The sequence below is a fragment of the Streptomyces sp. NPDC030838 genome, from assembly GCF_055572035.1.
Genome location: NZ_JBVIED010000001.1, coordinates 1,132,008 through 1,187,399, shown reverse-complemented (window position 1 = coordinate 1,187,399; position 55,392 = coordinate 1,132,008). Strand labels below are relative to the sequence as shown.

The following is a 55,392-nucleotide window of genomic DNA, read 5'->3' as shown; positions in this document are numbered from 1 at the left end:
CACGCCGTCGGCGACCGTCTCGGCGGTGAGCCGGGTCAGCGTGGCGAGGACGTCCTCGGCGGGCAGCGGGCCGAGCCCGGACAGTGCCCGGCGCAGATGGCCGGCGTGGAACAGCTCCTTGCCGGTGGTCTTGGGCGGTGGCAGCGCGTAGTACGGCTCCGCCAGCAGCCGCCGCAGCAGCTCCGGACGGACGGTGCCACGGGCCGCGAGGGCGCCGTCCGCGTCGTAGGACAGGTGCCCGTCGCCCAGCTCCCGGACCGCCGCGTCGAGCAGCGCGCACCCCGGCCCGGTGTCGAAGGCGGTGCCGTCGGGCGCGGTGAGGTTGGCGATGCCGCCGATGTTGAGGGCGACCGGGGTGCCCGGCCGGCCGCGCAGCCACAGCAGGTCGACCAGGCTGACCAGTGGGGCGCCCTGGCCGCCGGCGGCGATGTCCCGCGGCCGGAAGTCGGCGACCACCGGCAGCCCGGTGGCCTCCGCGATCCACGCGGGCTGCCCGAGCTGGAGGGTGCCGTGCACCCGCCCCGCCTCGGCCCAGTGGTACACGGTCTGACCGTGCGAGGCCACCAACTCGGCTCGCCCGGCGCACAGTTCGCGGTCCGCGCGGACGGCCGCCGCCGCGAAGGCCTGCCCGATCCGGGTGTCCAGCCGGCACACCTCGGCCGGCGAACAGGTCCCCGGCGGCAGCGCCGCCGCGAGCGCCGCCCGCAGCTCCGCGTCGTACCGCTCGCTCACCATGCCGAGCGGCTTCAGCACGAGACGGTCGTCGACGAGGCGCAGGTCGGCCGCCGCCGCGTCGATCGCGTCGTAGGACGTGCCGGACATCAGCCCGATCACCCGCATACGATCACCGCGCCTCCCTCGCCGGAGCCCGCACCGGCGCCCCTGTCACCGTCACCGCCAGCGCGAGCGCGCTGACCGCGCAGGCCGCCGCCGCGTAGTAGGCGGGGATGTCCACGTTCCCGGTGCGTTCCACCGTCTCGGTGATGACGAGGCCGGCGCAGCCGGAGAACACCGCGTTGGACAGGGCGTAGGCGAGGCCCAGGCCGGTGTAGCGCACGGTCGTCGGGAACATCTCCGCCAGCAGTGCCGGACCCGGCCCCGCCATCAGCCCCACCACAGCGCCCGCCGCGCACACCGCCACGCCCTTCGCGGCCTGCGACACCCCCGGGGCCTGGAGGAGGTTCAGCAGCGGCAGCGCGAGGACGACCACGAGCAGCGCGCCGGTCAGCATCACCGCCCGCCGGCCGACCCGGTCGCTGAGCGCGCCCGCCGGGAGGATCGCCGCCGCGAAGCCCAGATTGGCCAGGACCGTGGCGATCAGCGCCTGCTGGAAGCTCGTGTCGAGGGTGCTCTGCAGATAGGAGGGGAGGACCACGAGGAAGGTGTACCCGGCGGCCGCCCAGCCCATGATCCGTCCCGCGCCGAGCGCGATCGCCCGCACGACCTCCCGCCCGGGCGGCCGGACCACCGTGCCGTCGCCCTCCGCCCGGAACGCCGGGGTCTCGTCCAGCCGCAGGCGCAGCCACAGCGCGCCCAGGCCCATCGGCAGCGCCAGCAGGAACGGCAGCCGCCACCCCCACGCCCCGAGCTGCGCCTCGCTCAGCACGGTGGCGAGCAGCGCGGCCACGCCCGCCCCGCCCAGCAGGCCGAGCGCCACCGTGAACGACTGCCACGCCCCGTACAGCCCGCGCCGCCCCGGCGGCGCAAACTCCGTCATCACCGACACCGCACCGCCGAACTCGCCGCCCGCCGACAGACCCTGAAGCACCCTCAGGAACGTGAGCAGCCAGGGCGCGAGCGCACCGGCCGTGTCGTACGTCGGCAGCGCCCCGATCAGCGTCGTCGCGGCCGTCATCAGCACGATGACCAGGATCAGCACCGGCCGCCGCCCGATCCGGTCGCCGAGCCGCCCGAACAGGGCCGCGCCGACCGGCCGGAAGAAGAACGCCAGCGCGAACGAGGCGTACGTCCGCACCAGGCCCTCGATCTCGCTGCCGCCCTCCGGGGTGAAGAAGCGTGCCGCGATGACCGTGGCGAAGTAGCCGTAGACGCCGAACTCGTACCACTCGATGAAGTTGCCCACCGAGCCCGCGATCAGCGCCCGGCGGGACCGTGACGGTGCCTCGGCCATGCGAACCAGCCTTGACAGACACGTATGTGACTGTCAATCACTTTCACCGGAGCAGCCGAATGCCGATCGGAACCATCCGCCGCGTCGCCCCGGCATACCGGCTGTCACCCTTGGCGGCAAGAGGTCGTCCGACCCTCCACCACCGGGGGGCCGGGACGGCTACGCTCGCCCTGTACGTCGTTCGGGCGACTTGGGGAGGTAGCGGGATGACGGAGGTACGGCCCACGGCGGCCGCCTCGGCTTCCCTGTGGGAGCGCGACCGGGAGGTCGACGCCATCCGGCGGGCCGTCGACGCCCTGTGCGCGGACCGGTCGTCCTCCGGCAGCCTGCTGGTCTTCCGCGGCGAGGCCGGACTCGGCAAGACCGCGCTGCTCGCGGAGACCCGCCGGATCGCGGAGGAGCGCGGCTGCACGGTGTGGTCGGCGCGCGGCGGCGAGACCCTCGGATCCGTTCCCTACAACGTCGTACGGCAGTTGCTGCAGCCCGCGCTGGTGACGATGCTGCCCGAGGAGGCCCGCGAGTACCTCGGCGACTGGTACGACGTCGCCGGACCCGCCCTCGGCATAGCGGACCCCGCCGAACGCCAGGCCGACCCGCAGGGCGTGTGCGACGGCCTGGTCGCCGCCGTGCGCCGGCTGGCCCGGCGGGACTGGCCGCTGGTGCTGCTGGTCGACGACGCCCACTGGGCCGACCAGGAGACCCTGCGCTGGCTCGCCGCGTTCGCCGAACGGCTGCACGACCTGTCCGTTCTGGTCGTGGTGGCCCGCCGCCCCGGCGAGGCCACCGGCGCCCGCGCCCGCCACCTCGACGCGATCGCCGCGGCGGCCGCCGAATCCGTCTCCACGCTCAGCGCGCTCACCCCGGACGCCGTGGCCGGACTGACCCGCGCCACCGTCGGCGCGCACGCCGACGGACCGTTCTGCCGCGAGGTCTGGGCGGTCACCGCCGGGAACCCGTACGACACGGTCGAACTCCTCGCCAAGGTGCACGACAGCGAGCTGGAGCCCACCGAGAACTCGGCCGGCGAACTGCGCGCCCTCAACCGCTCGGCCCGTGGCGGCGGCCTCGTCGCCCGCCTCGAAGGGCTCGGTATCGACGCCACCCGGTTCGCCTGGGCCGCCGCCATCCTCGGCACCGGCATCACCGTCGACCTGGTGGCCCGGCTCACCACCATGAGCCACGAGCAGGCCGAGCGCTGCGCCGGGCTGCTGACCACCGCCCGCATCCTCACCGCGCCCGACCCGGCCGCCGCCCAGGCGTCCGACGGCGACCTGGAGTTCGTCCACCCGCTGATCGCCACCGCCGTCTACCACTCCATCCCCGACGCGCTGCGCCGCGCCATGCACGGCATCGCGGCCCGGATCGTCACCGACCTCGGGCTCGGCGCGGCGGCCGCCTCCCGGCACCTGCTCCAGGTGCACCCCGACGACGACGCCGAACTCGTCGACCAGCTGCGCGAGGCCGCCCGCGACCATCTCGCCGTCGGCGCGCCCGACGCGGCCCGCCAGTGCCTGGAACGCGCCCTCCAGGAACCGCCCCGGCCCGAGGTGCAGGCGCACGTCCACTACGAACTGGGCTGTGCCACCCTGCTCACCGCGCCCGCCAAGACCGTCGACCACCTCCGGACCGCACTCGCCCTGCCCGGCCTCGACGGCGCCGAACGCGTCGACGCCGTCTTCCGCCTCTCCCAGGCCCTGCTCCACAACGACCAGCTGGAACAGGCCGTACGCACCGTCGAGGCGGAGGCCGCCCGGCACGAGGAGGGACCCGCGCGGATGCGGCTGCGGGCCGTGCAGTACATGTGGGAGGGGATCTACGCCGGTGAGGCGGCCACCCCCGGACGCTCCGAACGGCTCGCCGAACTCGCCCGTGCCTGCGCCGGCCGCGACAACTCCGAGCGGGCCCTGCTCATCCTGCGCGGCTTCGACGCCATGACGCACGGCGAGAACGCCGAGGAGGTCGTCGAGGTCTGCGACCGCGCCCTCGTCAACGGCCGCCTCGCCCCCGGCCTCGGCTGGACCGACACCGAGTGGGGCGTCGAGCTGCTGATGATGCTCGGCAGCTCCTACGCCTACACCGACCGGCTCGACCGTGCCGAGAACCTGTTCGCCGAGGCCCTGCGCACCTACACCTCGGCCGGCTGGAGCGGCGGCCACCTCGCCCTCGCCCACGCCTTCCTCGGGCTCGCCTTCCGTAGGCAGGGCCGCCTCAAGGACGCCGAGCAGGTGCTGCGCGAGTCGCTGCGCATCGCCGAACGCGTCGGCCGCGGACTGCCCCTGTACTGGTCGGCGACCTGCGGACTGGTCGACACCCTGCTCGCCCGCGGGCATGTGGAGGAGGCCTGGACGGTCGCCGAGCAGTACGGCTTCGCCCCGCCCTACCCGTCGACCATCGTGCTCCCCGACACCCGCTCCGTCCGCGGCCGGCTGCTGCTCGCCGTGGGCCGCGTCGAGGAGGGCGTCAACGAACTGGAGGCCGCCGAGAAGGCCGCCGCCGCGCGCGGCGGTCACAACCCGGTGCTGGCGCCCTGGACCGTCGACCTCGCCCGCGCGCTCGCCGTGCAGGACCCGGCCCGCGCGGCCCGGCTCGCCGCCGACGCCCGCCGCCAGGCCGAGCGGTTCGGCACCGACACCGCCATCGGCGAGGCCCTGCGCTGCGCCGCCGCCCTGGAGACCGGCCAGCGCCAGGTCCGCCTGGCCGCCCAGGCCGTCACCTACCTGGAGGCATCGCCCTGCCAGTACGAGCACGCCGCGGCCCGCATCGAACACGGCCTCGCCGCCCGCTCCGTCGCGGAGCTCAACCGGGGCCTGACACTGGCACGATCCTGCGGCGCGGACGGCCTGGTGGCCCAGGCGGAACAGGCCCTGGCGGCGCTGGCCGGGTAGCGGGACGCACCGACCGCCTGCGCGCGGCCGCCGCCCGGCACGGCCCGTGGGCGCGAGCCGGGGTGCGTGAGCGGCTCGCTCAGCGCGTGGGCAGAAGCGAGGTGCGTGAGCGCGGCCGGCTCGGCGCGCCGTCTGCACCGGGGTGTGTGAGCGGGGCTCGTTCGGTGCGTCGGCGGGGCTGGGGCGTGTGGGCGAGGCCCCGCTGGGCGGAGGGTCGGCGGGTGTTATCCGGCGGCGCCTGGCGGGCTGCCGGCGGCGTCGTCCTCCTCCGCCAGCACCCGCTGGGCCGTCGCGAACGCCGAGTTCGCGGCCGGTACCCCGCAGTACACCGCCGTCTGGAGCAGCACCGCGCCGATCTCCTCGGGGGTCAGCCCGTTGCGCCGGGCCGCCCGTACATGCATCGCCAGCTCCTCGTAGTGCCCGTGCGCGACCAGCGCGGTCAGCGTGATCATGCTGCGCTCGCGGCGGCTGAGTGTCGGGTCGGTCCAGATCTCGCCCCAGGCGTAGCGGGAGATGAAGTCCTGGAACCGCGCGGTGAACGGGGTCTGCCGGGCCTGCGCCCGGTCCACGTGGGCGTCGCCCAGCACCTCGCGGCGTACCTCCATGCCCCGCCGGGCCGCTCCGCCGAGGTGCGTCCGCAGTGCCGTCAGCACGGCCTCCGGGCGTTCGGCGGGCGCGAGATGCGAGGCACCCGGGATCTCCACCAGCGCGGCCCCCGGCACGGCGTCGGCGATCTCCCGCAGATGCGCGGGCGGGGTCGCCGGGTCGTCCCGGCCGGCGACGAGCAGCGTCGGCACCCGGATGTCGCCGAGCCGGTCGCGCAGATCGAACGCGGCGAGCGCGTCGCAGCAGGCGGCGTACGCCTGAGGGTCGGCCTCCCGGTGGTCACGGACCAGCCCGGGGACCGTGAAGCCGGGCGTGAACCAGCGGGCGTTCGCGCTCTCCGCCAGTCCGGACAGCCCCTCCCGGCGGACCAGCGCGGCCCGCTCCTCCCACGGCTTCGCACCGTTGAAGTGGGCCGACGAACAGATCACGGCCAGGGACTGGACCCGCTCCGGATGGTGCACGGCCAGGTGCAGACCCACCGCACCACCCAGCGACACCCCCGCGTAGGCGAACCGCTCGACACCGAGCGAGTCGGCGAGCGCGAGCACGAGGTCGGCGAGGTCGCCGACGGTCGCGCCGGGGCGGATGAGATCGGCCGCCGAACCGCCGTGTCCCGGAAGGTTCCAGCGGACCACCCGATGGGTGATCGACAGCTCGGGGGCCACCCTGTCCCACAGGGCGTACGAGGTGCCGAGCGAGGGTCCGAGAAGCAGCGGGGGCGCGGAAGCGGGCCCTTCGGCACGGTGGTCGAGGAGGTTCAACGTCGCTCCAGAGCGCGGTCGGTGAGGGCTCCCGCGGAGCCGGTGTAGTGCGTGGGATCGAGGTCGACGTCCGCCAGCTCCGGCGCCTGAGCGAGCGGCCTGCCCTCGGACGCCAGCCGGGTGAGCAGCTCCTTGGCGCGGGCCCGGCCCAGCACCGGGGCCAGCTCGGCGGCCAGCCGCTCGGAGACGATCAACCCGTGGGTGAGATCGAGGTGTTCCCGCATGACGTCGGGGCGGACACGCAGGCCCTCGGCCAGTTCGGCGGCATCCCGGGCGGCTCCGCCGACCAGCCGCAGCAGTTCCCTGAGCGGCTCCCACTCCGCGTGCCAGGCCCCGGCCGGCCGTTCGTCCTCCGCGGCCAGCGACCCGTACAGCGTGGCCGCGAGCTGCGGTGCGCGCCGGGCCGCGGCGAGGATCAGCGTGGACCGTACCGGATTGGCCTTGTGCGGCATGGCCGAGGAACCCCCGCCGCTGCCCTCCGCGACCTCGCCGATCTCGGTGCGGGAGAGGGTGAGGACGTCCACGGCGAGCTTGCCGAGCGCCCCGGCCGTGAGCGCCAGACATCCGGCGAGGTCGGCGATCGGCGTCCGCAGCGTGTGCCAGGGCAGGTCAGGCGTCCGCAGGCCGAGTTCGCGGGCGTACACCGCCGGCAGTGCGGTCGGATCGAGCGCACCGTACGCCCCGAAGGCCGCCAACGTCCCGGCCGCACCGCCCAGTTGGGCGGGCAGCGCGTCCCGTACGGCCGTCACCCGGTCCCGCGCGTCCAGCACCAGCGACCGCCACCCGGCCGCCTTCAGCCCGAACGTCGTCGGGACGGCGTGCTGGGTGAGCGTCCGCCCGGGCATCGCCGTGTCGCGGTGCTCGGCGGCCAGCCGGGCCAGCGCCCGCTCCGTACGGCCCAGGTCGCCGAGCACCGGGTCGAGCGTGCGCACGGCGACCAGCATTGTCGCCGTGTCCATGATGTCCTGGCTGGTCGCGCCCCGGTGGACGTACGGGCCGTACTCCCGGCCGACCGCCTTGGTCAGATCGGCGACCAGCGGGATGACGGGGTTGCCGCCGGCCCGCGCCCGCTCGGCCAGCGACGCCACGTCGAAGCCGTGGCGGTCGGCCGCCTCGGTGACCGCCGTCGCCGCCGCGGCCGGGGCGAGCCCGAGCGCGGCCTGGGCGCGGGTGAGCGCCGCCTCCGCGTCGAGCAGCGCCCGCAGATACGCGGTGTCGCTCGTCGCGGACGCGGCGGCCGAGCCCGCCCACCCGGGGGCGAGCAGGCCGGTGTCGGGATCGTCGGGTGTCACTGGAACTCCAGGAAGACCGTCTCGCCTTCGCCCTGAAGGCGGATGTCGAAACGGTAGGTGCCCCTGCCGTCGTCCTTCGCGACCAGCGTGTCGCGGCGCGCCTCGTCCAGCCGGGCCAGCAGCGGGTCGGCGGCCAGTGCCGCGTCGTCGCCCGGCAGATAGATCCGGGTGAACAGGTGCACCAGCAGCCCGCGCGCGAAGAGGCACACGCTGAGGTACGGCGCGCTGCGCCCGCGCGCTCCCGGTCGCAGGGTCCGCGCCGACCAGTGGCCGTTGACGTCCGTCTGGACGCGGCCCCAGCCGGTGAACTCCACGCCGTTGCGGCCGAGGAAGCCGCCGGTGGCGGGGTCGCGGCGCATCGAGCCGTCGACCCGCGGCAGCTCGCCGTCCGGATCCGGGCCCCACAACTCCAGGAAGGCGTCCGGCAGCGGGCTGCCCTCGCCGTCGTACACATACCCCTGGAGGACGATGGTGTCCGGGTGGCCGACGGGCGCGATGTCCCCGCCGCCCGGGAAGGGCAGGGCGTGGCCGTAGAAGGGGCCGACCGTGTGCGACGGGGTGGGCAGCACGGTCTCCGGACGGCTGGTGTCGATCTTCGTCATGGCTGCTTCAGCGCCCCTCTTCCATCCAGGTGGCCTGCGGCCCGTCGAGCACGATGTCCCAGTGGTAGCCCATCGAGAACTCCGGCACCGACAGGCTGTGGTCGTACGTCGCGACCAGCCGCTGCCGGGCCGCGCCGTCCGTCACCGACTGGATGATCGGGTCGTAGGGGAAGAGCGGGTCGCTGGGGAAGTACATCTGCGTCACCAGGCGCTGGGTGAACGCCGTACCGAAGATCGAGAAGTGGATGTGCGCCGGCCGCCACGCGTTGAGGTGCTGGCGCCACGGGTACGGGCCCGGCTGGATGGTGGTGAAGTGGTAGCGGCCCTCGGCGTCGGTGAGGGTGCGGCCCACGCCGGTGAAGTTGGGGTCGAGCGGGGCGTCGTGCTGCTCGCGCTGGTGCGCGTAGCGGCCCGCCGAGTTCGCCTGCCAGATCTCGACGAGCTGCCCGCGGATCGGGCGCCCGGCGCGGTCCAGCAGCCGTCCGGACACGGTGATGCGCTCGCCGATCGGCTCCCCGGTGTGCTGCCGGGTCAGATCGTTGTCGATCTCCGTGATGTCCCGCTCGCCGAAGGCGGGGGAGGACAGCTCCACCAGCTCCGGATCCTGGGCGACGTCGATGGTGATCGGCGGCTGCTTCGGGTGGCGCAGCACCGAGGAGCGGTACGGCGCGTAGTCGCGGCGCGGGTGGTGCTCGACCGGGGAGCCGTCCGCGACCCGCTTCTCGTAGGCGGCGCGCTCGGCCGCGATCTCCTGGTCGATGTCGTGCTGGGTGAGAGTCATGAGAGGTTCCTAGGCTTCGAGGACCAGGGCGAGGCCCTGGCCGACGCCGATGCAGAGGGTGGCGACGCCGACCCCGCCGCCCTTGCGGGCGAGCTGGTGGGCGACGGTGCCGGCGAGGCGGGCGCCGGAGGCGCCGAGGGGGTGGCCGAGGGCGATGGCGCCGCCCTGCGGGTTGAGGATCGCCGGGTCGAACTCGGGCCATTCGGCGAGGCAGCCGAGCACCTGGGCGGCGAACGCCTCGTTCAGCTCCAGCACGTCGAGGTCGGCGAAGCCCTTCCCGGCCTTGGCCAGCGCCCGGTTGACCGCCTCGACCGGGGCCAGCCCGAAGTAGTGCGGGTCGAGCGCGGAGACGCCGGTCGCGGAGATCCGGGCGAGGGGTTCGCGGCCGGTGGCCTTCAGGCCCTCCTCGTCGACGAGGAGCAGCGCGGCGGCGCCGTCGTTGAGCGGGGAGGCGTTGCCCGCCGTCACCGTGCCTCCCCCAGCCTTCGGCCGGGGGGACCCCCATCTCGCTTCGCTCGCCGCGCGGAAGGACGGCTTGAGGTCGGCCATCGCCTCAAGGGAGGCATGGGGGCGTACGCACTCGTCGGCGTCGACGACCACCGGGACTCCCTTGCGTCGCGGGATCGACACGGGGGTGATCTCGACGCCGAACAGGCCTTCGGCCTGCACCCGCGCCGCCTTCTGATGGCTGGTCAGCGCGAACGCGTCCTGCTGCTCACGCGTGATCTTGTGCTTGTCGGCGATGAGTTCCGCGGACTCGCCGAGCGGGATCGTCCACTGCGGGTCCATCCTCGGGTTGACCATGCGCCAGCCGAGTGTGGTCGAGTACAGCTCGGTGTGGGCGGCGGGGAACGGCTTGTCGTTCTTGGGCAGGACGTACGGCGCGCGGGTCATCGACTCGACGCCGCCGGCGATGGCGATGGAGGCGTCTCCGACGGCGATGGCCCGGGCCGCCTGGATCACGGCCTCCAGGCCGGAGGCGCACAGCCGGTTGACGGTCACGCCCGGCACCGAGGTCGGCAGGCCCGCCAGCAGCGCGGCCATGCGGGCGACGTTGCGGTTCTCCTCGCCGGCACCGTTGGCGTTGCCGAGGTAGACGTCGTCGATGCGGGAGGGGTCCAAGGCGGGCGTACGGCCGAGGAGCGCGCGCAGCGCGTGGGCGGCCAGGTCGTCCGGGCGGACGGGGGCGAGTATGCCGTTGTAGCGGCCGATCGGGGTGCGGACGGCGTCGACGACGTAGACGTCCTTGAGGGTGTTCATGACGCGGCGATCTCCTCGCTGACGCGGACCGTGGCGGCCGTCTTCGCGGTGATCTCCTCGGGGGTGACGCCGGGTGCGGTCTCGACGAGGACCAGTCCGTCGTCGGTGACGTCGAGGACGCCGAGGTCGGTGATCACCCGGTTCACGCACGCCTTGCCGGTGAGCGGCAGCGTGCACGCGTCGAGGATCTTCGGGGAGCCGTCCTTGGCGGTGTGGGTCATCACCACGATCACCGTGCGGGCGCCGTGGACCAGGTCCATCGCCCCGCCGATGCCGGTGACCATCTTCCCCGGCACCGCCCAGTTCGCCAGGTCGCCGCCCGCGGAGACCTGCATCGCGCCGAGCACGGCGACGTCGATGTGCCCGCCGCGGATCATGCCGAAGGAGAGCGCCGAGTCGAAGAAGGAGGCGCCCGGCAGGACGGTGACGGTCTCCTTCCCGGCGTTGATCAGATCGGGGTCGACCTGGTCCTCCGCCGGGTACGGGCCGGTGCCCAGGATGCCGTTCTCCGACTCCAGGACCACCTCGACTCCCGCCGGGAGGTGGTTGGGGATCAGGGTGGGCAGGCCGATGCCGAGATTGACGTACTGCCCGTCCCTCAGCTCCCGCGCCGCGCGCGCCGCCATCTGTTCACGCGTCCAGGCCATCAGCCGCTCACCGTCCGCCGCTCGATCTTCTTGTCCGCTGCCTGCTCCGGGGTGAGCGCGACCACGCGCTGGACGAAGATGCCCGGCAGGTGGACCGCGTCCGGGTCGATCTCGCCGGGCTCGACCAGCTCCTCGACCTCGGCGATCGTGACCCGCCCGGCCATCGCCGCGAGCGGGTTGAAGTTGCGGGAGGACTTGGCGAACACCAGGTTCCCGTGCCGGTCGCCCTTCGCCGCCCGTACGAGCGCGAAGTCGGTGCGGATGCCGTGCTCCAGGACGTACTCCACGCCGTCGAACTCCCGTACCTCCTTCGCCGGCGAGGCCAGCGCGACCCCGCCGGACCCGTCGTAGCGCCAGGGCAGCCCGCCCTCGGCGACCTGGGTGCCGACTCCGGCGGGGGTGTAGAAGGCGGGGATGCCGGCGCCGCCGGCCCGCAGCCGTTCGGCGAGCGTGCCCTGCGGGATCAGCTCGACCTCCAGCTCACCGGCCAGGTACTGACGGGCGAACTCCTTGTTCGCCCCGATGTAGGAGCCGGTCACCCGCGCGATCCGGCCGGCCGCCAGCAGCACCGCGAGGCCGGACTCCATCGCCCCGCAGTTGTTGGACACCACCGACAGTCCGCCGACCCCCCGCTCGTACAGCGCCTCGATCAGCACGTTCGGCACACCGCTCAGCCCGAAACCGCCGACCGCCAGCGACGCGCCGTCACCCACGTCGGCCACCGCCTCCGCGGCGCCGGCCACCACCTTGTCCATCCGAGACGTCCCACCTCTGCACTTGGATAGTCAGGGCCAGATAGTCAGGACACTGACTATTTCCTCGAGATGTCCGACACGCTGCCACCGGGAAACCGGCGTCGTCAAGAGGGGTATCGTTCAGTGCACCGACGAATCTCCAGCGAATCATCAGCGGATCTAGCACCCGGGAGCGCACATGGCCGCGGTGGACCTCAGCACCCAACTCGGGCACCTGGCCCGGAGGCTCCAGCAGGCGCACTACCTGCTGTGGAACACGATGGTCTCCGAGGAGATCACCTCACCGCAGTTCGCCGTCCTGAACACGCTCGTCACCGAGCCGGGCCTGGACCAGCGCACGGTGGGGGAGCGGGTGGGGCTCGACCGGTCCACCATCGCCGAGGTGATCGGCCGGCTCGTCGGCCGGGGGCTGCTCGACAAGGTCCGCGACCCGCAGGACGGCCGCCGCTTCCTGCTGCGGCTCACCGAGGAGGGGATGCGCGTCCAGCGCAGGCTGGCGGTGCGCGCGGCCCGGATGAACCAGGTGTTCCTCGCCCCGCTCTCCGCCGAGGAGCGGACCCAGTTCCTCGGCCTCATCCAGCGGGTCTCGGACGCGGCGGAGGGGCTCCGCGACCCCGCGGAGCCGCTGGCCGCCCAGCACTGACCGGGCGGGGCTGGAACCCGGTCAGCCCGTCGTGTACACAACCCAGAGTGACCGGGCCGGGCCGGATCCCGGTCAGTCCTTCGTGTACACCACCCAGACCGGCCCCTCGGCGAAGTTCACCGGAGCGCCGTCGTTCGTGGTGAACCGCGTCCCGTCCGCCGGCGTCGCCCGCTTCCAGCGCACGTCGTAGGCCTTGCCGTCGCGCAGCACCTGCGCCGTGCCCGACCCGACCGTCTCGGTGAACGGCGTGTTGTTGCCGAGGGAGTCGAAGTAGTCGGAGGCGCGCAGCTTCACGTGCTGCACGACGACCGTCGAGGCCGCCACCGGCCCCGCGTCGGTGGTGGTGGCGGGCTCGCCGTCCATCGACACCAGCCAGCGCTCCCAGTGCCTCGACCAGGTGAAGGTGAACCGTGCCGCCGGGTATGTCACGGTCCGCGAGGCCAGCTTCGTGCCGCCGGGGGGCGCGGCGCCGAACCGGAAGCCCGTGGTCAGGGCGTCGGCGCCCGGCGGGGAGGGCATCAGCGCCTCGGGGCGCAGATAGAGGTTGTGCGGGGCGGGCCGGCCGCTGCCCCGGTGGTAGGCGCCGGACGTCCGGCCGGGCGGCTCGGCGCGCAGCGGCGCCTTGTCGATCAGCGGCAGCAGCTTGCCGTGCGCGCCGGAGAAGGCGAGGACGGGCCGGTCGAACTGGCCGAGCAGCTCCAGATCGGTCTCCCGCGCGCTGCGCACCGGACCGATCACCTTCGGGAGTTCGGTCGCGTACACCGCCATCAGCCGGCTCAGCCCGCCCTCGACCGGCTCGACGTAGACCACGTCCGCCGCGTTCAGCCCCGTGTGCGGGCGGGCGCGGCGGACGTTGTCGAGCTTCACGGCGAGCACCGATCCGTCGGGCGGCCTGCTCTCCGGGTGCCTCGTGCCGCCCGGCTCCTTCTGCTCGGCTCCCCGGCCGTCGTCGGACGGGCCGTCGCCGCCCGTGGTGCAGCCCGCCGTCAGGGAGGCCGTCAGCGCGGCGGCCAGGAGCGCCGCCGTCGTGCCGACGCGCCCCAGGCGCGCTCTTCGTGCTCTGCCCACCGTCGCCACCCGCCCAGTCCGTGCCATCGATTGTGCGCTTATCGGTTCATCGATGGCCATACCCGATCACTTCAGGCGTTGCCCGCCGTGTACCGCCGATGGCTCGCGCGGAGCACCCCGATGGGCGCAGGCCCACGGTTCGGCGGACTCCGTCCGGGTACCCGGGGCGCGCCAACCGCAGGACAGGCCCCCGGGGCGCGAGAGAGGGAGCGCGGGCGATGAGGGCAGTGACATGGCAGGGCAAGCGGAACGTACGCGTGGAGACCGTGCCCGATCCCCGGCTCGAGGAGCCCACGGACGCGATCGTCCGGATCACCTCCACGGGGCTGTGCGGCTCCGATCTGCACCTGTACGAGGTGCTCACCCCGTTCATGACACCGGGCGACATCCTCGGACACGAACCCATGGGCATCGTCGAGGAGGTCGGCGCCGGTGTGCCGGACCTGATGGCCGGCGACCGGGTCGTCGTCCCCTTCCAGATCGCCTGCGGCACCTGCTGGATGTGCCTCAACGCGCTGCCCACCCAGTGCGAGACCACCCAGGTCAGCGGCGAGGGCATGGGCGCCGCCCTGTTCGGCTACACCCGGCTGTACGGCGCGGTCCCCGGCGGCCAGGCCGAGTACCTGCGCGTCCCGCAGGCGCAGTTCGGCCCGATCAAGGTCCCCGAGGGCCCGCCCGACGACCGGTTCGTGTACCTCTCCGACGTGCTGCCCACCGCCTGGCAGGCGGTCGCCTACGCCGACGTGCCGGAGGGCGGCAGCGTCGCCGTCCTCGGCCTCGGGCCCATCGGGGACATGGCCTGCCGGGTCGCGCAGGTGCGCGGCGCCGGGGCGGTGTTCGGGGTGGACCTGGTCCCCGAGCGGCTGGAACGCGCCCGCGCGCACGGAGTGCGGACGTACGACCTGAAGAGCTTCGACAGCGAGAAGGAGCTGGTCGCCGCCATCCGCGACGAGACCGACGGACGCGGCCCCGACGCCGTGATCGACGCGGTCGGCACCGAGGCCCACGGCAGCGCCGCCGCCAGGCTGGCCCAGCAGGCCTCCTCCCTGCTGCCCAGGTCCATCGGCGCCCCACTGGCGGAACGGTTCAGCGTGGACCGGCTCGCCGCCCTGCACACCGCGATCGACCTCGTCCGCCGCGGCGGCACGCTCTCCCTCGTCGGCGTGTACGGCGGCATGGCCGACCCGCTGCCCATGCTCACCCTCTTCGACAAGCAGCTCCAGATCCGGATGGGGCAGGCCAACGTACGCCGCTGGACCGACGAGATCATCCCGTACCTCACCGACGAGGACCCGCTCGGCGTCGACGACTTCGCCACCCACCGGCTGCCGCTGGAGGAGGCCCCGCACGCCTACGAGATGTTCCAGCGCAAGCAGGAGGGCGCGGTCAAGGTGCTGATGCGGCCGTGACGCGGCTCATGGCGCGGTGCGGTCACTTCTCCCCGAAGATCTCCGCGAGGTCGTAGCGCACCGGCTCCTCCAGCTGGGCGTACGTACAGCTCTCCGGCGTCCGGTCCGGGCGCCAGCGGCGGAACCGGGCCGTGTGCCGGAACCTGGCCCCGCTCTCCATGTGGTCGTACGCCACCTCCGCGACCCGCTCCGGCCGCAGCGGCACCCACGACAGGTCCTTCTTGCCCGACCAGCGGCTCGGCGCGCCGGGCAGCCGCGCCGCCTCGTGCGCGGCCTCCTCGGCCCAGGCCGCCCACGGATGCCCCTCGACGTCGTCCATCCGCAGCGGCTCCAGCTCCTCCACCAGATCGGCCCGCTGCTTCATCGGGAACGCCGCCGACACGCCCACATGCTGCAGGACGCCCCGGTCGTCGTAGAGACCGAGCAGCAGGGAGCCGACCACCGGACCGCTCTTGTGGAAGCGGTAGCCCGCCACCACCACGTCCGCCGTCCGCTCGTGCTTGATCTTGAACATGGCGCGCTCGTCCTGGCGGTAGCGCAGATTCAGCGGCTTCGCGATCACCCCGTCCAGGCCCGCCCCCTCGTACTGCTCGAACCACTGCCGGGCCACCTCGATGTCGGTCGTCGCCGGGGCCACATGCACCGGGGGCGTCGCCTCGGACAGCGCCCTGACCAGCAGCGCACGCCGGTCGTCCAGGGGCACGTCCAGCAGCGACTCGTCGTCCAGCGCCAGCAGGTCGAAGGCGACGAAGGAGGACGGCGTCTTCTCCGCCAGCATCCGCACCCGCGAGTCCGCCGGGTGGATCCGCTCGGTGAGCGCGTCGAAGTCCAGCCGCCCCTCCCGAGCGATCACGATCTCCCCGTCCAGCACACAGCGCTCCGGCACCCGCTCCTTCAACGCCGCCACGAGCTCCGGAAAATACCTGGTCAGCGGCTTGCCGGTACGGCTGCCCAGCTCGACCTCGGCACCGTCGCGGAACACGATCGCCCGGAACCCGTCCCACTTCGCCTCGTACTGCATGCCCGCGGGGATCTTCGCCACCGACTTGGCGAGCATCGGCTTGACGGGGGGCATGACGGGCAGATCCATGAACCGACTCTAAGAGTCCTCGCAGGTATCCGCCTTCCGGAGCGCCGCCAGGCCCCGCGACGCCGGGATGATCCGAACGACAGGGCCTAGATCGACAACGGCACCGGATGGATCTCGTCGGGCCTGCCGCCGACTCGCTCGTGGAGGCGGTTCACCGCGTCGGCCGAGGGCGCCTCGGTGAGGCAGAAGACCGTGCCCGAGTCAGGGTCGGCCCAGGTGTGCTGGAACTGCACCCCTTCTTCCTGCTGGATCGCGACGGCGGCGTCGTGGCCTTGGCGCAGCTGGTCGGCCGTGACGCCCCGCATGCCGTGGTGGACGTCCATGAACAGAGTCATGACCTCGCACCTCTTCTCCGTACGCGCCGGTTGGTTCACCTTCCATCCTGCGCCCGTACGGATCCGATATGCGAGGTATGGGGGGTGCGCCTACGGTGGCTGCATGGGTGACGCGGTGGAACTCGAGGCGGGCGGCCGGACCGTACGGCTGACCAACCCGGACAAGGTCTTCTTCCCGGAACGCGGCTTCACCAAGCTGGACCTCGCCCGCTACTACCAGGCCGTCGGCCCCGGCATCCTGCGCGCCCTGCGCGACCGGCCCACCACCCTGGAGCGCTACCCCGACGGGGTGACCGGCGAGTGGTTCTACCAGAAGCGGGCGCCCAAGAGCATGCCCGACTGGATCCCCACCGCCCACATCACCTTCCCCAGCGGACGCACCGCCGACGAGATGTGCCCCACCGAGGAGGCCGCCGTCCTGTGGGCCGCCCAGTACGGCACCCTCACCTTCCACCCCTGGCCGGTACGCCGTGACGACGTCGACCGCCCCGACGAACTCCGCCTCGACCTCGACCCGCAGCCCGGCACCGACTACGCCGACGCCGTCCGCGCAGCCCACGAACTGCGCGCCGTCCTCGACGAGTTCGGGGGACTGCGCGGCTTTCCCAAGACCTCCGGCGGGCGCGGCCTGCATGTCTTCGTGCCCATCGAGCCCCGCTGGAGCTTCACCCAGGTCAGGCGCGCCGCCATCGCCGTCGGCAGGGAGATGGAGCGGCGGATGCCGGAGCAGGTGACCATCAAGTGGTGGAAGGAGGAGCGGGGGCAGAAGATCTTCCTCGACTACAACCAGACGGCCCGGGACCGCACCATCGCCTCCGCCTATTCCGTACGGCCCCGCCCGCACGCCCCCGTCTCGGCGCCGTTGCGCTGGGAGGAGGTCGGCGAGGCCCATCCACGGGACTTCGACCTCGCGACCATGCCCGCGCGCTTCGCCGAGGCCGGCGATGTGCACGCGGACATGGACGAGCACCGCTACTCCCTCGACGCCCTGCTCGAACTCGCCCGCCGCGACGAACACGACCACGGGCTCGGGGATCTGCCGTACCCGCCCGAGTATCCGAAGATGCCGGGGGAGCCCAAGCGGGTACAGCCGAGCAGGGCGAAGAAGGAGAGCGCGGGGAAGAAGGGCTCTACAGCTCCCTGATCCTGATGTCCCGGTACGAGATCACGTCCGTCGTGCCGTGCACCTGGAGCCCGACGTAGCCGGAGGCGAAGCGGCGTCCGTCCGTGCCCGGGTCGTCCGAGCGCGGCGGGTAGAACTCCTGGCCGCCGGTGTTGTCGAACTCGTTGATCAGCACGCCGTTGCGGTAGACCGAGTAGTGCTGGTCGACCACACGGATCTCGTAGTCGTTCCAGGTGCCCTTCTGGGTGACGCCGGCCCCGGCGAGACCGACCCGGTCGAAGCCGTAGACCGAGCCCGTCTTGTACATGTCGCCGTCGGGCCGGTCCAGCACCTGCACCTCGTGCCCGTACTTGATGGCGACCCACTCCGGCCGCGGCTCCTCGGGGTGGTCGTGGACCCACGGGAAGCGCACGAAGACGCCGGAGTTGGCGTTGCCGGTGCCCGGGGCGTCGTCCCGCCACTGCAGGCGCAGCGAGAAGTCGCCGTACTTGCGCTGCGGGAACCACAGCATGCCGAGGCCGGACTTGGTGGTGCCGCTGGTCATCGACCCGTCGGGGTTGAGCGCGAAGGACCCGCCGCCGACGTGCTGCCAGGCGGCGAACGACTCGGCGCTGCCGTCGAAGATCTTGCGGTAGCCGTCGGTCTGGCCCGGCTTGCCGATACCGGACTGGCGGGCCGCCCGCTGGATCGCGTTGTACTCGCGCTGGTCGATGACCCCCTCGCGCAGCAGCCGGTCGAGGACCGTCTTCACATGCTTGAGGAACAGCGCCTGCGAGGACCACTCCTTCTCGTCCTCGATCAGCTCGTTGATCCGGCACCGGTTGTCCGTGACCCGGTTGGGGACGCCCGAGTCGACGGTGCCGACGATGACCGTGAGGCGCTCGTCGTACTCGGGGCAGTCCGGCGGCGGGACCTGGCCGGAGACGACCGTGAAGCTGACCGTGCGGGCCGGGGAGGTGTTGCCGGCCTTGTCGGTGGCGCGGTAGGCGACGGTGTGGGCGCCGGCGCGGTCGACGATCAGCGGTGTGGTGTATGCGATGTACGGTCCACCGTCGAGCGAATACTCGATGCGGTCGACCCCCGACCCGCCGGCGTCGGTCGCGGTCACCGTCACCGTGGCCCGGTTGACGTACGCGCCGTCGGAATTCTGTGTACCGTCCACGGTCACGCCGGTGACCGGCGGCGTGGTGTCCTGCGGCGGCGCGGCGACCACCGTGAACTCGACGCTCTTCTCGGCCGCCACGTTGCCCGCCTTGTCGGTGGCGCGGTAGCGGACGGTGTGGGTGCCGGCCTGATGCACCATCACGGGCGCGGTGTACGGCTGCCAGACGCCGGACGCGCCGAGCGCGTACTCGATGGTGTTCACCCCGGACCCGGTGTCCGAGGCGGTGACGGTGACCGTCGCCATGTCGATGTACGTGCCGTCGGGATTGCGCTCGCCGCTGACGGTGGCCGAGGTCTCCGGCGGGGTGGTGTCGTCCGTCGGCGGGGCCACGACGGTGAACTCGACGCTCTTCTCGGCGGAGACGTTGCCGGCCTTGTCGTAGGCGCGGTAGCGGACGGTGTGGGTGCCGACCTGGTCGACCACGACGGGTGCGGTATACGGTAGCCAGTCGCCCGTCGCGCCGACCGCGTACTGGATACGGTCCACGCCCGACCCGCCCTCGTTGTCCGTCGCCCGGATCGAGACGCTCGCCGACCCGACGTACTGCCCCTGCCCGTTCTGCGTCCCGGTCACCTCCGCCGTGGCCTCCGGCGGCGTGGTGTCCTCGCCGCCGCCCTCGGTCACCACGAGGATGCCCTGCATGGAGCCGTGGCCGGGGATCGTGCAGTGGTAGAAGTAGCGGCCCGGCGTCAGGGTGACCTCGGCGGTGTGCCGGCCGCCCATGTCGTCGTTGGGGCTCGCCAGAATGTTGAGCGGGACGTCGCTGTTGAACTCCGGGTCGTTGGTCGCGAAGGTCAGGGTGTGCGGCATGCCGGTGGTGTTGCCGGTGGCCGCGCTGTTCTCGAAGATGATCGTCGCCGGGCCCGCCACCGCGGTCGCGGGCGCCGAGGTGTACTTGGTGATGTCGTCGCCGGCCGTCCAGGTGAGCACCTGGGCGGATTGCGGACCGGCGGCAGCCGGTTCGCTCTGTCCGACGGCCGCCGGGGCCGCCTGCACCCCGAGCAGCAGGAGCAGCCCCGCCAACAGGGCGGCCACGGCTCTTCGTTGACGTCGTACGGTCCTCACGACTGTGCCCCCCTCGCCAGCTGGTCGGCGGCCGGCGTCGGACCGCCGCCGGTGTACGTCACCCGCCACAGGGCCGACCTGGCGTCCGAGGTGAAGAAGCCGCGGCCGTAGTCGAGCACGTACAGCGCGCCGTCCGGACCGAACTTCCAGTCCATCAGGTTCCTGATGCCGTCGGTGCCCACCGGAACGATCTTCTTCAGCGACTCCGAGTGCACCGGCAGTCCGCCGTCGCCCTGGGTCCTCGGATCCATCAGCACGGCGTTGCGCGGCTGGTCGGCGTCGTAGAAGTCGCCGACGAACCACTTGCCGTCCCAGTACACGGGCCAGGCGACGTCGCTGGTGGGTGAGACGTCGGCGTGCCGGTAGACCGGCCCGTTCATCGCGGCCTGCCCGCCGCCCTTCAGCCACGGCAGCCGGTAGGTGGCCTCCTCCTGCCGGTACGACGGGATCCCGTTCGCGTCGCGCGGGAAGTCCGGGCCGCCGCCCTGCGGGGCGTACCAGATGTTGTTGCCGGTGACCGGCGGAAGGTTGACCAGGCCGTCGTTGTTCGGGGACTCGTTCTTCGGGTGGTCGCAGTCGTACCAGCCGAGCGGCTGCGAGGGATCCGGCAGGTTCCGGTCCCGGTACGGCTGCTTGTTGCCCATGCAGTACGGCCAGCCCCGGTTGCCCGCCTCGGTGATGACCGCGAACGTGTCGTACTTGGCGGGGCCCCACACCGGGGACGGCGACGAGGCGTCCGGGCCGACCCAGCCCGCGTACAGGATGTCGGTGGTCTTGTCGACGAAGATGCGCGCGGGGTTCCTGACCCCCATCACATAGATCTCACCGCGGGTCTTGCCGCCGCCCTCGTCGGTCTCCCGGCCCGTGAAGAGGTTCCCCTCGGGGATGGTGTACGTCCCGTCGGGCTCCGGGTGGATGCGCAGGATCTTGCCGTTGAGGTTGTTGGTGTTGCCGGCGGTGCGGCGCGCGTCGGCGAAGGACACGCCCTTGTAGTTCGGCTCCGGGTTGTTGCCGGAGTACCCGTCGCTGAAGCGGCTGGAGTTGTTGTCACCGGTCGCGATGTACAGGTTGCCCTTCGAGTCCCAGGCCATCCCGCCGCCCGAGTGGCAGCAACTGTGGATCTGCACCGGCCACTTGAGCAGCACCTTCTCACTGCTCAGGTCCAGTTTGTCCGTGGTCCGGTCGAGGGTGAAGCGGGAGACGCGCCGCTCGGCCATCCGGGTCTCGCGGTCGATCCGGGAGTGCGGGGTGTAGTGCAGATACACCCAGCCGTTCTCCTCGAACCGCGGGTCCAGCTCGATCCCGAGCAGGCCCTCCTCGACCTTGACCAGCTCGTCGCCGCCGCCCTTGTTGCCGAAGACGGTCAGCGCGCCGGCGAGGGTCACCTGCTTGGTCTTCGGGTCGTAGATGTGGATCTCGCCCTTGCCCTTGCCGATGTCCGGGTTGTTCCAGTCGGTGATCACCGGCTGGGAGGAGTCGGCGCCGCCGCGGCCGATGTAGAACACCCGTCCGTCGGGGGCGGTGACCAGGCCGTGCGGCTCGCCGATCTGGTCGTTCTGGCCGGGCTGGTTGGGCTTGGTGAGCCGCTCGGCCTGGTAGTTGCCGTTGATCGTCGCCTTGCAGTCGGCCTGCACGAGCCGCGTGGTCCACAGCAGGGCGCCGCGCAGATGGGCGCGGAAGTCGGTCTCGTCGTAGGAGGACACCGTGCCGCCCATGCCGGTGTAGAAGGAGCGGCCGCCGTCGTAGTCGCGGCACCAGCTGACGGGATGGTCCCAGCCGTTGGCGCTCGCTCCCGGCTGGTACGTCGACTCCCGTACACGGGCGACTGTATGCACGTCGCCGGACGGGTTCTTCACCCAGTTGAACCACCGGTCGGGGCGCTTCCACTGCACCGGCAGATCCTTGGTGGCCGGATGCCGGCGGTCACCGACCTCGACCGTCGCCCGCTGGACGGCGGTGGGGCTGGAGGCGGCCGGGCGGGCGCCGATCAGCCCGGTGAACCAGTCCGAGTACGGCTCCGCGCGGGCCGCGTCATGGAGGCCGACGAAACCGCCGCCCGCCTCCATGTAGGCCTCCAGGCCCGCCTCCTGCTCCGGGTCGAGGACGTCGCCGCCCCCGGTGAGGAACACGATGGCGTTGAACCGCCCCAGCCTGGCCTCGTCGGTGAAGACCGAGGCGTCGTCCGTGGCCTCGACCTTGAAGCGCTGGTTCACCGGACCGGAGAGACCGATCCGCTCGATGGCCTCGATCCCGGCGTTCACGACCGGGGACTCGCCCCCGGAGGCCGCCGAGCCGTAGAAGATCAGCACCCGTACGTTCGCGCCGCCCGGCGGCGACTTGACGGACATCGTTGTCAGTGACGGGTCCGGCGCCGGGCGCGCGCTCGCGGCGGAGCCGGAGAGCAGGCCGGCGGTGAGGAAACCGGCGGTCAGGGCGGCCGTCGCAGCCCGTCTGCCGGTGCTCAATCGTCGTCGTTCCCTGGATCTTTGGTGCGATGTGGACCGCATGTGGCCATTCACCCCTCGTCGGTCACAGCAACAGCGCCAAGGAAGCTAGACCTCTTTGCGCGGTTCGCCAATAGGTATGACCGGGATGGGGCGAACTTTGTCCTGGGTGTGGATAAACGCGGTGTGCCCCGCTACCGTCTCGAATTCCGTACCGGAGTGGGGAGTTCGGCATGGACAGACGTGGGTTCAACCGGCGGGTCCTCCTGGGCGGCGCGGCCGCCGCGACGTCGTTGTCCCTGGCGGCGGTGCCCGAGGCCACCGGCGCCGGGGAGACGGTGAGGACGGCGCCGGCCGGCGGCGAGGTGCGACGGATCCGGCTCTACGCCGAGAAGCTCGCCGACGGGCAGATGGGCTACGGCTTCGAGAAGGGCAAGGCGACGATCCCGGGGCCGCTGATCGAGCTGAACGAGGGCGACACCCTGCACATCGAGTTCGAGAACACCATGGACGTGCCGGTGAGCCTGCACGTCCACGGCCTGGACTACGAGATCTCCAGCGACGGCACCAAGCAGAACAAGAGCGACGTCGAACCCGGCGGCACCCGCGTCTACACCTGGCGCACCCATGTCCCCGGCCGTCGCAAGGACGGCACCTGGCGGGCGGGCAGCGCGGGTTACTGGCACTACCACGACCATGTCGTCGGCACCGAGCACGGCACCGGCGGCATCCGCAAGGGCCTGTACGGGCCGGTGATCGTCCGCCGCAAGGGCGACATCCTGCCGGACCGGACGCACACCGTCGTCTTCAACGACATGACCATCAACAACCGGCCCCCGCACACCGGCCCGAACTTCGAGGCGACGGTGGGCGACCGGGTCGAGTTCGTGATGATCACGCACGGCGAGTACTACCACACCTTCCATCTGCACGGACATCGCTGGGCCGACAATCGCACCGGCATGCTGACCGGCCCCGACGACCCCAGCCCGGTCATCGACAACAAGATCGTCGGCCCGGCGGACTCCTTCGGCTTCCAGGTGATCGCGGGGGAGGGGGTGGGGGCCGGAGCATGGATGTACCACTGCCATGTGCAGAGCCATTCCGACATGGGGATGGTGGGGCTGTTCCTGGTGAAGAAGGCCGACGGCACGATTCCGGGCTACGAGCCCCACGAACCGCACGCACAGCGCGGCTCCACCGAGCCGGACACCGCGCACGAGCACTGAGCCGCGTCTCGGCGGGCCTGCTCGGCATGAGCCTTTCTCGTCGTCATGCCCTGCCCATCACTCGTGGTTATCCTGATCGGCAACCGCCGAGGAGGAGTCCCGAAGTGACCGAGGCAGCGTCGCGTCCCACGCTGGAGGCCGTGGCCGCGCGGGCGGGCGTGTCACGGGCCACCGTCTCCCGGGTGGTCAACGGCGGGGAGGGAGTACGCGAACCCCTCGTGGAACGGGTCCGGCGAGCGGTGGAGGAACTCGGGTACGTCCCCAACCAGGCGGCCCGCAGCCTGGTGACGAAGCGGCACGACGCGGTCGCCGTCGTGATCGCCGAACCGGAGACCCGGGTTTTCGCCGACCCCTTCTTCGCGCTGCAACTGCGCGGCATCAGCAAGGAGCTGACCGCCCACGACAACCAGCTGGTGCTGCTGCTGACCGAAGGCCGGGACGACCACGCCCGCGTCGGCCGCTATCTGGCGGGCGGCCATGTCGACGGCGCGCTGGTGTTCTCCCTGCACCTCGACGACCCGCTGCCCGGCCTCATCCAGCGCGCCGGAGTGCCGACGGTGTTCGGCGGGCGGCCCGGCTGGAGCGACGCGACCCGGCAGGCCGTGTACGTCGACAGCGACAACCGGGGCGGTGCCCGGGAGGCCGTCCGGCATCTCGTCGGTCTCGGCCGCACCCGGATCGCGCACATCACCGGGCCCCTCGACCAGACCTCGGCGGCGGACCGGCTCGACGGCTTCCGCGACGTGGTGGGCGATGCCGACCCCCGGCTGATCGTGGAGAGCGACTTCACGCCGTCCGGCGGGGAGCGGGCCATGCGGGAACTCCTCGACCAGGTCCCCGATCTGGATGCCGTGTTCGCCGCGAACGACCTGACCGCCGCGGGTGCGCTGCGCGTCCTGCGGGAGCGCGGCCGGCGGGTGCCCGAGGACGTCGCCGTGATCGGCTTCGACGACATGCTGCCGCTGGCCGAACAGACCGACCCGCCGTTGACGACGGTCCGTCAGGACATCGAGGAAATGGGCCGGTTGATGGCCCGGCTGCTGCTGCGTCGGCTCGACCGCCGCACTTCGGTCGACGTGGCGGGACCGGACGACTCGACGGGCGTGGTGCTGCCGACGGCGCTGATACGGCGGGCGTCGGCGTAGCCCCACCCTGGCCCCGCCGGCGCGACGGGCGCCGGCACAGTCCCACTGTGACGACGGGCGCCGGCGTGACCCCGGCTCACTCCTGCTGCGGCACGCTCTTGATCACCGCGAAGCGGGCGCCGTACGGGTCCGCCAGCTTGGCGATGCGGCCGACGTCCGGCATGTCGGTGGCGGGCATCCGGACCGTGCCGCCCAGCCGCTCGGCCTCGGCCACGGTGGCGTCCGTGTCCTCGACCTCGAAGTACGGCAGCCAGTAGGGGCCCGCCTCGGCCTCCGTCGGGTCGTCGGACAGCGGCACGATGCCGCCGAACATGGAATCCTCGCCGCCGCCCGCGGGGTTGAGGGTGGTGTAGACCCCGCCGGGGAAGGGGACGCCGAAGGTCTCCAGGCCCAGCACCGAGTGGTAGAACGCGGCGGCGGCCGGGAGATCCGGGGTGTACAGCTCCACCCAGCACAGCGAGCCGGGCTCGCCCACCACCTCGATCCCCTCCCTCCGGCTCGGCTGCCAGATGCCGAACGGCACGCCCGCCTTGTCGGCGAGGATCGCCATGTGGCCCTGGCCCATCACGTCCATCGGCCGCAACAGCACACCGCCGTGCGCCTGCTCGGCCGCCGTGGTGGTGGCCTCCGCGTCCGGGCTCTGGAAGTACACCGTCCAGGACGGCGGGCCCTGCTCCGGGGTGGTCTGCATCCCGCCGGCCGCCGTCCGGCCGTCGAGCTGGAAGAAGCCATAGCCACCGGCCTCGGGCCCCGCCGACTGGAAGCGCCAGCCGAAGAGGCCGCCGTAGAAGGAGATGGCGCCGTCGATGTCGGGGGTGCCGACGTCGATCCAGTTCGGAGCGCCGTTGACGAACCGGGTGGTGAGCATCCTCGCCCTCCTCGGAAGAGGCCCGTTGCCTGCTCTGCCGAGTCTCGCACCGCCCACTGACAATCGCCGCCGGAGTCGCCGGGCATCGATTACGCTCAGTGACGGCTGTGGCCCTCACTGTTTCCGTCATCTCCGCGCGCCGCCGTGCGCCGGGTGCCCGCGCGGGGCATCATCGGGGCGGCCGGAGGCCCTGAACGCCGCGTTGATCCCGCGTTGATCGAACGTTTTTCGCCGTCCGGCAGGCTCTCGGACATGCACTTCGAAACGATCACCCCGGCCTCCTCCGCCTGGCAGTCGCAGGCCCTGTGCGCGCAGACCGGGGCGGACTTCTTCTTTCCCGAGCCCGGCAGCTCGGTGCGTGAGGCGAAGCGCATCTGCGGCATGTGCGAGATGCGGGCCGCCTGCCTCGAGTACGCCCTCGCCCACGACGAACGCTTCGGCGTCTGGGGCGGACTGTCCGAGAAGGAACGCCTTCAGCTGCGCCGCACCTCGCACTGATCCCGCTGCCGCCGCTCCGAGGCGGGCGGGGCTCAGCCGCCCGCGCGGGCCGCCATCCGGGCCTTGCGGGCCGCCAGCTTCTCGTCGAACTTCGTGGCCTCCGCGTCCAGGCCGTTCATGAACAGGCCCAGTTCCTCCTGTGCCTGTCGACCCTCCGGGCCGAGCCCGTCGATCTCCATGACCTTCAGGAAGCGGAGCACGGGCTGGAGGACGTCGTCGTGGTGGATCCGCAGGTTGTAGACCTCGCCGATGGCCATCTGCGCGGCGGCCCGCTCGAAGCCGGGGATGCCGTGGCCGGGCATGCGGAAGTTCACGACCACGTCCCGCACCGCCTGCATCGTCAGGTCGGGGGCGAGCTCGAAGGCCGCCTTGAGCAGGTTCCGGTAGAAGACCATGTGCAGGTTCTCGTCGGTCGCGATGCGCGCCAGCATCCGGTCGCAGACCGGGTCGCCGGACTGGAAGCCGGTGTTGCGGTGCGAGATGCGGGTGGCGAGCTCCTGGAAGGCCACGTAGGCGACGGAGTGCAGCATCGAGTGCCGGTTGTCCGACTCGAAGCCCTCGCTCATGTGGGCCATGCGGAACTGCTCCAGCTTGTCCGGGTCCACCGCGCGCGAGGTGAGCAGGTAGTCGCGCATGACAATGCCGTGCCGGCCCTCCTCCGCGGTCCAGCGGTGCACCCAGGTGCCCCAGGCGCCGTCGCGGCCGAAGAGGCTGGCGATCTCGTGGTGGTAGCTGGGGAGGTTGTCCTCGGTCAGGAGGTTCACCACGAGTGCGATGCGGCCGATCTCGGTGACCTTGGACTGCTCCTTGTCCCAGGCCTCCCCGTCCTCGAAGAAGCCGGGGAAGTTGCGGCCGTCGGTCCACGGCACGTACTCGTGCGGCATCCAGTCCTTGGCGACCTTGAGATGCCGGTTCAGCTCCTTCTCGACCACTTCCTCCAGGGCGTACAGCAGCCGGGCGTCGGTCCACACGGAAGGGCTGCCGAGGTGGGGAGAGGTGATCGTCACAGGTACTCCAGGGGGACTGACTTCGACGTACGAGGGGAACGGCGAGCGGCGCCTGAACCTACGGGATCGTAGGCTACGAATCCGTAGGTTACGAATCCGTAGGTTAAGAGCGCCGTAAAGACCGCTGCTCAGGCCCTCTTCCGGAGGACGTTCCGATATGCAGAAAAGCCCCGGGACTCGCAGGTCCCGGGGCTGAGCCGGCCCGTCGGTCGCCCGATCAGGTGTACAGCTCCCGCAGCCGCACCGAGAGACATGTCACACAGCCCTCGAGCTTCTCGAACTCGCCGATGTCCACCACCACCGGCTCGTAGCCGAGGTCCGTGAACAGCTCCGCGGTCTTCGGCGCGCTGGCCGCCATCAGCAGCTTGTGGCCGCCGAGCAGCACCACATGGGACCCGGACTCCTCCGGCACGTGCAGAAAGCGCCCGAACAGCGACGGCGTGTCCATCAGCGGGATGTGCCCGATGACCGTCCCGTCGGGCAGCGCCGTGACCGCCGACTTCAGGTGCAGCACCTTGCTCACCGGCACGGACACCACGCGCGCGCCCAGCGGTTCGAAGGCGGCCCGCAGCTGCTGGACGCCGGCCGCGTTGGTGCGCCCGCCGCGGCCGACGTAGATCGTGTCGCCGATCTTCAGCACGTCGCCGCCGTCCAGGGTGCCCGGCTCCCAGATCCAGTTGACCGAGCAGCCGAGGCTCGCCACGGTCTCCTCGACCGCGATCGTCTCCGCGCGGCGGGACTGGGCGCCGGGGCGGGTGATCAGGGCGACGTTCTTGTACATGACCACGGTGTCCTCGACGAACACCGAGTCGGGGCAGTCGTCGGCCGGGTCGACCTCGACGGTCTCCCAGCCGTGGGTGCGCAGCGCCTCCGTGTAGGCCTCCCACTGCTTCACCGCGCGGTCGAGGTCGACCTCCGTACGTGCGACGTGCGTGACGAGGCCTTCGGCCAGGCGGGGGCTGGGGCGGCGGATGAGGGCCTTCTTGCTGGGCACGAGGGTCTCCGTATCGGATGGGTGTTTCCGGGCGTGGCCGAAACCGTCGGGGTGTCGGCGCACATCATGCAAGCCCATTGTCGGAGAGGACAGCTCAGGGCGCCGCGGACGGGGTCCCGACCGCCGCCTCACCCCGAGACCTCCGCTTCTTCTCCGGCCACCTCCCGCACCACCGTCACAAACCGGCCCCCGGTCCGCCCGCTCGCCGCACGCCCACCACCCGCCGCAGATGCTCCGCGGTGAACGCCCCCTCCGACGATGGTGAGGAACGCGCGCATGCCCCCGAAGCTAGGCGGGATACCCGACAGCTTCCGGCGTGGTTTCCGTGAGTTCTCCGTCCAGCATCAGCCAGCGCGTGATGCCGATGGACTCCAGGAACGGCAGGTCGTGGCTGGCCACGATCAGCGCTCCCTCGTACGACTCCAGGGCCGTGGTGAGCTGCCGTACGCTCGCCATGTCCAGGTTGTTCGTCGGCTCGTCCAGCATCAGCAGCTGCGGCGCGGGCTCGGCCAGCATCAGCGCGGCCAGTGCCGCCCGGAAGCGCTCGCCGCCGGACAGGGTCGCCGCCTTCTGGTCGGCCCGGGCGCCCCGGAACAGGAAGCGGGCCAGCCGCGCCCGGATCCGGTTGTTGGTGGCGCCCGGCGCGAACCGGGCCACGTTCTCGGCGACGGTCAGCTCGCCGTCGAGGACGTCGAGGCGCTGCGGCAGGAACCGCAGCGGGACATGCGCCGTCGCCTCTCCGGACACCGGTGCCAGCTCCCCGGCGATGGTGCGCAGCAGGGTCGTCTTGCCCGCCCCGTTGCGGCCGATCAGCGCGATCCGCTCCGGACCGTGCAGATCGAAACCGCCCGCCACGCGCGCGCCGTACGCCAGTTCCAGCTCCCGCAGGGTGAGCACGCTCCGGCCCGGCGGTACGGCGGTGTACGGCAGGTCGACGCGGATCTCGTCGTCGTCCCGTACGGCCTCCACCGCCTCGTCGAGCCGCTCCCTGGCCTCGGCGAGCTTCTCCTCGTGCATGATCCGGTGCTTGCCCGCGGACTCCTGTGCCGCCCGCTTGCGCGCCCCCATGACGATCTTCGGCTCGCGCTTGCTGTCCCACATCTTCTGGCCGTACCGCTTGCGGCGGGCCAGCTTCATGTGGGCGTCGGTCAACTCCCGCTTCTGCTTGCGGAAGTCGGCCTCGGCGACCCGCACCATGCGCTCGGCCGCCTCCTGTTCGACGGCGAGCGCCTCCTCGTACGCCGAGTAGCTCCCGCCGTACCAGGTGATCTCCCCGGAGCGCAGATCGGCGATCTGGTCGACGCGTTCGAGGAGTTCGCGGTCGTGGCTGACCACGACCATGACTCCGGGCCAGGACTCGACGGCCGCGTACAGCCGCCGGCGGGCGTACAGGTCGAGGTTGTTCGTCGGCTCGTCCAGCAGCAGCACGTCCGGGCGGCGCAGCAGCAGCGCGGCCAGCCGCAGCAGCACCGACTCGCCGCCGGACACCTCGCCGGTGGTGCGGTCCAGATCGATGTGGCCGAGGCCGAGTTCGCCGAGCGTGGCCAGGGCGCGCTCCTCGACGTCCCAGTCGTCGCCGACCGTCTCGAAGTGCCTCTCGGACACGTCGCCGGCCTCGATGGCGTGCAGGGCGGCCCGCCGGTCGGCGATGCCCAGCGCCTCGTCGACCCGCAGGGCGGTGTCGAGCGTGACGTTCTGCGGGAGATAGCCGACCTCGCCCGTGATCCGCACGGTGCCGTCGGCCGGGGTGAGTTCTCCGGCGAGCAGCTTCAACAGCGTTGATTTTCCTGATCCGTTGACGCCGACGAGCCCGGTGCGGCCGGGGCCGAAGGACGCGTCGAGGCCCTCGAAGACGGAGGTGCCGTCGGACCAGGTGAAGGAAAGGGAGGTACAGGTGATCGAAGTATGCATACGGGCCTCGCGGTTGCATGATGCGGTCAGGGGCAACGCGTATCGAGACACCGGGGCGCGACCGGGGAGGGGCCCGCGAAGGCAGGGGAGGAAAGAGAAAAGCCCTGTTCCGCAAGGACGGCTCACATGCCGAGGTCGCACACAGCGCATACACGTGTGGTGTATGACGTGGTGTCTCAGGACCTCAGAGGAGCAACGTCCTTCTCCAATCGGCGGCAACAGGAACGCTGTAAACCGTACGAGGGGCCGTGAAGGGTGTCAACGGGATTTCCCGCGAGCCCGCACGACCGTGTCGGATTCCTGCCAGACCACCGTTCGCACCGGCTGGTTGAGTGAGCCGTATGACCCACGACACCACCCTGCGCGACCGCGCCCTCGCCTTTCGCTCCCTGCATGTCCCGGGCCGGCCGCTGGTCCTGCCGAACGCCTGGGACCCCGTCAGCGCCCGGCTCGTCGAGGAGGCCGGTGCCGCCGCCGTGGCGACCACCAGCGCCGGGCTCGCCTGGGAGCTGGGCGCGCCCGACGGAGACCGGCTGGAGCGCGACGAGGCCCTCGGCGCCGTCGCGGCCATCGCGGGGGCGGTCGACGTGCCGGTGAGCGCCGACATCGAGAGCGGCTACGCGCCGGACGTGGCCGGCGTCGCCGAAACCGTCCGCGCGGTGCTCGCCGCGGGCGCCGTCGGCGTCAACATCGAGGACGCGCTGTACGAGCCGGGCCAGGGTCCGCTGCGGCCGGTGGCCGAGCAGGCCGAGCGGATCGCCGCCGCCCGCGCGGCGGCCGACGCGGCGGGAGTGCCGCTGTTCGTCAACGCGCGCGTGGACACCTTCCTGCGGGGCGCCGGGGGAGTGGACGCCACCCTGGAGCGGGCCGCCGCCTTCCTCGGCACGGGCGCCGACGGGATCTTCGTCCCCGGGGCCGTCGACCCGGGGACGGTGAAACTGCTCGCCGACGGTGTCCACGGGCCGCTGAACGTGATGGCCGGTCCCGGCGCGCCGCCGGTCGCCGAGCTGGCCGCGCTCGGTGTCGCACGGGTGAGCGTGGGAGCCGGCCTCGCCCAGGCCGCGCACGCCCTGGTCCGCCGCGCCGCGCGGGAGCTGCTGGACGCGGGGACGTACGACGCGCTGGCGGGTGGCCTCGACTACGGGGAGCTGAACGCGCTGCTCGGGGGTCGGCCCCGGCAGGCGTCGCTCGGGGGTCGGCCCTAGCAGGCGTCCCGCATCAGCACCGCCAGATCGTGGTCCAGGTCCAGATACGCGTGCTCCAGGCCCTCCGGCACCAGGCGGCGCGTCGCCTCCAGGAAGCGGCGCACGTCGGCCGAGCGGACGTGCACGACGGCGGTGCCCTCGGGGGCGTGGAACTCCAGGACGGTGCGGTCGTAGCCGTACGGCCGCACCCGGACGTCGCCGTAGCCCTCGGGGCCCTCCTGGCCCGCCGCGAGGAGCTCGCGGGAGAAGGTCCAGCAGACCTCCACGCCCTCCAGGGTGGCCTGGGCGGGGAAGGTCATCCGGATGGCGAACGGATCGCGTCGGTCGTAGTACAGCGTGGCCGGGATGCTCGGCATCCGCGGCGCGGCGGCGACGAGGCGAGCCTCGACGGGCTGCTCGATGACAGTGGACAACGCCTTGCTCCCTTGTGACGGCCGGACGGACTTCCGGGGATGAGGCCGGGCACAGGGAGAGACGTCGGAATCGGCGCGTCCGTGCACCCCCGTGCCGAGTGACCTCCGTCACCGTGTTCCATCCCGGCGGTGATTCAGTCCTACGGATGTGCCGGTGGGGACTGATGTGCCGTTTTTGCCCTCGTCGCGCCACTGGACGGGGCAGTGCTCGCGCGCGTGGAACCCGAGATCCCCGCCCGGCGCCACCGCGCGGAGGCCCTCTGGACGGCGCCCGGCAGGTCCGCTAGCTTCGCCCGCCATGAGGCGCTGGGGGAGCACGCGACGCAGGCCACGGACGGCACGCATGGGATGTACGGGACGTACGCCACGGGCTGGGCGGGTCCCGGCGGTGATCGGCGCCGTAGCGGCGCTGGCCGCGCTGACGGCTGTCCCCGCGCGGGCGCACGACACGCCGCCCGTTATCCCGAACTGGGCCCTGAAGGACACCGGCACCACCGACGTGCGCTTCCGCGGCCTGGCCGCCGTCGGCCGCGACGTCGCCTGGGTGTCCGGGACCGGAGGAACGGTCCTGCGCACCACCGACGGCGGAGCGAGCTGGCGGAACGTCTCGCCGCCCGGCACCTCGGACCTCCAGTTCCGGGACATCCAGGCCTTCGACGCGCGGCGCGCCGTGGTGCTGGCCATCGGCGAGGGCGAGGCTTCCCGCGTGTACCGGACCGACGACGGCGGAGCGACCTGGACGGAGTCCTTCCGCAACACCGACCCGCGCGCCTTCTACGACTGCATGACCTTCTTCGACCGCCGCCACGGCCTGGCGATGAGCGACCCGGTGAACGGCAGGTTCCGCATGCTGTCCACCGGCGACGGCGGCCGGTCCTGGAAGGTGCTGCCCGACGCGGGCATGCCGCCCGCCCTGGACGGCGAGGCCGGGTTCGCGGCGAGCGGGCAGTGCCTGGTGGCGTCCGGGCCCCGGGACGTGTGGCTGGCCACCGGCGGGGCCGCACGCGCGCGCGTACTGCACTCCGCGGACCGCGGGTTGACCTGGACGGCCGCCGACACCCCGCTGCCGGCCGGCGACCCGGCCCGCGGCGTCTTCGCGCTCGCCTTCCGCGACCGTGCCCACGGCCTCGCCGTCGGCGGCGACTACCGCCCCGACCAGACCGCGCCCCGCGCGGCGGCGCACACCCCCGACGGCGGCCGCACCTGGCGCCCCGCCGCCACCGCCCCGCCCGCCTACCGCTCCGGCGTCGCCTGGCTCCCGCACCACCGCTCCGCCGCCCTCGCCGTCGGCCCCACCGGCACCGACCTCACCACCGACGGCGGCCGCACCTGGCGCACGGTGGACACCGGCTCGTACGACACCGTGGACTGCGCACCCGACCGCGGCTGCTGGGCCGCCGGGGAGAAGGGACGGGTGGCACGCCTGGAGCACTGAGCGCGCGGGACACCTCGTTTGTTGGCAATGTGGGTACCCGTTCACTCATCGTGAAAGGAAGTGAGCGGACATGCCTCGCGGTTCGAGCTCCAAACGGGAGCGCCAGTACGAGCACATCAAGAAGAGCGCCGAGGAGCGCGGCGAGAGCACCGGCCGGGCCAAGGAGATCGCGGCCCGCACGGTGAACAAGGAACGCGCCCGCTCCGGCGAGTCCAAGACCGCCAGCCGCACCTCCACGCAGGACATGTCGTCCGGCAAGCGGGGCGGCCAGCGTTCCGGCAGGGGCTCCCAGGGCCCCACCTACGACCAGCTGTACGAGGAGGCCAAGAAGCGCAACATCCATGGCCGTTCCGACATGAACAAGGCCCAGTTGCAGCGCGCGCTCGGCAAGTGAGCGTACCGCCGGCCCGCGCGGGCGGCCGGCCCCGTACGCTCGTCCCCACCATGACGACCGTAACCATCCCCGCGGGCTGGCCCGCGACCGAGGAAGAGGCCCGCGCCGTCCAGGACGAGCTGCGGGCGCGCGTGGTGCTGGACGAGCCGGGGCCGCCGCCCGGCACCGGACACGTCACGGGGGTCGACGTCGCCTACGACGACGACCGGGACGTCGTCGCGGCGGCGGCCGTCGTCCTGGACGGGGCGACCCTGGACGTGGTCGCCGAGGCCACGGCCGTCGGCCGGATCTCCTTCCCGTACGTGCCGGGCCTGCTCGCCTTCCGGGAGATCCCGACCGTGCTGGCCGCCCTCGACGCCCTGCCGTGTCCGCCCGGCCTGGTGGTCTGCGACGGCTACGGCCTCGCCCACCCACGCCGTTTCGGTCTCGCCAGCCACCTCGGCGTGCTCACCGGCCTGCCCACGATCGGCGTCGCCAAGAACCCCTTCACCTTCGCCTACGACGAACCGGCCGCCCCGCGCGGAGCCTCGGCACCCCTCCGCGCGGGCGCCGAGGAGGTCGGCCGCGCCCTGCGCACCCGCGAGAACGTCAAGCCGGTCTTCGTCTCCGTGGGCCACCGCGTGAGCCTCGCCAACGCCTGTGCGCACACCCTGGCCCTCACCCCCGAGTACCGGCTCCCCGAGACCACCCGCAGGGCCGACGCACTGTGCCGCCGGGCCCTGCGGGAGGCGATGGAGGCCGCCTGAGAACGGTCGCCCGCGCGGGGCGCCGGGATACTCGACGGCCCGCGTGAGTACGTCGTCTGAGTACGCGTACGGATGTGCGCGTACCGCCCCGGTCGGCAGGCTGGCCGCATGACCTCGCACCGTGCCCCGAAGCCCCTCACCGACCCCCACCGCCCCGTCGAGCGCGCCGTGACGGCCGCTCTGGTCCTCGCCACGCTCGCGGGGCTCGCCTGGATCGTCGGGATGATCTACACGGTCGTGGAGTGGCCGCTGTAGGGGCGGACTCGAAGAAGATGCGACGTCACCGGCGCGCCGCCACCCGGAAGGTGATCCCCGCCGTGCGCAGCCGCTCGGTCAGCGCGTCGCCCATCGCCACCGCTGTGGTCACCTGCCCGGCGGTCTGCGGCAGGTCGTCGAGGGCGAGGGCGAGCGCCGCCTCGGCGAAGATCTTCGCCGTCTCGTCGTAGCCCGGATCGCCGCCCGCGACCTCGGTGTACACCCGGCGCCCGCCGCCCTCGCCGACGAACCGCAGCGAGAACCAGCTGCGCGCCCGCCGCTCGGCGCTCGGCCCCTCGCCCGGCTTCAGCCGGTCGGACAACCAGCGCCGCGCGGGCGGCAGCTGGGCCGCCGCGGCGAGCGCGCCGACGGCCGCCACCCCGCCCACCGCGACCGGCAGCCGCCGCACGGCGGCGTAGTGGCGGTAGCGGAAGTCGGGGCCGTAGCGCTCCAGGGCCTTCGCCGAACGCCGCACGATCTGCGGATCGATGGTCGGCAGCGGCAGCGCCCAGGCGCCGACCTCGGGGGCGAACCGCGGAGCGCCCGTCGGGGTCGTCGCCCGGCGGCCCACCAGCCGGGGCTCGTGCCGGCGGCGGTCCCGCGCGGCGGCGGCCATCTGCCGGCCGCGGGCGAACTGGTTCAGCGCGGAGGCGAAGGTGCCGCCGGAGAAGGCCGCGTCCACGCTCACGAACCCGTCCACCGTCAGCGGCACGCCCTCCGGCAGCTGCCGGACGGTGAAGTACACGCCCAGATCGTGCGGCACCGAGTCGAAGCCGCAGGCGTGCACCAGCCGCGCGCCGGTCTCCCGCGCGCGTGCGTCGTGCCGGACGTACATCAGGTCCACGAACTCCGGCTCGCCGGTCAGGTCGAGATAGTCCGTGCCGGTGTCCGCGCAGGCCGCGACCAGCTCCTCGCCGTACGTCACGTAGGGGCCGACCGTGGTGGCCACCACGCGCGCCTGCTCCGCGAGCCGGCGCAGCGAGGCCGGATCGGCGACATCCGCCACCAGCACCCCGGTCTCCGCCCCGCCGGGCAGCCGTTCACGCAGCCGGTGCAGCTTCTCCTCGCCGCGCCCCGCGATCGCCCAGCGCAGCCCCTCGGGCGCGTGCGCGGCCAGGTACTCCGCGGTGAGCGTCCCGACGAAGCCGGTCGCCCCGAAGAGCACGATGTCGTACGGACGATCCGCCCTGTTCAGCCTGGTCATGACACCTCTCGCTCGCCGTCGAGCCCGCGCGGCCCGCGCCGCTGTCGGTGGCTGAGGCTAGCGTGAGGAGTGCGGAGCCCGACGACGAGCCCGGAGGTGGACCATGGCGGTGGCCGCGAACGCCCTGAAGAAGTGGGAGAAAGTGCGCGAGTTCGCCCTCGGCCTGCCGGGCGCGGCCGAGGAGTTCCCCTGGGGCGAGTCCGTCGCCAAGGTCAACAAGAAGGTGTTCGTCTTCCTCGGCGTCGACGACGGCAGCTATCCGCTGGGCGTCACCCTCAAGCTCACGGACGACACCGCCCATGCGCACGCCCTGAGCGCCCCGGGCGCCGAGCCGGCCGGATACGGCCTGGGCAGGTCGGGCTGGGTCAGCATCCCGCTGGAGCCCAAGGGCTCCCCGTCGGCGGAGCTGCTCTGCGACTGGGTGGAGGAGAGCTACCGGGTCATCGCCCCGAAACGGCTGATAGCGGACCTGGACGCGCGCTGAGCCGGTGCCGCCGCGGCGGCCGTACCGCATCAGTCACCGCCGGGCGACCGAAAATGGCTAAGCGCTTGCTCGTTCAGGCCTTGTGCCGACTGAAACCTGTTCTTACCATCACCGGTGTTACATCGGTTGTGTCACAGCGAGGGGGCTGGATGACCACGGCGAGAACGTCCTCACACGGACCGCTCACGGGCGTCCGCGTGGTCGAGCTGGCCGGCATCGGCCCCGGACCTTTCGCGGCCATGCTCCTGGCCGACCTGGGCGCCGACGTGGTCCGCGTGGACCGCCCCGGCGGGCCCGGACTCGCGATCGACCCGGACTTCGACGTCACCAACCGCAACAAGCGCTCCGTGGTCGTCGACCTCAAGTCCGCCGACGGCCCCGACCGGGTGCTCGACCTCGCCTCCCGCGCCGACGTCCTCATCGAGGGCTACCGCCCGGGCGTCGCCGAACGGCTCGGCGTCGGCCCCGAGGCCTGTCACGCCCGCAATCCGCGGCTCGTCTACGGCCGGATGACCGGCTGGGGCCAGCAGGGCCCGCTCGCCCACCGCGCGGGCCACGACATCGCGTACATCGCGCTCACCGGCACGCTCGGCATGATCGGCGCCCCCGGCGAACCGCCGGCCGTCCCCGCCAACCTGCTCGGCGACTACGCGGGCGGCTCCCTCTACCTCGTCGTCGGCATCCTCGCCGCCCTGCACCACGCCCGCGCCACCGGCGCCGGACAGGTCGTCGACGCCGCCATCGTCGACGGCGCCGCCCACCTCTCCGCGATGATCCACGGCATGCTCGCCGCGGGCGGCTGGCGGGACCGGCGCGGCGCCAACCTCCTCGACGGCGGCTGCCCCTTCTACGGCACCTACGAGACCGCCGACGGCCAGTACATGGCGGTGGGCGCGCTGGAGCGGCAGTTCTACGACCGGTTCATGGCGCTCCTCGGCATCCCGGAGCAGGCACCGGCCCGCGACGACCTCGCCCGCTGGCCGGAGCTGCGCGAGGCGGTCGCAGCCCGCTTCAAGTCCCGCACCAGGGACGAGTGGACGGCCGTCTTCGAGGGCTCCGACGCGTGCGTGGCGCCCGTCCTGTCCCTGCGCGAGGCGCCGCACCACCCGCATCTCGCCGCCCGGGGCACCTTCACCGACCACGGCGGCATCACCCAGCCCGCGCCCGCCCCCCGCTTCTCCGCGACCCCCACGGCGGTCCGCACCGGCCCGGCCCGGCCGGGCGCCGACACCGCATCCGTGGCCCGCGACTGGGACGTGCCCCGGCTCGTCTCCCAGCCGGCAGCCCCCGAGCCCCCGAACCCTCAGTGAAAGGCCTCCTCGTGAGCACCGAAGCGTACGTGTACGACGCGATCCGCACCCCGCGCGGACGCGGCAAGGCCAACGGCGCCCTGCACGGCACGAAGCCCATCGACCTGGTCGTCGGACTCATCCACGAGATCCGCGCCCGCTTCCCCGGCCTGGACCCCGCGGCCGTCGACGACATCGTCCTCGGCGTCGTCGGCCCGGTCGGCGACCAGGGCTCCGACATCGCCCGGATCGCCGCCGTCGCCGCGGGCCTGCCCGACACGGTCGCCGGCGTGCAGGAGAACCGCTTCTGTGCCTCGGGCCTGGAGGCCGTCAACATGGCCGCCGCCAAGGTGCGTTCGGGCTGGGAGGACCTGGTCCTGGCCGGCGGTGTCGAGTCGATGTCCCGGGTGCCGATGGCCTCCGACGGCGGCGCCTGGTTCAACGACCCGATGACCAACCTCGCGGTCAACTTCGTGCCGCAGGGCATCGGCGCCGACCTGATCGCCACCATCGAGGGCTTCTCCCGCCGCGACGTCGACGAGTACGCGGCCCTCTCGCAGGAGCGGGCGGCCGCCGCCTGGAAGGAGGGCCGCTTCGAGCGGTCCGTCGTCCCCGTGAAGGACCGCAGCGGACTCGTCGTCCTCGACCACGACGAGCACATGCGCCCCGGCACCACCGCCGACTCCCTCGCCAAGCTGAAGCCGTCCTTCGCGGACATCGGCGACCTCGGCGGCTTCGACGCCGTGGCCCTGCAGAAGTACCACTGGGTGGAGAAGATCGACCACGTCCACCACGCGGGCAACTCCTCCGGCATCGTCGACGGCGCCGCCCTCGTCGCCATCGGCTCCCGGGAGGTCGGCGAGCGCTACGGGCTCACCCCCCGCGCGCGGATCGTCTCCGCCGCCGTCTCCGGTTCCGAGCCCACCATCATGCTCACCGGCCCCGCCCCCGCCACCCGCAAGGCGCTCGCCAAGGCGGGCCTCACCATCGACGACATCGACCTCGTCGAGATCAACGAGGCCTTCGCCGCGGTCGTGCTGCGCTTCGTGAAGGACATGGGCCTGTCCCTCGACAAGGTCAACGTCAACGGCGGCGCCATCGCCCTCGGCCACCCCCTCGGCGCCACCGGCGCGATGATCCTCGGCACCCTCGTCGACGAACTGGAGCGCCAGGACAAGCGGTACGGCCTCGCCACCCTCTGCGTCGGCGGCGGCATGGGCATCGCCACGATCATCGAACGCGTCTGAACTCCCCGCGGACCCACCAGACTTCTACGGAGACCCCTCACATGACCGAGAGCACCACGATCCGCTGGGAACAGGACGACACCGGCGTCGTCACCCTCGTCCTCGACGACCCGAACCAGTCCGCGAACACCATGAACCAGGCGTTCCGCGACTCCCTCGCCGCAATCACCGACCGCCTGGAGGCCGAGCAGGACTCCATCCGCGGCATCATCGTCACCTCCGCCAAGAAGACCTTCTTCGCGGGCGGCGACCTGCGCGACCTGATCCGGGTCACCCCAGAGACCGCCCAGGAGCTGTTCGACGGCGGCCTGGCCATCAAGCGGAACCTGCGCCGCATCGAGACCCTCGGCAAGCCGGTCGTCGCCGCGATGAACGGCGCGGCCCTCGGCGGCGGCTTCGAGATCGCCCTCGCCTGCCACCACCGGATCGCCCTCGACGCTCCCGGCTCCAAGATCGGCTGCCCCGAGGTCACCCTCGGCCTGCTCCCCGGCGGCGGCGGTGTCGTGCGCACCGTCCGGCTGCTGGGCATCGCCGACGCGCTGCTGAAGGTGCTGCTCCAGGGCACCCAGTACAGCCCGCGCCGCGCCCTGGAGAACGGCCTGGTGCACGAGGTGGCCGAGACGCGGGAGGAGATGCTCGCCAAGGCCCGCGCCTTCATCGACGCGAACCCCGAGTCGCAGCAGCCCTGGGACAAGCCCGGCTACCGCATCCCCGGCGGCACCCCCGCCAACCCCAAGTTCGCGGCCAACCTGCCCGCCTTCCCGGCCAACCTGCGCAAGCAGACCGGCGGCGCCCCCTACCCGGCCCCCCGCAACATCCTCGCGGCGGCCGTCGAGGGCTCCCAGGTCGACTTCGAGACCGCCCAGGTCATCGAGGCCCGCTACTTCGTGGAGCTGGCGGCGGGACAGACCTCGAAGAACATGATCCAGGCGTTCTTCTTCGACCTCCAGGCCGTCAACTCCGGCGCCAACCGCCCCAAGGACATCGCCCCGCGCCAGGTCCGCAAGGTCGCCGTCCTCGGCGCGGGGATGATGGGCGCGGGCATCGCCTACTCCTGCGCCCGCGCGGGCATCGACGTCGTCCTCAAGGACGTCTCCCTGGAGGCGGCCGTCAAGGGCAAGGGCTACTCCGAGAAGCTGTGCGCCAAGGCCGTCTCCCGGGGCCGTACGACCCAGGAGAAGGCCGACGCGCTGCTCGCCCGCATCACCCCCACCGCCGACGTGCAGGACCTGGCCGGCTGTGACGCGGTCATCGAGGCCGTCTTCGAGGACACCGCCCTCAAGCACAAGGTCTTCCAGGAGATCGAGCAGATCGTCGCGCCGGACGCGCTGCTGTGCTCCAACACCTCCACCCTGCCGATCACCGCGCTCGCCGAGGGCGTGCAGCGCCAGGCCGACTTCATCGGGCTGCACTTCTTCTCCCCGGTCGACAAGATGCCGCTCGTCGAGATCATCAAGGGCGAGCGCACCGGCGACGAGGCGCTGGCCCGCGCCTTCGACCTGGTCCGGCAGATCAACAAGACGCCGATCGTCGTCAACGACTCGCGCGGGTTCTTCACCTCCCGCGTGATCGGCCACTTCATCAACGAGGGCGTGGCGATGGTCGGCGAGGGCATCGAGCCCGCGTCGGTCGAGCAGGCCGCCGCGCAGGCGGGCTACCCGGCCAAGGTGCTGTCCCTGATGGACGAGCTGACGCTGACCCTGCCGCGCAAGATCCGCAACGAGACGAAGCGGGCCGTCGAGGAGGCGGGCGGCACCTGGACCGCGCACCCGGCGGAGGCCGTCATCGACCGCATGGTCGACGAGTTCGGCCGCACCGGCCGCAGCGGCGGCGCCGGCTTCTACGACTACGACGAGGACGGCAAGCGGGCGGGCCTCTGGCCGGGCCTGCGCGAGCACTTCACCAAGCCGGGCCACCGGATCCCCTTCGAGGACATGCGGGAGCGCATGCTCTTCTCCGAGGCGCTGGACACCGTCCGGCTGCTGGAGGAGGGCGTCCTGACGTCCGTCGCCGACGCCAACATCGGCTCCATCCTCGGCATCGGCTTCCCCGGCTGGACGGGCGGCGTGCTGCAGTACATCAACGGCTACGACGGCGGCGCCGGGGTGGGGGTAGGCCTGCCCGGTTTCGTGGCCCGCGCGCGGGAGCTGGCCGAGCGCTACGGCGAGCGGTTCACGCCCCCGGCGCTGCTGGTGGAGAAGGCGGAGAAGGGGGAGCGCTTCAGCGACTAGCGGGGGCGGCGGCCCAGTGGCGGCAGTGGCTCACCTCGCGTCCGACCGGGTGAGCCACTCGCCCAGCTCCTCCCGCAGCGACCGCTGGAACGTCGTCAGCAGCGCCTGCACCACCAGGGGCTGCATGTGCGCCGACAGGGAGCGCACGTCGCGTGCGTCGCGCTCCGACACCTCGCCCCGGAACAGCCGGGACAGCTCATGCGCCGCGGCGCGCGAGTGCTCGATGAGGACCGTGCGCGCCGCCAGGATCGCCTCCTGGGACATCGGTACGTCCAGCAGCCGGACCCCGAGCCGCAGCAGGCCGAGATCGACGCGGTACCCGTCGGGGCCGGGCCGTACGACGTCCATGGCCACCAGCCGCTCCACCTCGTCGTCACCCAGTGTCCGCCCGGCCCGCCGCGCCAGCTCCTCCCGGGTCACCGTGTCCACGGTGTCCGGCGCCCAGGAGGCCACCACCGCGCGGTGGATGGCGAGGTCCTGCGCGCTCAGGTCCGGCGGAAGCTGCTGGAGGTAGCGCTCGATCCCGGCGAGCGTCATCCCCTGGTGCTGCAACTCCTCGATCAGCGCGAGGCGGGCCAGGTGCTCCCTGCCGTAGTGACCCACCCGGCGCGGGCCGATCACCGGCGGCGGCAGCAGGCCCCGGGTGCTGTAGAAGCGCACCGTCCGCACCGTGACACCGGCCCGCGCGGCCAGCTCGTCGACGGTGAGGGTCGGCTCCTCGGCATGGCTTGTCATGTGCAGCAGTATCGCTGTCTCACCAGAAGTGTGAAACCTTCGGCGATCCTGTGACAAGTAACGCTCTGTGACCTGGGTCACCGCATGTGACCGGCCCCTGTGGGAAGGTGCTGCCTTGGTCTGTGCCGCAACACCCAGGGTGGTGCGGGCCGAGTCACGTACGGACACCCGGGGCGTACACCGCCCCGGGCGCACCAGAGAGTGGAACCACCCGTGAGCAAGGACGCCGTGGAAACGGCACAGGTCGCCGCACACCCCGAGGCGACCCAGGCGCCCGCGGACGCGGGCGACGCCGGTTACAGCAAGGACCTCAAGGCCCGCCACGTCAACATGATCGCCATCGGCGGCGCCATCGGCACCGGACTCTTCCTGGGCGCCGGCGGCCGCCTCCACAACGCGGGCCCCGCGCTCGCACTGGCCTATCTGGTCTGCGGCATCTTCGCCTTCTTCGTCGTCAGGGCCCTCGGCGAGCTGGTCCTGTACCGGCCCTCCTCGGGCTCCTTCGTGTCGTACGCGCGCGAGTTCCTCGGCGAGAAGGGCGCGTACGTCGCCGGCTGGATGTACTTCCTGAACTGGTCGACGACCGGTATCGCCGACATCACCGCCATCGCGCTCTACACGCACTACTGGAGCGCCTTCACCGACATCCCGCAGTGGGTGCTCGCCCTCGCCGCGCTCGCCGTGGTCCTGGCCGTGAACCTGATCTCGGTGAAGATCTTCGGCGAGATGGAGTTCTGGTTCGCGATCATCAAGGTCGCGACGCTCGTCGCCTTCATGTTCGTCGGCATCTTCCTGCTGGCCACCCAGCACGAGGTGGGCGGCCAGACGCCGGGCCTGCATGTCATCACCGACAACGGCGGCGTCTTCCCGCACGGCCTGATGCCGGTCGTCCTCGTCATGCAGGGCGTGATCTTCGCCTACGCCGCGCTGGAGCTGGTCGGTGTCGCCGCGGGCGAGACCGCCGAGCCGGAGAAGGTCGTCCCGCGCGCGGTGAACTCGATCATGTGGCGCGTGGGCCTGTTCTACGTCGGCTCGGTCGTCCTGCTGGCCCTGCTGCTGCCCGGCTCGGTCTACTCGGCCGACCAGAGCCCCTTCGTCACCGTCCTGTCGAAGATCGGCGTCCCGGCCGCGGGCGACGTGATGAACCTGGTGGTCCTGACGGCCGCCATGTCCTCGCTGAACTCGGGTCTGTACTCGACGGGCCGCATCCTGCGGTCGATGGCGATGGCGGGCTCGGCCCCGAAGTTCACCGCCCGTATGAACCGCAGCCAGGTGCCCTACGGCGGCATCCTGCTGACCTGCGCGGTGTGCGTGCTGGGCGTCGGCCTGAACTTCGTCATGCCGCACCAGGCCTTCGAGATCGTGCTGAACGTCGCCTCCCTCGGCATCATCAGCACCTGGGTGATCATCATGGTCTGCCACCTGATCTTCGTCCGCCGCGCCAAGGCGGGCCTGGTCCAGCGGCCGTCCTTCCGGCTGCCCGGCAGCCCGGTCACCGAGATCGCCACGATCACCTTCCTGCTGGTCTGCCTCGGCATGATGTGGAACGATCCCGAGGTGGGCCGCAAGACCCTCCTCCTCATCCCGCTCATCGCCCTGGCCCTCGTCGGCGGCTGGTTCGGCGTTCGCCGCCGGGTGTCCCAGACGGCGGACCAGGAGCTGACGAAGCTCACGAAGCAGTAATTCAGGGGCCACTGTCAGTGGCAGCGCCTACGGTGGCGTCATGTCGGAGATCACGTATGTCCGGGGTGACGCCACCGTGCCGTCGGTGAAGGGCGTCAAGCTGATCGCCCATGTCTGCAACGACATCGGCGGGTGGGGGAAGGGCTTCGTCCTGGCCCTATCGCGCCGCTGGCCGGAGCCCGAGGCCGCCTACCGCACCTGGCACCGCGAGCGGGCGGCGAACGACTTCGGGCTGGGCGCGGTCCAGTTCGTCCAGGTCGAGCCGTATGTGTGGGTGGCCAACATGGTCGGCCAGCGCGGCATCCGGACCGGCAGCAAGGGCGTCCCCGTGCGCTACGAGGCGATCGACACCGCCCTCGCCCGGCTCGCCGACAAGGCCCTGGAACTCGGCGCGTCGGTCCACATGCCCCGGATAGGGTGCGGACTGGCCGGGGGCAAATGGCCCCGCGTGGAGCCGCTCATCACCGAGCGGCTGGTGCGGCGGGGTGTCCCGGTCACGGTGTACGACCATGGGGAGGGCCGGAGTTGAGCCGTGACACCGACGTGCTCGTGCTGGGCGGCGCGGGCGTGGACACCATCATCTACGTACCGGAGCTGCCGCTCCCGTACGCCGACAGCTACCTGATCCACGACGGGATCCGCACCCGCGCGGGCCAGACCGGCGACTTCATGTCCCTCGGCCTGACCGCCCTGGGCCTGCGCACCCACCACCTCGACTTCCTCGGCGACGACCCCGAGGGCGACCTGGTCCGCGCCCTGCACCGCGAGCGCGGCATCGCGCTCACCGCGATCCCGCAGCCCGCGGGCACCAAGCGGGCCGTCAACCTCGTCGGCCCCGACGGCCGGCGGCTCTCCCTGTACGACAGCAGCCGCGGCCGGCCCGACGACCGCCTCCCCGAGGCCACGGTCCGGGAGCTGGCCGGGCGCAGCCGCCACGCCCACGTCTCCATCACGCAGCCGTGCTCCCACGCCCTCCCGGTGCTGCGCGAGACCGGCGTGACGCTCTCCACCGACCTGCACGACTGGGACGGCGAGAACCCGTACCACGAGCCGTTCGCCCTCGCCGCGGACCTCGTCTTCGTCTCCGCCACCCGCCTCGCCGACCCCGAGCGCACCCTGCGCCGCATCGTCGAGCGCGGCCGCGCGCAGGTGGCCGTCGCCACGGCCGGCGCCGAGGGCGCCCACCTGCTGGCCGACGGCGAGCTGACCCGTGTCCCGCCGGTGGCGCCCCCCGCGCCGGTGGTGGACTCCAACGGCGCGGGCGACGCCTTCGCCGCCGCCTTCCTCTTCGGCTTCCTGGCCGGCGAGCCGCCCCTGCGGTGCGCCCGCTACGGGGCGGTCGCGGGCGCCCACGCCTGCACGGTGCCGTCGACCCAGGTGGACGCGATCGACCGGGAGGCCCTGCTGGCGCGCGCGGCGGCGGAGCCGGAGGAGGCGGCGACGGTCACCAGCCCTTAGTCCTCGTGCCCGTGTCCGTGCTCGTGCACGTTGTTCGTCGCCGCGATCTTCTTCCATGACGTCGGCTGGGCGGGGGCCTTCGCGGACCTGGCGATCGACGCCTCCCGCGCCGTCGAGGCGGGCTGGAGCGTCAGCGCGCCCCGGTCGTAGACGGCGATGTGGAACTGGTTCTCCGGCCCAGGGTCCCCGGGCTTGACCGCCCAGAAGGTCGTCCCGAGTTCGGTGTCCGTCAGGTGGAACGCGAGCACCAGGCGCAACGGATAGTGGGAGCGGGTCTTCGCCGCGGTCAGCCCGGTCGGCCGCGTACCAGCAGCTGGCGCCCGCTCCGCCACCCGACGGCAGGCCACTGTCGGGCGAACCCTCCATCATCACTCGATCATTCAGCAGCATCACGCAGAGGCGCGCAAGGTGTACACGGAGCGTCACCCTCCGGCTACCCTGAAGTTCCGGATCGGGGTGCGATGGGGGAATGGGCATGGACGCTTTGACACTTGCCGCAGCGTCCGCGGTGGTGGGGACTATGGCTACGCAGGCCTGGGAGCAGGCGCGCCAGGCAGTGGTGGCGTTCTGGCGGCAGCGCCATCCCGAAGAGGTGCCGGCCGTGGACGCGGAGCTGGTCTACGGGCACACCCAGGTGGCCGAGGCGCGGGCGGTCGGGGACTCTTCGGTCGAAGAGGAACTGATCGGCGACTGGCAGCGAAAACTCCGTCGGTTGCTTTCGGCGGACCCTTCACTGCGCGTCGAGTTGCAACGCGTTCTCGACGAGGAACTTATGCCGCTGCTGCCGGCGGCCGAGGGCGGCCGGGTCAGCAGCATCAGGATGAACGCCCAGGTCTCGGGTCAGGGCAGGGCATACATGTCAGGCCGTGACATGACGATCAACGAGGGTCCGTCATGACCCACGTACCGCCCTCGTCTCCGCGCGAGGAGCCCGATCGAGCCGAGATGTACGCCTCGGCGCGCGATCACGGCAGAGCCTATGCGTCACGCGGAGACATGACCGTGAACAGGTCGCGCACCAAACTGATCTCCAAGCAGGTGGGTCCGTTCTCTCTGGTGATGCTGGCTGGGCTCGCCATTGTCGCGATCCTTTCCGTCGCATGGCTCGTCATGCGCGTGACCGACGACAAGGAAGGACCGTCGGACGCGGTTCCCGTGAGTACGGAGATCACCATTGAGCCAAGCTCTGGTCCACCGGGGACTCCCGTGCGCATTTCCGGCATCGGCTTCGAGCCGGGACACGCCGTACAAGTGATCTGCCAAGATCCCCTGAGTCCGCAGCTCGGTCAGTTTCGCGCGGCAGACGATGGGTCGTTCACCGGCGAGATCCGCATCCCGCGGGATGACTGGATCAGCCGGGTCGGAATACAGCAACTTGCGATCGTCGCGGCCAGCGGACAGGCACAGGACTCGGACCGGCAGGGGCTGGCGTTCTTCACGGTGCTCCGGTGACCCCGCTTCTCGTCAGTGCCGGGTGGCGTTGTGGGTGAGGACGCAGGGCGCGGTGCGGGGATCGACGTCGCTTTGTCGCAGGTAGCGGTCCGGCCAGTCGGCGACGACCTCGTCTGCGTGCGGGAAGCGGGCCGCGGTGGCGAAGACAGGGCGGGCACCGGGCCTGGCAAGGTGTCCGGGTGGGAAGCAAGCGGCTCGCTGGGTGTCTCAGACTGCGCTTGAAGACCGAACCGCTGCGGCGCGCTTGCTGGGCTGCCACCCCGGCGAGGTGGGCTACTGCCCACGCTGCTCGGGACTTACCCGCCCGTACGGGCGCAGTGCCCAGATCCTGTGCCCCGCCGGCGAGTGGGATGCTGCCCACTCGCCGAGCTGATCCACGCGTCACCCAGCGGCGGGCACCGCGCCCTCCCCGAACGCAGCCGCGTCGCTGGGCGCCATGTCCATGCGCAGTCGTACGTACCGCACCGGATGCCGCCAGGCCCCTCGGTCCTGAGCGGTGGCCACGTCAATTTCCGCGACCAGGCTGGGCTGGACCAGGACGACGTCAGTCCTCGTGCCCGTGCCCGTGTCCGTGCTCGTGCACGTTGTTCGTCGCCGCGATCTTCTTCCATGACGTCGGCTGGGCGGGGGCCTTCGCGGACCTGGCGATCGACGCCTCCCGCGCCGTCGAGGCGGCCGGCTTCGACGGCTCGTACAGCCACGTGTCGAACAGCGCCGCCAGCGGCTTCCCGGAGACCTCCTCCGCGTACCGCCGGAAGTCGGCGACCGTCGCGTTGCCATGGGCGTACCGCTGCGGCCAGCCCTTGAGGATCGCGAAGAAGTCCTCGTCGCCGATCTCGTTGCGCAGCGCCTGCAGCGTCAGCGCGCCCCGGTCGTAGACGGCGATGTGGAACTGGTTCTCCGGCCCCGGGTCCCCGGGCTTGACCGCCCAGAACGGATCATCGGCCGGCCGCGAGGCGTACACGTAGTCGGCGATCTCCTGCGCCGTCCCCTCGCCCTCGTGCTCGGACCACAGCCACTGCGCGTAGCGGGCGAAGCCCTCGTTGATCCAGATGTCCTTCCATTCGGCCACGGAGACCAGGTCGCCGTACCACTGGTGGGCCAGCTCGTGCACCACGACGGAGGTGTTGGTGCCGTTCGCGAACTGCCGCGGGCTGTAGAACGGCCGGGTCTGGGTCTCCAGCGCGTACCCGGTGTTCGTGTTCGGCACGTACCCGCCGAGCGCGTTGTAGGGATACGGCCCGAAGTACCCGGTCAGCCAGTCGGCGATCTCCCCGGTCCGCTCGATGCTGGCCCGGGCGGCGCCGTAGTGGTCGCCGAGGTCCTTGCTGTAGGCGTTGACGACCGGGATGCCGCTCTCCGTCTTCCCGGTCGTGACGTCGAACCGGCCGACCGCGAGCGTGGCGAGATAGGTCGCCTGCGGCTTGTTGGACCGCCAGTTCCAGCGGGTCCAGCCGAGCCGTGAACTCGTCGACTGCAGGGTGCCGTTGGAGATGGCCTGGGTGCCGTCCGGCACCAGCACCGACACGTCGTAGGTGGCCTTGTCCAGCGGATGGTCGTTGCTGGGGAACCACCACCACGCCGCCTCGGGCTCGTTCGCCGCGACCCCGCCGTCCGGTGTGCGGTGCCAGCTGGTGAAGCCGTAGGCCTGCTTCGCCGACGGCACCCCGCTGTAGCGGACCACGACGGTGACGTCCGTGCCCTTGCCGAGCGGCGTCCTCGGCGTGATCTCCAGCTCGTGCTCGCCGGACGCCGCGAACGTCGCGACGGCGCCGTTGACCCGGACCTCGCTCACGTCCAGCAGGAAGTCCAGGTTGAACGACGACAGGTCCTGGGTGGTGCGGGCGAGGAGGGTGGCCGTGCCCTCCAGCCGGTCGGTGGCCGGCTGGTACTTCAGCCGGAGGTCGTAGTGGGAGACGTCGTAGCCGCCGTTGCCGTACGCCGGGTAGTAGGGGTCGCCGATGCCCGGTGCGCCGGGGGAGTGGCTCGCGGCCGATGCCGGGATCGCCAGCAGGAGAGAGGCCGCGGCCAGCGCGCCCGGAGCGGTCATTCTGCGGTGCACGTCAGCTCCAAGTCCTAGGTGTGGAAAGTCTGTTCGGAGCCTATTCACTCCCTGTGTCCCTCGACATGTCCACGGCCGCCCCTGTCACACGATCGCCATCCGGCCGTCACGATCACCGCCGCCGCAGGGGCGGATTCCGGCCACACGCGTCCCGGACGACTCGTCATCCGCCCCCTTCTGCACGGGAGTTGAGTCGGGGTAGCGTCCGCCGCATGCCGATACGCACGCGCTTCACGATCTGGAGACCGCTCGCGACGGCGGCCACCGCCGCCCTGATGGCCGGCTTCCTCACCCCCGTCACGGCCCAGGCCGCACCCCGCACGAGCCAACCCGTCCACTCGTACGACAAGGCGATCCGCGAGGCCGTCTGGGTCGACACCGGCCTCGACGGCGACGGCGACGGCCGCACCGACCGCGTCGCCGTGGACATCGTCCGCCCGCGCGAGGCCGCCCAGCAGGGCCGCAAGGTCCCGGTCATCATGGACGCCAGCCCGTACTACTCCTGCTGCGGGCGCGGCAACGAGAGCCAGAAGAAGACCTACGACGCGGCCGGAAACGTCGTCCAGATGCCGCTGTTCTACGACAACTACTTCGTCCCCCGCGGTTACGCCTTCGTCGGCGTCGACCTGGCCGGAACCAACCGCTCCGACGGCTGTGTGGACGTCGGCGGCCGCTCCGACATCCAGTCCGCGAAGGCCGTCGTCGACTGGCTGAACGGCCGCGCCAAGGCGTACACCACCCGCACCGGCAGCACCCGCGCCAAGGCCGGCTGGACCACCGGCAAGACCGGGATGATCGGCAAGAGCTACGACGGCACCATCGCCAACGGCGTCGCCGCGACCGGCGTCGAGGGCCTGGAGACCATCGTCCCGATCGGCGCGATCTCCTCCTGGTACGACTACTACTTCGCCAAGGGCGCCCCGCTGTTCGACTCCGGCCCCGACTGGCTGTCGAACTACGTCGAGAGCCCCGACGCCCGCGCCCGCTGCGCCGCCGTCCAGCAGCGCATCGTCGACGGTGCCCCGCGCACCGGCGACTGGACCCCGCTGTGGACCGGGCGGGACTACGTCAAGGACGCGGCGAAGGTGAACGCCAGCGTCTTCGTCATCCACGGCATGCAGGACCTCAACGTCCGCGCCAAGCACTTCGGCCAGTGGTGGGACGCGCTCGCGAAGAACGGCGTCGAGCGCAAGATCTGGCTCTCCCAGGTCGGCCACGTCGACCCCTTCGACTTCCGCCGCGCCACCTGGGTCGACACCCTGCACCGCTGGTTCGACCACGAACTCCTCGGCTACGACAACGGCATCGACGACGAGCCCATGGCCGACATCGAGCGCGCCCCCGACCAGTGGGTGACCTCGAACGTCTGGCCGCCCCGGGCCACCGAGACGGCCACCCTCAGGCCCGCCGAGGGCACCCAGGACGGCGTCGGCACCCTCGGCCTGCGCCCCGGCACGGGCACCGAGACCTTCACCGACAACCCGGCGCACGACGAGACCGACTGGGCCGCCCACATCGACCGGCCCACCCCCGACAAGGCGGGCTTCACCACCAAGCCGCTCACCCGCGACCTGCGCCTGTCCGGCTCCTCCACGGTGACGGTCACCGCGACCCCCACCACCTCCAGCGCCCACCTCAGCGCCGTCCTGGTGGACCTCGGCCCCGACACCATCCGCGACTACGCCGCCGCCGGCGAGGGCATCACCACCCTCACCGACCGCACCTGCTGGGGCGCGAGCACCACCGGCGACAGCGCCTGCTTCAAGGAGACCGCAGCGAAGACGGCCGACGTCGACTACACGATCGTCAGCCGCGGCTGGGCCGACCTCGGCAACCACGCCTCCGCCACCGGCGCCCCGCTCACTCCGGGCAGGCCGTACACGATCACGCTCGACCTGGCCGCCACCGACCACGTCGTGCCCAAGGGCCACCGGCTGGCGCTGATCGTCGCGGGCACCGACAAGGACCTGATCGAGCCCCCGTCGACCACCCCGACGCTCACCCTCGACCTGTCCCGCACCTCCGCGCGGGTCCCGCTCGTCGGCGGCGCGCCCGCCTTCGCCCGCGCCACCGCCGGCACGGCGACCGCGACGCCGGAGGCCGCACCGCTGGAGGGCGTGCGCGAACCGGCCGCGGTGCGTCCCGTGCCGTAGCACATACGGCGCGGGCGCACCCCGCGCCGTAACCCCGCCAGTCCCGCCCTACGCGGAGGAGGCCCCGGCCAGACCGGCCGCCTCCTCCGCACACCCCCAGGCCACGGTGACGCCCGCGCCGCCGTGGCCGTAGTTGTGCACCAGCGCCCGCCCGTCCGGCAGCGTCTCCCGCTCCAGCCGCACCGCGTCCCGCGCGGGCCGCAGCCCTACGCGGTGCGCCAGCACCCGCGCCCCGGCGATCTCCGGCCGCAGCGCCGCACACCGCCGTACGATCGCCTCCGCCACCGCCGGATCCGGCTCCGGAGTCCACACGTCCTCCTCGGCCGTGCCGCCGAGCACCAACCGGCCGGGCTGCGGGAAGAAGTACGCCATTTCCCCGTCGGCGTCCGTGGAGACCATCCAGGTGCGGATGCCGGGGTTCTCCACCACGACCAACTGTCCGCGCACGGGCCGCACCGACGGATCCGGTACGAGCGTCCGGGCGCCCAGCCCCGTGCAGTTGACCACCACCGGCGCGTCCGCCTCGGCGAACGAGGACACCGCACGCTCCTCGACCACGCCGCCCGCGGCCCGCAACCGCTCCCGCAGCCACGGCAGATGGGCCGTCATGTCGACGAGCGGCAGCCGCGCCCACAGCCCCGCCCCGGCGTACTCGTCCGCGGTCGCCGCCCGCAGCCCGGGCAGCCGCGCCGCCGCCCAGCCGTCCACCTCGTCCAGACCCGTCTCGCCCAGTACCCCTTCGACCATGCGTACGCCGGTCACCTCGGGCCGCCCGGCCAGCTCCTCGTACACCGCCAGCGAGCGCAGCGCCCAGGCCCGCGCCGCCGCGACCGGCCGGATCCGGTACGGCCACCACAGGGCGCCCGCAACCGCCGAGGTGGTCCGCTCGACGGGCTCGCGCGTCCACACGCGGACCCGGTGCCCGCGCTCGGCGAGCACCACGGCCGTCGTCAGCCCGATGACGCCGCCACCCACGACGACCACGTCGTCTCTCACGTCACTGTCCACGCGGGGACGGTAGCGGAATGTGTCATGCCGCGCTCAGGACGGTGCCGGACTGGGGATACTCACCCCATGTCTGCCGCGTATGCGACCTTTGGCCTGGCACCGGCGATGCGCGCCGGAGGCGTCCTCGCGGACGGGGTCTACCAGGTCCACCGGGACTTCGTGGACTTCATCGTCGACGGACGCCCCCTGCTCTTCCAGCTCTCCGACCTGGACGCCGTCTCCCCGCTCGCCGCCGACGTGCCGCCCGCCATCTTCACCGCGCAGGTGCGCAGCCTGCTGCTGGAGGCCGAGGCACCGCTGCCCGGCGGACGGTACGTCGTCTACGGCTGCCCCGAGTGCGAGGACCTGGCCTGCGGCGCGGTCACCGCCGTCATCGAACGGGACGGCGACGACTACGTGTGGCGGGACTTCGCCTGGCAGACCGACGAGCAGGTCGACCTGGAACTCAACGGCTACCACGGGATAGGGCCGTTCCGGTTCCGCGGCGACGAGTACCGCGCGGCCCTGCGCTCCCTGCTCGACGGCACCGAGCCCGGCACCGCCCGCCGCCGCGTGCTGCTCATCGGCGCCCGCGTCGCCCTGCTCGCCAAGCTCGCCGCCGCCCTGCGCACCATCGGCATCGGCGCCGACATCGCGCACGACGCCGACCACGTGCCCGCCGAGGAACTGCGCGGCTATGGCGCCGTCGTCTTCGGCCGCGCGGTCGGCGCGGAGGAACGCGCCGCCGTCCGCGCCGCCTTCGAACGCGCCGGGGTCGAGGTGGCCTACGTCGACGGCCTCGCCCCCATCGTCCCGCTGCTCGTCGCCCAGACGGAGCACGCCCTCGACCGCAGCCCCGTGGAGCGGCGCCGCCTCACCCGGCTGGTCGCCGCCGACGGGGAGGCGGGCGTCGAGGTCACCTCCGCCTGCCGGGTCGTCCTCACCGCGTACCGCCTCGACCGCCTCTACCGCACCCACACCCGCGAACTCTTCGCCGGCGTCCTCGAACCCGGCCGCCACCGCATCCCCCTGGACGCCAAGGCCGTCAAGGGCGAGGCCTTCGTGGTCGCGCGGACGGCCGGAAGCGTGCTGGTGGAGGCCATGGCACGGTGAAAACGCGGTGACGGGACGGGGCGGGCGGCCGTTAGGATCGGCGGTCTGATGACTGCCACCCTCGTCGCCAAGAACCTCGCCGCCGGTCACGGCGACCGCTCGCTGTTCACCGGCCTCGACCTCGTCGTGGCCCCCGGGGACGTGATCGGTCTGGTCGGTGCCAACGGCGCCGGAAAGTCCACCCTGCTGCGCCTGCTCGCCGGGCTCGACACCCCCGAGCAGGGCGAGCTGCGGCTCTCCCCGCCCACCGCGACCGTCGGTCATCTGCCGCAGGAGCCGGAGCGCCGGCCGGGGGAGACCGTGCGGGAGTTCCTGGCCCGCCGCACCGGCGTGGCCGCCGCCCAGCGGGCCATGGACGAGGCCACCGAGGGCCTGGTCGAGGGGCGGCCGGGCGCGGACGACGCCTACGCGGCGAGCCTGGAGCGCTGGCTCGGCCTCGGCGGCGCCGACCTCGACGAACGGGCCGAGGAGGTCGCCGACTCCCTCGGCCTCGCGGTCGGCCTCGATCAGCCCATGACCTCCCTCTCCGGCGGCCAGGCCGCCCGCGCGGGCCTCGCCTCCCTCCTCCTGTCCCGCTACGACGTCTTCCTCCTCGACGAGCCCACCAACGACCTCGACCTCGACGGCCTGGAACGCCTCGAACGCTTCGTCGGCGGTCTGCGCGCCGGCACCGTCGTCGTCAGCCACGACCGCGAGTTCCTCACCCGCACCGTCACCAAGGTCCTCGAACTGGACCTGGCGCAGCAACAGATCAACCTCTACGGCGGCGGCTACGCGGCCTACCTGGAGGAACGCGAGGTGGCCCGCCGCCACGCCCGCGAGGACTACGAGGAGTACGCCGACAAGAAGGCCGCCCTCCAGGACCGCGCCCAGATGCAGCGCGCCTGGATGGACAAGGGCGTGAAGAACGCCCGGCGCAAGGCGGGCAACGACAAAGACAAGATCGGCCGCAAGTTCCGCAGCGAGGCCAGCGAGAAGCAGGCCGCGAAGGCCCGCCAGACCCAACGCATGATCGAGCGGCTGGAGGTGGTCGAGGAGCCCCGCAAGGAGTGGGAGCTGCGCATGGAGATCGCCGCCGCCCCGCGCTCCGGCGCCGTCGTGGCCGGCCTGCGCGACGCCGAGGTGCGGCGCGGCGGCTTCACGCTCGGCCCGGTCACCCTCCAGATCGACTGGGCCGACCGGGTCGCGGTGACCGGAGCCAACGGCGCGGGCAAGTCCACCCTGCTCGCCGCGCTGCTCGGCCGCGTCCCGCTCGACGCCGGGCACGCGGCCCTCGGCTCCGGCGTCCTCGTCGGCGAGGTCGACCAGGCCCGCAAGCTGTTCCACGGCCCGGAGGCCCTGCTGGACGCGTTCCGCGCGGCCGTCCCCGACACCGAGCCGGTCGAGGTGCGCACCCTGCTCGCCAAGTTCGGCCTGAAGTCGGACCACGTCCTGCGCCCGGCCGCGACCCTCTCCCCGGGCGAACGCACCCGCGCCGCCCTCGCCCTCCTCCAGGGCCGCGGCGTCAACCTGCTCGTCCTCGACGAGCCGACGAACCACCTCGACCTGCCCGCCATCGAACAGCTGGAGTCGGCCCTCGACGCCTACACCGGCACCCTGCTGCTGGTCACCCACGACCGCCGCATGCTGGACGCCGTCCGGGTGACCCGCCGCCTGGAGGTCGCGGACGGCAAGGTGACCGAACGCTAGGGCCCAGAGGGTGTCGGGTTCGCTCTGCCACCGGCCTGCTCCTTCAGGGCACAACAATCATGCTCAGCCGCGTGGCGTCAGGTGCGTTCTCGCCACGCGAGTGAGCATGTGCGGACCCAGCCCTCAACCCGCACCGAGGCGACGCGATGCCCGACCATGACGACCACGTCCGCCGCGAGGGCGTCGCCCCCAGGGGGACCTTGCGGCACCAGCCGCCGGAGCAGTGGCTGTTCAGCGGCATCTACGGACTGGTGCTGGCCAGCGCGATGGTGGCCGCGCTGGACGCGTCGGGCGAGGAGGCCGATCCCGGTCAGGACGCGTCGTGGGTACTGCTCACCGCGCTGGCGTCGAGCGCCGCCCATGGGTACGCGCACGTCATCGCCCAGCGGGCGTCCGTCGACGGGGCGGCCACCACGAGCAGACTGCGGTCGGTGCTCGCCGAGTGGCCACTGGTCGCCGCCGTGCTGCCCACGGTGGGGATACTGCTCGCCGCGGTAGCCGGGTGGTGGGCAGAGGACACGGCTGTGGACACGGCCCTGCTGTTCAACACCGTCGCCTTGTTCGCCTTGGGCACCTCGGCCGCCCGCGCCGCCGGGCGGGGGTGGCCTTCCTCGTGCCGGGCGGGAGGCCTGGACATGCTGATCGGGCTGATGATCATCATTGCGAATTCCCTGATCCATTAGCCGGGCCGCCGGGCCCACGTCCCGGAGAGGTCGCCATTCCTTGATCCATGCCCCGGTCCCGGCAGCTGCCGGTGCTGCTGCATCCGGCGCCATCCGCTAACCGAGCCGCGTCGCCAGCTCCGGATAGTCGGCCACGAACCCGTCCGCGTCGAAGCGGATGTCGCTGCGGAAGGTTCCGGAGGAGAAGCGGATTCGGGTGCCGTCGCCCAGCGCGGTGTACGTCTGCCGCGACGGCCGTACGGCCAGATCCGGCACCGACACCCACGCCATCAGGAACTCCCGCTCCCCGCCCGCCCGGTGCAGCCCGTGGCGCAGCACCGGCATGGAGTTGGTCAGCGGGCACAGCCCGAGGTCGCAGTCGAGGGCGCCGTCGACCTCCGGCAGCGGACGCCCGTCGGCGGTCCAGCGGCCGTGGCCGTCGTGCCGCAGATCGAGGGTGCGGGTGCGGTCGGCGGTCTCGGCGGTCACGGTCAGCCGCCGGGTGACGAAGCCGTCGGCCGTGTCGAGTTCGTAGGAGATCCAGTACGGCTCCGGCAGCGTGCCGACCGCCCGGCCGCGGGCCCGCAGCGCGTCCCCGGAGAGTTCGGCCCACGCCGTCTCGTAGCCCCGGCTGGCCGTGACCTCCCAGGTCAGTACCCGTGCAGTGGTCATGACGTCACCCTAGAGGCGAACCGGGCCCGGGGGGGGGGGGGGAGGGGGGGGGGGGGGGGGGGGGGGGGGGGGGGGGGGGGGGTCTGGCAGTGGGTTGCGGATGCCGAAG

50 protein-coding genes and 2 pseudogenes (1 of these 52 cut by a window edge) are annotated in these 55,392 nt (G+C 72.3%); 25 read left to right on the top strand and 27 right to left on the bottom strand.

Translation table 11 applies throughout. The features are described from left to right. Both ACZ42A_RS05365 and ACZ42A_RS05360 read right to left on the bottom strand, forming a co-directional pair. A protein-coding gene (locus ACZ42A_RS05365) for an anhydro-N-acetylmuramic acid kinase (protein ID WP_468525781.1) crosses the window boundary here: on the bottom strand, positions 1 to 840 show its 5' portion. The gene continues 315 nt to the left of window position 1, outside the view; the window shows 840 of its 1,155 coding nt (coding positions 1–840); its start codon is at positions 838 to 840; the stop codon falls past the left edge of the window. Positions 841 to 844: 4 nt separating this feature from the next. Next, a complete protein-coding gene (locus ACZ42A_RS05360; RefSeq protein ID WP_468525780.1) occupies positions 845 to 2,131 on the bottom strand; it encodes an MFS transporter in 1,287 nt (428 codons plus the stop codon). Between the two features lie 206 nt (positions 2,132 to 2,337). Here ACZ42A_RS05360 and ACZ42A_RS05355 point away from each other — a divergent pair, with 206 nt between their 5' ends. Beyond that, entirely contained in the window at positions 2,338 to 5,016 is a 2,679-nt protein-coding gene (locus ACZ42A_RS05355; RefSeq protein ID WP_468525779.1) for an ATP-binding protein, read from the top strand. A 224-nt stretch (positions 5,017 to 5,240) separates the two neighbouring features. Here ACZ42A_RS05355 and pcaDC read toward each other — a convergent pair whose 3' ends face one another. The 7 genes from pcaDC to ACZ42A_RS05320 are packed head-to-tail and all read right to left on the bottom strand — an operon-like array spanning position 5,241 to position 11,720. Beyond that, the gene (gene pcaDC / locus ACZ42A_RS05350; RefSeq protein ID WP_468525778.1) at positions 5,241 to 6,383 is read right to left on the bottom strand and encodes a bifunctional 3-oxoadipate enol-lactonase/4-carboxymuconolactone decarboxylase PcaDC; all 1,143 of its coding nucleotides are present in this window, start codon (positions 6,381 to 6,383) and stop codon (positions 5,241 to 5,243) included. Beyond that, positions 6,380 to 7,675, bottom strand: coding sequence for a 3-carboxy-cis,cis-muconate cycloisomerase (gene pcaB / locus ACZ42A_RS05345; RefSeq protein WP_468525777.1), 1,296 nt, complete (start codon positions 7,673 to 7,675; stop codon positions 6,380 to 6,382). Before pcaB ends, pcaDC begins: the two co-directional genes overlap by 4 nt. Next, a complete protein-coding gene (pcaG, locus tag ACZ42A_RS05340; protein WP_468525776.1) occupies positions 7,672 to 8,277 on the bottom strand; it encodes a protocatechuate 3,4-dioxygenase subunit alpha in 606 nt (201 codons plus the stop codon). Before pcaG ends, pcaB begins: the two co-directional genes overlap by 4 nt. Positions 8,278 to 8,284: 7 nt before the next feature. Then, positions 8,285 to 9,058: a protocatechuate 3,4-dioxygenase subunit beta gene (pcaH, locus tag ACZ42A_RS05335; protein WP_468525775.1), complete on the bottom strand. Its 774-nt coding sequence runs from the start codon at positions 9,056 to 9,058 to the stop codon at positions 8,285 to 8,287. A gap of 9 nt (positions 9,059 to 9,067) precedes the next feature. Then, positions 9,068 to 10,318 carry a thiolase family protein gene (locus ACZ42A_RS05330; RefSeq protein WP_468525774.1) on the bottom strand — a complete coding sequence of 417 codons (1,251 nt, stop codon included), beginning with the start codon at positions 10,316 to 10,318 and terminating at the stop codon, positions 9,068 to 9,070. Next, positions 10,315 to 10,965 (bottom strand): CoA transferase subunit B, encoded by a 651-nt coding sequence (locus ACZ42A_RS05325; protein WP_468525773.1) that lies wholly within the window; start codon positions 10,963 to 10,965, stop codon positions 10,315 to 10,317. The genes ACZ42A_RS05330 and ACZ42A_RS05325 overlap by 4 nt, the downstream gene beginning before the upstream one ends. Next, on the bottom strand, positions 10,965 to 11,720 hold the full coding sequence (locus ACZ42A_RS05320) for a CoA transferase subunit A (RefSeq protein WP_468525772.1): 756 nt from the start codon (positions 11,718 to 11,720) through the stop codon (positions 10,965 to 10,967). The genes ACZ42A_RS05325 and ACZ42A_RS05320 overlap by 1 nt, the downstream gene beginning before the upstream one ends. Before the next feature lie 178 nt (positions 11,721 to 11,898). Here ACZ42A_RS05320 and ACZ42A_RS05315 point away from each other — a divergent pair, with 178 nt between their 5' ends. Further along, the gene (locus ACZ42A_RS05315; RefSeq protein ID WP_468525771.1) at positions 11,899 to 12,363 is read left to right on the top strand and encodes a MarR family winged helix-turn-helix transcriptional regulator; all 465 of its coding nucleotides are present in this window, start codon (positions 11,899 to 11,901) and stop codon (positions 12,361 to 12,363) included. Positions 12,364 to 12,435: 72 nt separating this feature from the next. Here ACZ42A_RS05315 and ACZ42A_RS05310 read toward each other — a convergent pair whose 3' ends face one another. Continuing rightward, entirely contained in the window at positions 12,436 to 13,458 is a 1,023-nt protein-coding gene (locus ACZ42A_RS05310) for a DUF3048 domain-containing protein (RefSeq protein WP_468525770.1), read from the bottom strand. A gap of 191 nt (positions 13,459 to 13,649) precedes the next feature. Here ACZ42A_RS05310 and ACZ42A_RS05305 point away from each other — a divergent pair, with 191 nt between their 5' ends. Further along, positions 13,650 to 14,840, top strand: coding sequence for a zinc-dependent alcohol dehydrogenase (locus ACZ42A_RS05305; RefSeq protein WP_468525769.1), 1,191 nt, complete (start codon positions 13,650 to 13,652; stop codon positions 14,838 to 14,840). A gap of 22 nt (positions 14,841 to 14,862) precedes the next feature. Here the strand turns inward: ACZ42A_RS05305 and ACZ42A_RS05300 are convergent, their stop codons facing one another. Both ACZ42A_RS05300 and ACZ42A_RS05295 read right to left on the bottom strand, forming a co-directional pair. Continuing rightward, entirely contained in the window at positions 14,863 to 15,930 is a 1,068-nt protein-coding gene (locus ACZ42A_RS05300) for an ATP-dependent DNA ligase (protein ID WP_468525768.1), read from the bottom strand. 86 nt (positions 15,931 to 16,016) lie between these two features. Then, the gene (locus ACZ42A_RS05295; protein ID WP_468525767.1) at positions 16,017 to 16,265 is read right to left on the bottom strand and encodes an SCO4226 family nickel-binding protein; all 249 of its coding nucleotides are present in this window, start codon (positions 16,263 to 16,265) and stop codon (positions 16,017 to 16,019) included. 103 nt (positions 16,266 to 16,368) lie between these two features. On the opposite strand from ACZ42A_RS05295, the gene ligD reads away from it, so the two are divergent. Further along, positions 16,369 to 17,409, top strand: coding sequence for a non-homologous end-joining DNA ligase (ligD, locus tag ACZ42A_RS05290; RefSeq protein ID WP_468525766.1), 1,041 nt, complete (start codon positions 16,369 to 16,371; stop codon positions 17,407 to 17,409). Here the strand turns inward: ligD and ACZ42A_RS05285 are convergent. Both ACZ42A_RS05285 and ACZ42A_RS05280 read right to left on the bottom strand, forming a co-directional pair. Then, positions 17,396 to 19,588, bottom strand: a complete 2,193-nt coding sequence (locus ACZ42A_RS05285; protein ID WP_468525765.1) for an OmpL47-type beta-barrel domain-containing protein — start codon at positions 19,586 to 19,588, stop codon at positions 17,396 to 17,398. The genes ligD and ACZ42A_RS05285 overlap by 14 nt on opposite strands. A 26-nt stretch (positions 19,589 to 19,614) precedes the next feature. Then, a complete protein-coding gene (locus ACZ42A_RS05280) occupies positions 19,615 to 22,125 on the bottom strand; it encodes a ThuA domain-containing protein (RefSeq protein ID WP_468525764.1) in 2,511 nt (836 codons plus the stop codon). Positions 22,126 to 22,295: 170 nt separating this feature from the next. Between ACZ42A_RS05280 and ACZ42A_RS05275 the strand changes: the two genes are divergently transcribed. Together ACZ42A_RS05275 and ACZ42A_RS05270 are read left to right on the top strand one after the other, a co-directional pair. Further along, complete coding sequence (locus ACZ42A_RS05275) at positions 22,296 to 23,291, top strand: multicopper oxidase domain-containing protein (RefSeq protein ID WP_468525763.1); 996 nt, start codon at positions 22,296 to 22,298, stop codon at positions 23,289 to 23,291. Positions 23,292 to 23,395: 104 nt separating this feature from the next. Beyond that, complete coding sequence (locus ACZ42A_RS05270) at positions 23,396 to 24,436, top strand: LacI family DNA-binding transcriptional regulator (RefSeq protein ID WP_468525762.1); 1,041 nt, start codon at positions 23,396 to 23,398, stop codon at positions 24,434 to 24,436. A gap of 76 nt (positions 24,437 to 24,512) precedes the next feature. On the opposite strand, the gene ACZ42A_RS05265 is transcribed toward ACZ42A_RS05270, so the two are convergent. Beyond that, positions 24,513 to 25,304 carry a VOC family protein gene (locus ACZ42A_RS05265; RefSeq protein ID WP_468525761.1) on the bottom strand — a complete coding sequence of 264 codons (792 nt, stop codon included), beginning with the start codon at positions 25,302 to 25,304 and terminating at the stop codon, positions 24,513 to 24,515. Between the two features lie 252 nt (positions 25,305 to 25,556). On the opposite strand from ACZ42A_RS05265, the gene ACZ42A_RS05260 reads away from it, so the two are divergent. Beyond that, complete coding sequence (locus ACZ42A_RS05260; protein ID WP_468525760.1) at positions 25,557 to 25,802, top strand: WhiB family transcriptional regulator; 246 nt, start codon at positions 25,557 to 25,559, stop codon at positions 25,800 to 25,802. A 32-nt stretch (positions 25,803 to 25,834) separates the two neighbouring features. Here ACZ42A_RS05260 and ACZ42A_RS05255 read toward each other — a convergent pair whose 3' ends face one another. From ACZ42A_RS05255 to ACZ42A_RS05245, 3 genes are all read right to left on the bottom strand, one after another. Continuing rightward, a complete protein-coding gene (locus ACZ42A_RS05255; RefSeq protein WP_468525759.1) occupies positions 25,835 to 26,809 on the bottom strand; it encodes an acyl-ACP desaturase in 975 nt (324 codons plus the stop codon). 217 nt (positions 26,810 to 27,026) lie between these two features. Next, the gene (ddaH, locus tag ACZ42A_RS05250; RefSeq protein WP_468525758.1) at positions 27,027 to 27,803 is read right to left on the bottom strand and encodes a dimethylargininase; all 777 of its coding nucleotides are present in this window, start codon (positions 27,801 to 27,803) and stop codon (positions 27,027 to 27,029) included. Positions 27,804 to 28,091: 288 nt separating this feature from the next. Then, complete coding sequence (locus ACZ42A_RS05245) at positions 28,092 to 29,714, bottom strand: ABC-F family ATP-binding cassette domain-containing protein (RefSeq protein WP_468525757.1); 1,623 nt, start codon at positions 29,712 to 29,714, stop codon at positions 28,092 to 28,094. Positions 29,715 to 30,055: 341 nt separating this feature from the next. On the opposite strand from ACZ42A_RS05245, the gene ACZ42A_RS05240 reads away from it, so the two are divergent. Further along, a complete protein-coding gene (locus ACZ42A_RS05240; RefSeq protein WP_468525756.1) occupies positions 30,056 to 30,919 on the top strand; it encodes an isocitrate lyase/PEP mutase family protein in 864 nt (287 codons plus the stop codon). Here the strand turns inward: ACZ42A_RS05240 and ssgD are convergent. Continuing rightward, positions 30,916 to 31,332 carry a spore wall synthesis regulator SsgD gene (gene ssgD, locus ACZ42A_RS05235; protein WP_468525755.1) on the bottom strand — a complete coding sequence of 139 codons (417 nt, stop codon included), beginning with the start codon at positions 31,330 to 31,332 and terminating at the stop codon, positions 30,916 to 30,918. The genes ACZ42A_RS05240 and ssgD overlap by 4 nt on opposite strands. 343 nt (positions 31,333 to 31,675) lie before the next feature. Between ssgD and ACZ42A_RS05230 the strand changes: the two genes are divergently transcribed. The 4 genes from ACZ42A_RS05230 to mmpA all read left to right on the top strand — a co-directional run bounded on the left by ACZ42A_RS05230 (position 31,676) and on the right by mmpA (position 34,162). Beyond that, positions 31,676 to 32,767 (top strand): WD40/YVTN/BNR-like repeat-containing protein, encoded by a 1,092-nt coding sequence (locus tag ACZ42A_RS05230; protein WP_468525754.1) that lies wholly within the window; start codon positions 31,676 to 31,678, stop codon positions 32,765 to 32,767. 70 nt (positions 32,768 to 32,837) lie between these two features. Beyond that, positions 32,838 to 33,161 (top strand): plasmid stabilization protein, encoded by a 324-nt coding sequence (locus ACZ42A_RS05225; RefSeq protein ID WP_468525753.1) that lies wholly within the window; start codon positions 32,838 to 32,840, stop codon positions 33,159 to 33,161. A 50-nt stretch (positions 33,162 to 33,211) separates the two neighbouring features. Then, positions 33,212 to 33,907, top strand: a complete 696-nt coding sequence (locus ACZ42A_RS05220; protein WP_468525752.1) for an endonuclease V — start codon at positions 33,212 to 33,214, stop codon at positions 33,905 to 33,907. Between the two features lie 108 nt (positions 33,908 to 34,015). Beyond that, complete coding sequence (gene mmpA, locus ACZ42A_RS05215; RefSeq protein ID WP_468525751.1) at positions 34,016 to 34,162, top strand: morphogenic membrane protein MmpA; 147 nt, start codon at positions 34,016 to 34,018, stop codon at positions 34,160 to 34,162. A gap of 25 nt (positions 34,163 to 34,187) precedes the next feature. Here the strand turns inward: mmpA and ACZ42A_RS05210 are convergent, their stop codons facing one another. Beyond that, positions 34,188 to 35,366 carry a saccharopine dehydrogenase family protein gene (locus ACZ42A_RS05210; protein WP_468525750.1) on the bottom strand — a complete coding sequence of 393 codons (1,179 nt, stop codon included), beginning with the start codon at positions 35,364 to 35,366 and terminating at the stop codon, positions 34,188 to 34,190. Positions 35,367 to 35,469: 103 nt separating this feature from the next. Here ACZ42A_RS05210 and ACZ42A_RS05205 point away from each other — a divergent pair, with 103 nt between their 5' ends. The 4 genes from ACZ42A_RS05205 (at position 35,470) to ACZ42A_RS05190 (ending at position 40,617) form a co-directional block, all read left to right on the top strand. After that, positions 35,470 to 35,850, top strand: coding sequence for an MmcQ/YjbR family DNA-binding protein (locus ACZ42A_RS05205; RefSeq protein WP_468525749.1), 381 nt, complete (start codon positions 35,470 to 35,472; stop codon positions 35,848 to 35,850). Positions 35,851 to 35,999: 149 nt separating this feature from the next. Further along, on the top strand, positions 36,000 to 37,160 hold the full coding sequence (locus ACZ42A_RS05200; RefSeq protein ID WP_468525748.1) for a CaiB/BaiF CoA transferase family protein: 1,161 nt from the start codon (positions 36,000 to 36,002) through the stop codon (positions 37,158 to 37,160). Positions 37,161 to 37,171: 11 nt separating this feature from the next. After that, positions 37,172 to 38,386 (top strand): acetyl-CoA C-acetyltransferase, encoded by a 1,215-nt coding sequence (locus ACZ42A_RS05195; protein ID WP_468525747.1) that lies wholly within the window; start codon positions 37,172 to 37,174, stop codon positions 38,384 to 38,386. Between the two features lie 41 nt (positions 38,387 to 38,427). Then, the gene (locus ACZ42A_RS05190; protein ID WP_468525746.1) at positions 38,428 to 40,617 is read left to right on the top strand and encodes a 3-hydroxyacyl-CoA dehydrogenase NAD-binding domain-containing protein; all 2,190 of its coding nucleotides are present in this window, start codon (positions 38,428 to 38,430) and stop codon (positions 40,615 to 40,617) included. A 30-nt stretch (positions 40,618 to 40,647) separates the two neighbouring features. Here ACZ42A_RS05190 and ACZ42A_RS05185 read toward each other — a convergent pair whose 3' ends face one another. Continuing rightward, positions 40,648 to 41,352 (bottom strand): MerR family transcriptional regulator, encoded by a 705-nt coding sequence (locus ACZ42A_RS05185; RefSeq protein ID WP_468525745.1) that lies wholly within the window; start codon positions 41,350 to 41,352, stop codon positions 40,648 to 40,650. 213 nt (positions 41,353 to 41,565) lie between these two features. Between ACZ42A_RS05185 and ACZ42A_RS05180 the strand changes: the two genes are divergently transcribed. The 3 genes from ACZ42A_RS05180 to ACZ42A_RS05170 are packed head-to-tail and all read left to right on the top strand — an operon-like array spanning position 41,566 to position 44,493. Then, positions 41,566 to 43,035: an amino acid permease gene (locus ACZ42A_RS05180; RefSeq protein ID WP_468525744.1), complete on the top strand. Its 1,470-nt coding sequence runs from the start codon at positions 41,566 to 41,568 to the stop codon at positions 43,033 to 43,035. A 40-nt stretch (positions 43,036 to 43,075) separates the two neighbouring features. Next, complete coding sequence (locus tag ACZ42A_RS05175) at positions 43,076 to 43,564, top strand: macro domain-containing protein (protein ID WP_468525743.1); 489 nt, start codon at positions 43,076 to 43,078, stop codon at positions 43,562 to 43,564. Continuing rightward, the gene (locus tag ACZ42A_RS05170) at positions 43,561 to 44,493 is read left to right on the top strand and encodes a PfkB family carbohydrate kinase (RefSeq protein WP_468525742.1); all 933 of its coding nucleotides are present in this window, start codon (positions 43,561 to 43,563) and stop codon (positions 44,491 to 44,493) included. Before ACZ42A_RS05175 ends, ACZ42A_RS05170 begins: the two co-directional genes overlap by 4 nt. Here the strand turns inward: ACZ42A_RS05170 and ACZ42A_RS05165 are convergent. Continuing rightward, positions 44,490 to 44,699 (bottom strand): annotated as a pseudogene (locus ACZ42A_RS05165) (M1 family peptidase); the annotation flags it as partial. The gene ACZ42A_RS05170 and the pseudogene ACZ42A_RS05165 sit on opposite strands and share 4 nt — an antisense overlap. Positions 44,700 to 45,013: 314 nt before the next feature. Between ACZ42A_RS05165 and ACZ42A_RS05160 the strand changes: the two are divergent. After that, entirely contained in the window at positions 45,014 to 45,391 is a 378-nt protein-coding gene (locus ACZ42A_RS05160; RefSeq protein WP_468525741.1) for a hypothetical protein, read from the top strand. After that, positions 45,388 to 45,945, top strand: a complete 558-nt coding sequence (locus ACZ42A_RS05155) for a hypothetical protein (RefSeq protein ID WP_468525740.1) — start codon at positions 45,388 to 45,390, stop codon at positions 45,943 to 45,945. The genes ACZ42A_RS05160 and ACZ42A_RS05155 overlap by 4 nt, the downstream gene beginning before the upstream one ends. 24 nt (positions 45,946 to 45,969) lie before the next feature. Here the strand turns inward: ACZ42A_RS05155 and ACZ42A_RS05150 are convergent. The 3 genes and pseudogenes from ACZ42A_RS05150 to ACZ42A_RS05140 form a co-directional block, all read right to left on the bottom strand. Further along, positions 45,970 to 46,104 (bottom strand): annotated as a pseudogene (locus ACZ42A_RS05150) (XdhC family protein); the annotation flags it as partial. Between the two features lie 222 nt (positions 46,105 to 46,326). Next, entirely contained in the window at positions 46,327 to 46,449 is a 123-nt protein-coding gene (locus ACZ42A_RS05145) for a hypothetical protein (protein WP_468525739.1), read from the bottom strand. 40 nt (positions 46,450 to 46,489) lie between these two features. Beyond that, positions 46,490 to 48,007 carry a M1 family metallopeptidase gene (locus tag ACZ42A_RS05140; RefSeq protein ID WP_468525738.1) on the bottom strand — a complete coding sequence of 506 codons (1,518 nt, stop codon included), beginning with the start codon at positions 48,005 to 48,007 and terminating at the stop codon, positions 46,490 to 46,492. Positions 48,008 to 48,219: 212 nt separating this feature from the next. On the opposite strand from ACZ42A_RS05140, the gene ACZ42A_RS05135 reads away from it, so the two are divergent. Next, positions 48,220 to 50,160, top strand: coding sequence for a Xaa-Pro dipeptidyl-peptidase (locus tag ACZ42A_RS05135; RefSeq protein ID WP_468525737.1), 1,941 nt, complete (start codon positions 48,220 to 48,222; stop codon positions 50,158 to 50,160). 48 nt (positions 50,161 to 50,208) lie between these two features. On the opposite strand, the gene ACZ42A_RS05130 is transcribed toward ACZ42A_RS05135, so the two are convergent. Continuing rightward, positions 50,209 to 51,168 carry an FAD-dependent oxidoreductase gene (locus ACZ42A_RS05130; protein WP_468525736.1) on the bottom strand — a complete coding sequence of 320 codons (960 nt, stop codon included), beginning with the start codon at positions 51,166 to 51,168 and terminating at the stop codon, positions 50,209 to 50,211. A gap of 66 nt (positions 51,169 to 51,234) precedes the next feature. Here ACZ42A_RS05130 and ACZ42A_RS05125 point away from each other — a divergent pair, with 66 nt between their 5' ends. The 3 genes from ACZ42A_RS05125 to ACZ42A_RS05115 all read left to right on the top strand — a co-directional run bounded on the left by ACZ42A_RS05125 (position 51,235) and on the right by ACZ42A_RS05115 (position 54,632). Further along, positions 51,235 to 52,260 (top strand): oxidoreductase, encoded by a 1,026-nt coding sequence (locus ACZ42A_RS05125; RefSeq protein ID WP_468525735.1) that lies wholly within the window; start codon positions 51,235 to 51,237, stop codon positions 52,258 to 52,260. A gap of 48 nt (positions 52,261 to 52,308) precedes the next feature. Continuing rightward, positions 52,309 to 53,949, top strand: a complete 1,641-nt coding sequence (locus tag ACZ42A_RS05120) for an ABC-F family ATP-binding cassette domain-containing protein (RefSeq protein WP_468525734.1) — start codon at positions 52,309 to 52,311, stop codon at positions 53,947 to 53,949. Positions 53,950 to 54,095: 146 nt separating this feature from the next. Beyond that, positions 54,096 to 54,632 carry a hypothetical protein gene (locus tag ACZ42A_RS05115; protein WP_468525733.1) on the top strand — a complete coding sequence of 179 codons (537 nt, stop codon included), beginning with the start codon at positions 54,096 to 54,098 and terminating at the stop codon, positions 54,630 to 54,632. A 96-nt stretch (positions 54,633 to 54,728) separates the two neighbouring features. On the opposite strand, the gene ACZ42A_RS05110 is transcribed toward ACZ42A_RS05115, so the two are convergent. Continuing rightward, on the bottom strand, positions 54,729 to 55,283 hold the full coding sequence (locus ACZ42A_RS05110) for a putative glycolipid-binding domain-containing protein (protein WP_468525732.1): 555 nt from the start codon (positions 55,281 to 55,283) through the stop codon (positions 54,729 to 54,731). Between the last annotated feature and the right edge of the window lie 109 nt (positions 55,284 to 55,392).

What these genes read in the sequence shown, in the direction of transcription:
- ACZ42A_RS05295 (WP_468525767.1), bottom strand. Translation starts at nt 16,265, where the DNA reads ATGACTCTGTTCATGGACGTCCACCACGGCATGCGGGGCGTCACGGCC.
- mmpA (WP_468525751.1), top strand. Translation starts at nt 34,016, where the DNA reads ATGACCTCGCACCGTGCCCCGAAGCCCCTCACCGACCCCCACCGCCCC.
- ACZ42A_RS05120 (WP_468525734.1), top strand. Translation starts at nt 52,309, where the DNA reads ATGACTGCCACCCTCGTCGCCAAGAACCTCGCCGCCGGTCACGGCGAC.
- ACZ42A_RS05360 (WP_468525780.1), bottom strand. Translation starts at nt 2,131, where the DNA reads ATGGCCGAGGCACCGTCACGGTCCCGCCGGGCGCTGATCGCGGGCTCG.
- ACZ42A_RS05310 (WP_468525770.1), bottom strand. Translation starts at nt 13,458, where the DNA reads ATGGCACGGACTGGGCGGGTGGCGACGGTGGGCAGAGCACGAAGAGCG.
- ACZ42A_RS05260 (WP_468525760.1), top strand. Translation starts at nt 25,557, where the DNA reads ATGCACTTCGAAACGATCACCCCGGCCTCCTCCGCCTGGCAGTCGCAG.
- ACZ42A_RS05325 (WP_468525773.1), bottom strand. Translation starts at nt 10,965, where the DNA reads ATGGCCTGGACGCGTGAACAGATGGCGGCGCGCGCGGCGCGGGAGCTG.
- ACZ42A_RS05110 (WP_468525732.1), bottom strand. Translation starts at nt 55,283, where the DNA reads ATGACCACTGCACGGGTACTGACCTGGGAGGTCACGGCCAGCCGGGGC.
- ACZ42A_RS05240 (WP_468525756.1), top strand. Translation starts at nt 30,056, where the DNA reads ATGACCCACGACACCACCCTGCGCGACCGCGCCCTCGCCTTTCGCTCC.
- ACZ42A_RS05190 (WP_468525746.1), top strand. Translation starts at nt 38,428, where the DNA reads ATGACCGAGAGCACCACGATCCGCTGGGAACAGGACGACACCGGCGTC.
- ACZ42A_RS05265 (WP_468525761.1), bottom strand. Translation starts at nt 25,304, where the DNA reads ATGCTCACCACCCGGTTCGTCAACGGCGCTCCGAACTGGATCGACGTC.
- pcaG (WP_468525776.1), bottom strand. Translation starts at nt 8,277, where the DNA reads ATGACGAAGATCGACACCAGCCGTCCGGAGACCGTGCTGCCCACCCCG.
- ACZ42A_RS05220 (WP_468525752.1), top strand. Translation starts at nt 33,212, where the DNA reads ATGACGACCGTAACCATCCCCGCGGGCTGGCCCGCGACCGAGGAAGAG.
- pcaH (WP_468525775.1), bottom strand. Translation starts at nt 9,058, where the DNA reads ATGACTCTCACCCAGCACGACATCGACCAGGAGATCGCGGCCGAGCGC.
- ACZ42A_RS05155 (WP_468525740.1), top strand. Translation starts at nt 45,388, where the DNA reads ATGACCCACGTACCGCCCTCGTCTCCGCGCGAGGAGCCCGATCGAGCC.
- ACZ42A_RS05135 (WP_468525737.1), top strand. Translation starts at nt 48,220, where the DNA reads ATGCCGATACGCACGCGCTTCACGATCTGGAGACCGCTCGCGACGGCG.
- ACZ42A_RS05355 (WP_468525779.1), top strand. Translation starts at nt 2,338, where the DNA reads ATGACGGAGGTACGGCCCACGGCGGCCGCCTCGGCTTCCCTGTGGGAG.
- ACZ42A_RS05315 (WP_468525771.1), top strand. Translation starts at nt 11,899, where the DNA reads ATGGCCGCGGTGGACCTCAGCACCCAACTCGGGCACCTGGCCCGGAGG.
- ACZ42A_RS05115 (WP_468525733.1), top strand. Translation starts at nt 54,096, where the DNA reads ATGCCCGACCATGACGACCACGTCCGCCGCGAGGGCGTCGCCCCCAGG.
- ACZ42A_RS05280 (WP_468525764.1), bottom strand. Translation starts at nt 22,125, where the DNA reads ATGCGGTCCACATCGCACCAAAGATCCAGGGAACGACGACGATTGAGC.
- ACZ42A_RS05225 (WP_468525753.1), top strand. Translation starts at nt 32,838, where the DNA reads ATGCCTCGCGGTTCGAGCTCCAAACGGGAGCGCCAGTACGAGCACATC.
- ACZ42A_RS05275 (WP_468525763.1), top strand. Translation starts at nt 22,296, where the DNA reads ATGGACAGACGTGGGTTCAACCGGCGGGTCCTCCTGGGCGGCGCGGCC.
- ACZ42A_RS05185 (WP_468525745.1), bottom strand. Translation starts at nt 41,352, where the DNA reads ATGACAAGCCATGCCGAGGAGCCGACCCTCACCGTCGACGAGCTGGCC.
- ACZ42A_RS05160 (WP_468525741.1), top strand. Translation starts at nt 45,014, where the DNA reads ATGGCTACGCAGGCCTGGGAGCAGGCGCGCCAGGCAGTGGTGGCGTTC.
- ACZ42A_RS05300 (WP_468525768.1), bottom strand. Translation starts at nt 15,930, where the DNA reads ATGGATCTGCCCGTCATGCCCCCCGTCAAGCCGATGCTCGCCAAGTCG.
- ACZ42A_RS05305 (WP_468525769.1), top strand. Translation starts at nt 13,650, where the DNA reads ATGAGGGCAGTGACATGGCAGGGCAAGCGGAACGTACGCGTGGAGACC.
- ACZ42A_RS05125 (WP_468525735.1), top strand. Translation starts at nt 51,235, where the DNA reads ATGTCTGCCGCGTATGCGACCTTTGGCCTGGCACCGGCGATGCGCGCC.
- ACZ42A_RS05200 (WP_468525748.1), top strand. Translation starts at nt 36,000, where the DNA reads ATGACCACGGCGAGAACGTCCTCACACGGACCGCTCACGGGCGTCCGC.
- ACZ42A_RS05230 (WP_468525754.1), top strand. Translation starts at nt 31,676, where the DNA reads ATGGGATGTACGGGACGTACGCCACGGGCTGGGCGGGTCCCGGCGGTG.
- ACZ42A_RS05210 (WP_468525750.1), bottom strand. Translation starts at nt 35,366, where the DNA reads ATGACCAGGCTGAACAGGGCGGATCGTCCGTACGACATCGTGCTCTTC.
- ACZ42A_RS05320 (WP_468525772.1), bottom strand. Translation starts at nt 11,720, where the DNA reads ATGGACAAGGTGGTGGCCGGCGCCGCGGAGGCGGTGGCCGACGTGGGT.
- ACZ42A_RS05330 (WP_468525774.1), bottom strand. Translation starts at nt 10,318, where the DNA reads ATGAACACCCTCAAGGACGTCTACGTCGTCGACGCCGTCCGCACCCCG.
- ligD (WP_468525766.1), top strand. Translation starts at nt 16,369, where the DNA reads ATGGGTGACGCGGTGGAACTCGAGGCGGGCGGCCGGACCGTACGGCTG.
- ACZ42A_RS05245 (WP_468525757.1), bottom strand. Translation starts at nt 29,714, where the DNA reads ATGCATACTTCGATCACCTGTACCTCCCTTTCCTTCACCTGGTCCGAC.
- ACZ42A_RS05175 (WP_468525743.1), top strand. Translation starts at nt 43,076, where the DNA reads ATGTCGGAGATCACGTATGTCCGGGGTGACGCCACCGTGCCGTCGGTG.
- ACZ42A_RS05205 (WP_468525749.1), top strand. Translation starts at nt 35,470, where the DNA reads ATGGCGGTGGCCGCGAACGCCCTGAAGAAGTGGGAGAAAGTGCGCGAG.